The organism is Acinetobacter sp. CY05, from assembly GCF_059515805.1.
Window position 1 is genome coordinate 1 of record NZ_JCAKMW010000010.1, and the last position, 56585, is coordinate 56585.

At 41.3% G+C, this 56585-nt stretch carries 62 protein-coding genes, 1 rRNA gene and 1 pseudogene (1 of these 64 running past the window's edge); 31 read left to right on the top strand and 33 right to left on the bottom strand.

What is annotated here, in order from left to right; translation table 11 throughout:
* Nucleotides 1-44: 44 nt before the first annotated feature.
* From AC5YCD_RS08560 to ftsY, 4 genes are all read right to left on the bottom strand, one after another.
* Nucleotides 45-1581, bottom strand: a 16S ribosomal RNA gene (locus tag AC5YCD_RS08560).
* A gap of 321 nt (nt 1582-1902) precedes the next feature.
* Nucleotides 1903-2493 (bottom strand): DUF2057 family protein, encoded by a 591-nt coding sequence (locus AC5YCD_RS08565; protein WP_496129637.1) that lies wholly within the window; start codon nt 2491-2493, stop codon nt 1903-1905.
* Nucleotides 2494-2590: 97 nt separating this feature from the next.
* A complete protein-coding gene (locus tag AC5YCD_RS08570) occupies nt 2591-3184 on the bottom strand; it encodes a nitroreductase family protein (protein ID WP_496129638.1) in 594 nt (197 codons plus the stop codon).
* Nucleotides 3185-3444: 260 nt separating this feature from the next.
* On the bottom strand, nt 3445-4539 hold the full coding sequence (ftsY, locus tag AC5YCD_RS08575; RefSeq protein WP_496129639.1) for a signal recognition particle-docking protein FtsY: 1095 nt from the start codon (nt 4537-4539) through the stop codon (nt 3445-3447).
* Nucleotides 4540-4733: 194 nt separating this feature from the next.
* Between ftsY and AC5YCD_RS08580 the strand changes: the two genes are divergently transcribed.
* Nucleotides 4734-6053 carry a M16 family metallopeptidase gene (locus tag AC5YCD_RS08580; protein ID WP_496129743.1) on the top strand — a complete coding sequence of 440 codons (1320 nt, stop codon included), beginning with the start codon at nt 4734-4736 and terminating at the stop codon, nt 6051-6053.
* A 1-nt stretch (nt 6054) separates the two neighbouring features.
* A complete protein-coding gene (locus AC5YCD_RS08585; protein WP_496129640.1) occupies nt 6055-7509 on the top strand; it encodes a M16 family metallopeptidase in 1455 nt (484 codons plus the stop codon).
* Here AC5YCD_RS08585 and AC5YCD_RS08590 read toward each other — a convergent pair.
* Nucleotides 7506-7817 (bottom strand): hypothetical protein, encoded by a 312-nt coding sequence (locus AC5YCD_RS08590; RefSeq protein WP_496129641.1) that lies wholly within the window; start codon nt 7815-7817, stop codon nt 7506-7508. The genes AC5YCD_RS08585 and AC5YCD_RS08590 overlap by 4 nt on opposite strands.
* Before the next feature lie 55 nt (nt 7818-7872).
* Nucleotides 7873-8235 carry a hypothetical protein gene (locus tag AC5YCD_RS08595; RefSeq protein WP_496129642.1) on the bottom strand — a complete coding sequence of 121 codons (363 nt, stop codon included), beginning with the start codon at nt 8233-8235 and terminating at the stop codon, nt 7873-7875.
* A 225-nt stretch (nt 8236-8460) separates the two neighbouring features.
* Between AC5YCD_RS08595 and AC5YCD_RS08600 the strand changes: the two genes are divergently transcribed.
* The 3 genes from AC5YCD_RS08600 (at nt 8461) to AC5YCD_RS08610 (ending at nt 9741) form a co-directional block, all read left to right on the top strand.
* The gene (locus AC5YCD_RS08600) at nt 8461-8694 is read left to right on the top strand and encodes a hypothetical protein (protein ID WP_496129643.1); all 234 of its coding nucleotides are present in this window, start codon (nt 8461-8463) and stop codon (nt 8692-8694) included.
* A 142-nt stretch (nt 8695-8836) separates the two neighbouring features.
* Nucleotides 8837-9202 carry a DUF2750 domain-containing protein gene (locus AC5YCD_RS08605; protein ID WP_496129644.1) on the top strand — a complete coding sequence of 122 codons (366 nt, stop codon included), beginning with the start codon at nt 8837-8839 and terminating at the stop codon, nt 9200-9202.
* A 107-nt stretch (nt 9203-9309) separates the two neighbouring features.
* Complete coding sequence (locus AC5YCD_RS08610) at nt 9310-9741, top strand: CBS domain-containing protein (RefSeq protein ID WP_496129645.1); 432 nt, start codon at nt 9310-9312, stop codon at nt 9739-9741.
* A 37-nt stretch (nt 9742-9778) separates the two neighbouring features.
* Here the strand turns inward: AC5YCD_RS08610 and trpB are convergent, their stop codons facing one another.
* The 9 genes from trpB to AC5YCD_RS08655 form a co-directional block, all read right to left on the bottom strand.
* Nucleotides 9779-10984: a tryptophan synthase subunit beta gene (gene trpB, locus AC5YCD_RS08615; RefSeq protein ID WP_496129646.1), complete on the bottom strand. Its 1206-nt coding sequence runs from the start codon at nt 10982-10984 to the stop codon at nt 9779-9781.
* 23 nt (nt 10985-11007) lie between these two features.
* Nucleotides 11008-12195 (bottom strand): vWA domain-containing protein, encoded by a 1188-nt coding sequence (locus tag AC5YCD_RS08620; protein WP_496129647.1) that lies wholly within the window; start codon nt 12193-12195, stop codon nt 11008-11010.
* A gap of 169 nt (nt 12196-12364) precedes the next feature.
* The gene (locus AC5YCD_RS08625; RefSeq protein ID WP_496129648.1) at nt 12365-13216 is read right to left on the bottom strand and encodes an AAA family ATPase; all 852 of its coding nucleotides are present in this window, start codon (nt 13214-13216) and stop codon (nt 12365-12367) included.
* 20 nt (nt 13217-13236) lie between these two features.
* Nucleotides 13237-13605: a hypothetical protein gene (locus AC5YCD_RS08630; RefSeq protein WP_496129649.1), complete on the bottom strand. Its 369-nt coding sequence runs from the start codon at nt 13603-13605 to the stop codon at nt 13237-13239.
* A gap of 21 nt (nt 13606-13626) precedes the next feature.
* Nucleotides 13627-13929, bottom strand: coding sequence for a YcgL domain-containing protein (locus AC5YCD_RS08635; RefSeq protein WP_496129650.1), 303 nt, complete (start codon nt 13927-13929; stop codon nt 13627-13629).
* Nucleotides 13930-14054: 125 nt separating this feature from the next.
* Nucleotides 14055-15185: a ribonuclease D gene (locus AC5YCD_RS08640; protein WP_496129651.1), complete on the bottom strand. Its 1131-nt coding sequence runs from the start codon at nt 15183-15185 to the stop codon at nt 14055-14057.
* Nucleotides 15186-15360: 175 nt separating this feature from the next.
* A complete protein-coding gene (gene recR, locus AC5YCD_RS08645) occupies nt 15361-15957 on the bottom strand; it encodes a recombination mediator RecR (RefSeq protein ID WP_496129652.1) in 597 nt (198 codons plus the stop codon).
* 12 nt (nt 15958-15969) lie between these two features.
* Nucleotides 15970-16299: a YbaB/EbfC family nucleoid-associated protein gene (locus tag AC5YCD_RS08650; protein WP_496129653.1), complete on the bottom strand. Its 330-nt coding sequence runs from the start codon at nt 16297-16299 to the stop codon at nt 15970-15972.
* Between the two features lie 25 nt (nt 16300-16324).
* Complete coding sequence (locus AC5YCD_RS08655) at nt 16325-17512, bottom strand: O-succinylhomoserine sulfhydrylase (protein ID WP_496129654.1); 1188 nt, start codon at nt 17510-17512, stop codon at nt 16325-16327.
* 133 nt (nt 17513-17645) lie between these two features.
* Between AC5YCD_RS08655 and AC5YCD_RS08660 the strand changes: the two genes are divergently transcribed.
* From AC5YCD_RS08660 to AC5YCD_RS08680, 5 genes are all read left to right on the top strand, one after another.
* Nucleotides 17646-18740 (top strand): alpha/beta fold hydrolase, encoded by a 1095-nt coding sequence (locus tag AC5YCD_RS08660; protein ID WP_496129655.1) that lies wholly within the window; start codon nt 17646-17648, stop codon nt 18738-18740.
* A 14-nt stretch (nt 18741-18754) separates the two neighbouring features.
* Complete coding sequence (locus AC5YCD_RS08665; protein ID WP_496129656.1) at nt 18755-19627, top strand: NAD(P)-dependent oxidoreductase; 873 nt, start codon at nt 18755-18757, stop codon at nt 19625-19627.
* A 77-nt stretch (nt 19628-19704) separates the two neighbouring features.
* The gene (locus AC5YCD_RS08670) at nt 19705-19974 is read left to right on the top strand and encodes a YARHG domain-containing protein (RefSeq protein ID WP_496129657.1); all 270 of its coding nucleotides are present in this window, start codon (nt 19705-19707) and stop codon (nt 19972-19974) included.
* 25 nt (nt 19975-19999) lie between these two features.
* Nucleotides 20000-20413 (top strand): HIT family protein, encoded by a 414-nt coding sequence (locus AC5YCD_RS08675; RefSeq protein WP_496129658.1) that lies wholly within the window; start codon nt 20000-20002, stop codon nt 20411-20413.
* Nucleotides 20414-20585: 172 nt separating this feature from the next.
* Nucleotides 20586-21665, top strand: a complete 1080-nt coding sequence (locus AC5YCD_RS08680) for a porin (protein WP_496129659.1) — start codon at nt 20586-20588, stop codon at nt 21663-21665.
* A gap of 60 nt (nt 21666-21725) precedes the next feature.
* Here AC5YCD_RS08680 and AC5YCD_RS08685 read toward each other — a convergent pair whose 3' ends face one another.
* The gene (locus AC5YCD_RS08685; protein WP_496129660.1) at nt 21726-22346 is read right to left on the bottom strand and encodes a YidB family protein; all 621 of its coding nucleotides are present in this window, start codon (nt 22344-22346) and stop codon (nt 21726-21728) included.
* Nucleotides 22347-22436: 90 nt separating this feature from the next.
* A complete protein-coding gene (locus tag AC5YCD_RS08690; RefSeq protein WP_496129661.1) occupies nt 22437-22901 on the bottom strand; it encodes a DUF6231 family protein in 465 nt (154 codons plus the stop codon).
* 35 nt (nt 22902-22936) lie between these two features.
* Between AC5YCD_RS08690 and AC5YCD_RS08695 the strand changes: the two genes are divergently transcribed.
* The gene (locus AC5YCD_RS08695) at nt 22937-23809 is read left to right on the top strand and encodes a DUF2797 domain-containing protein (protein WP_496129662.1); all 873 of its coding nucleotides are present in this window, start codon (nt 22937-22939) and stop codon (nt 23807-23809) included.
* Nucleotides 23810-23843: 34 nt separating this feature from the next.
* On the opposite strand, the gene AC5YCD_RS08700 is transcribed toward AC5YCD_RS08695, so the two are convergent.
* The 3 genes and pseudogenes from AC5YCD_RS08700 to AC5YCD_RS08710 form a co-directional block, all read right to left on the bottom strand.
* On the bottom strand, nt 23844-25709 hold the full coding sequence (locus tag AC5YCD_RS08700; RefSeq protein ID WP_496129663.1) for a SurA N-terminal domain-containing protein: 1866 nt from the start codon (nt 25707-25709) through the stop codon (nt 23844-23846).
* 128 nt (nt 25710-25837) lie between these two features.
* A complete protein-coding gene (locus AC5YCD_RS08705) occupies nt 25838-26110 on the bottom strand; it encodes an HU family DNA-binding protein (protein WP_496129664.1) in 273 nt (90 codons plus the stop codon).
* Between the two features lie 157 nt (nt 26111-26267).
* A pseudogene (locus AC5YCD_RS08710) lies at nt 26268-26645 on the bottom strand (phasin family protein); the annotation flags it as partial.
* A 234-nt stretch (nt 26646-26879) separates the two neighbouring features.
* On the opposite strand from AC5YCD_RS08710, the gene AC5YCD_RS08715 reads away from it, so the two are divergent.
* The 8 genes from AC5YCD_RS08715 to fdx all read left to right on the top strand — a co-directional run bounded on the left by AC5YCD_RS08715 (nt 26880) and on the right by fdx (nt 33044).
* Nucleotides 26880-27530, top strand: coding sequence for a hypothetical protein (locus AC5YCD_RS08715; protein ID WP_496129665.1), 651 nt, complete (start codon nt 26880-26882; stop codon nt 27528-27530).
* Between the two features lie 112 nt (nt 27531-27642).
* Entirely contained in the window at nt 27643-28116 is a 474-nt protein-coding gene (locus AC5YCD_RS08720) for an Rrf2 family transcriptional regulator (protein WP_122901505.1), read from the top strand.
* A 1-nt stretch (nt 28117) separates the two neighbouring features.
* Nucleotides 28118-29335 carry an IscS subfamily cysteine desulfurase gene (locus tag AC5YCD_RS08725; RefSeq protein WP_496129666.1) on the top strand — a complete coding sequence of 406 codons (1218 nt, stop codon included), beginning with the start codon at nt 28118-28120 and terminating at the stop codon, nt 29333-29335.
* A 103-nt stretch (nt 29336-29438) separates the two neighbouring features.
* On the top strand, nt 29439-29828 hold the full coding sequence (gene iscU, locus AC5YCD_RS08730; protein ID WP_496129667.1) for a Fe-S cluster assembly scaffold IscU: 390 nt from the start codon (nt 29439-29441) through the stop codon (nt 29826-29828).
* A gap of 37 nt (nt 29829-29865) precedes the next feature.
* Nucleotides 29866-30186, top strand: coding sequence for an iron-sulfur cluster assembly protein IscA (gene iscA / locus AC5YCD_RS08735; protein ID WP_496129668.1), 321 nt, complete (start codon nt 29866-29868; stop codon nt 30184-30186).
* A gap of 91 nt (nt 30187-30277) precedes the next feature.
* The gene (gene hscB, locus AC5YCD_RS08740; RefSeq protein ID WP_496129669.1) at nt 30278-30793 is read left to right on the top strand and encodes a Fe-S protein assembly co-chaperone HscB; all 516 of its coding nucleotides are present in this window, start codon (nt 30278-30280) and stop codon (nt 30791-30793) included.
* 36 nt (nt 30794-30829) lie between these two features.
* A complete protein-coding gene (hscA, locus tag AC5YCD_RS08745) occupies nt 30830-32689 on the top strand; it encodes a Fe-S protein assembly chaperone HscA (protein ID WP_496129670.1) in 1860 nt (619 codons plus the stop codon).
* Between the two features lie 16 nt (nt 32690-32705).
* Nucleotides 32706-33044, top strand: coding sequence for an ISC system 2Fe-2S type ferredoxin (fdx, locus tag AC5YCD_RS08750; RefSeq protein WP_496129671.1), 339 nt, complete (start codon nt 32706-32708; stop codon nt 33042-33044).
* 44 nt (nt 33045-33088) lie between these two features.
* Here the strand turns inward: fdx and AC5YCD_RS08755 are convergent, their stop codons facing one another.
* Complete coding sequence (locus tag AC5YCD_RS08755) at nt 33089-33319, bottom strand: hypothetical protein (protein ID WP_496129672.1); 231 nt, start codon at nt 33317-33319, stop codon at nt 33089-33091.
* 227 nt (nt 33320-33546) lie between these two features.
* Here AC5YCD_RS08755 and AC5YCD_RS08760 point away from each other — a divergent pair, with 227 nt between their 5' ends.
* From AC5YCD_RS08760 to AC5YCD_RS08780, 5 genes are all read left to right on the top strand, one after another.
* Nucleotides 33547-34044, top strand: a complete 498-nt coding sequence (locus tag AC5YCD_RS08760; RefSeq protein WP_496129673.1) for a CinA family protein — start codon at nt 33547-33549, stop codon at nt 34042-34044.
* Nucleotides 34045-34078: 34 nt separating this feature from the next.
* Nucleotides 34079-34687, top strand: a complete 609-nt coding sequence (locus AC5YCD_RS08765) for an aminotransferase (protein WP_496129674.1) — start codon at nt 34079-34081, stop codon at nt 34685-34687.
* 142 nt (nt 34688-34829) lie between these two features.
* Nucleotides 34830-35489: a TetR/AcrR family transcriptional regulator gene (locus AC5YCD_RS08770; RefSeq protein WP_496129675.1), complete on the top strand. Its 660-nt coding sequence runs from the start codon at nt 34830-34832 to the stop codon at nt 35487-35489.
* 115 nt (nt 35490-35604) lie between these two features.
* The gene (gene argF, locus AC5YCD_RS08775; protein WP_496129676.1) at nt 35605-36525 is read left to right on the top strand and encodes an ornithine carbamoyltransferase; all 921 of its coding nucleotides are present in this window, start codon (nt 35605-35607) and stop codon (nt 36523-36525) included.
* A gap of 97 nt (nt 36526-36622) precedes the next feature.
* Complete coding sequence (locus AC5YCD_RS08780; RefSeq protein ID WP_496129677.1) at nt 36623-37090, top strand: hypothetical protein; 468 nt, start codon at nt 36623-36625, stop codon at nt 37088-37090.
* On the opposite strand, the gene AC5YCD_RS08785 is transcribed toward AC5YCD_RS08780, so the two are convergent.
* The 7 genes from AC5YCD_RS08785 to rpiA all read right to left on the bottom strand — a co-directional run bounded on the left by AC5YCD_RS08785 (nt 37087) and on the right by rpiA (nt 43680).
* Complete coding sequence (locus tag AC5YCD_RS08785; RefSeq protein ID WP_496129678.1) at nt 37087-37440, bottom strand: YnfA family protein; 354 nt, start codon at nt 37438-37440, stop codon at nt 37087-37089. The genes AC5YCD_RS08780 and AC5YCD_RS08785 overlap by 4 nt on opposite strands.
* Before the next feature lie 66 nt (nt 37441-37506).
* The gene (gene clpA, locus AC5YCD_RS08790; protein ID WP_496129679.1) at nt 37507-39783 is read right to left on the bottom strand and encodes an ATP-dependent Clp protease ATP-binding subunit ClpA; all 2277 of its coding nucleotides are present in this window, start codon (nt 39781-39783) and stop codon (nt 37507-37509) included.
* 9 nt (nt 39784-39792) lie between these two features.
* Nucleotides 39793-40206 (bottom strand): ATP-dependent Clp protease adapter ClpS, encoded by a 414-nt coding sequence (clpS, locus tag AC5YCD_RS08795; protein WP_496129680.1) that lies wholly within the window; start codon nt 40204-40206, stop codon nt 39793-39795.
* Nucleotides 40207-40223: 17 nt separating this feature from the next.
* Nucleotides 40224-40958, bottom strand: a complete 735-nt coding sequence (locus AC5YCD_RS08800; RefSeq protein WP_496129681.1) for a DUF6776 family protein — start codon at nt 40956-40958, stop codon at nt 40224-40226.
* A gap of 81 nt (nt 40959-41039) precedes the next feature.
* A complete protein-coding gene (argC, locus tag AC5YCD_RS08805) occupies nt 41040-42092 on the bottom strand; it encodes an N-acetyl-gamma-glutamyl-phosphate reductase (protein WP_496129682.1) in 1053 nt (350 codons plus the stop codon).
* Between the two features lie 202 nt (nt 42093-42294).
* Nucleotides 42295-42948 (bottom strand): YgjP family zinc-dependent metalloprotease, encoded by a 654-nt coding sequence (locus AC5YCD_RS08810; RefSeq protein WP_496129683.1) that lies wholly within the window; start codon nt 42946-42948, stop codon nt 42295-42297.
* Between the two features lie 60 nt (nt 42949-43008).
* The gene (gene rpiA / locus AC5YCD_RS08815; RefSeq protein WP_496129684.1) at nt 43009-43680 is read right to left on the bottom strand and encodes a ribose-5-phosphate isomerase RpiA; all 672 of its coding nucleotides are present in this window, start codon (nt 43678-43680) and stop codon (nt 43009-43011) included.
* 107 nt (nt 43681-43787) lie between these two features.
* Here rpiA and ilvA point away from each other — a divergent pair, with 107 nt between their 5' ends.
* On the top strand, nt 43788-45326 hold the full coding sequence (gene ilvA / locus AC5YCD_RS08820) for a threonine ammonia-lyase, biosynthetic (protein ID WP_496129685.1): 1539 nt from the start codon (nt 43788-43790) through the stop codon (nt 45324-45326).
* A gap of 34 nt (nt 45327-45360) precedes the next feature.
* Here the strand turns inward: ilvA and AC5YCD_RS08825 are convergent, their stop codons facing one another.
* Entirely contained in the window at nt 45361-45864 is a 504-nt protein-coding gene (locus AC5YCD_RS08825) for a hypothetical protein (protein WP_496129686.1), read from the bottom strand.
* Nucleotides 45865-45993: 129 nt separating this feature from the next.
* Between AC5YCD_RS08825 and AC5YCD_RS08830 the strand changes: the two genes are divergently transcribed.
* Entirely contained in the window at nt 45994-46653 is a 660-nt protein-coding gene (locus AC5YCD_RS08830; protein WP_496129687.1) for a potassium channel family protein, read from the top strand.
* Entirely contained in the window at nt 46650-47993 is a 1344-nt protein-coding gene (locus AC5YCD_RS08835; RefSeq protein ID WP_496129688.1) for a TrkH family potassium uptake protein, read from the top strand. The genes AC5YCD_RS08830 and AC5YCD_RS08835 overlap by 4 nt, the downstream gene beginning before the upstream one ends.
* 30 nt (nt 47994-48023) lie before the next feature.
* On the opposite strand, the gene AC5YCD_RS08840 is transcribed toward AC5YCD_RS08835, so the two are convergent.
* Together AC5YCD_RS08840 and AC5YCD_RS08845 are read right to left on the bottom strand one after the other, a co-directional pair.
* Entirely contained in the window at nt 48024-49169 is a 1146-nt protein-coding gene (locus tag AC5YCD_RS08840) for a phospholipase A (RefSeq protein ID WP_496129689.1), read from the bottom strand.
* A 20-nt stretch (nt 49170-49189) separates the two neighbouring features.
* Nucleotides 49190-52129, bottom strand: coding sequence for an insulinase family protein (locus AC5YCD_RS08845; protein WP_496129690.1), 2940 nt, complete (start codon nt 52127-52129; stop codon nt 49190-49192).
* A 241-nt stretch (nt 52130-52370) separates the two neighbouring features.
* On the opposite strand from AC5YCD_RS08845, the gene AC5YCD_RS08850 reads away from it, so the two are divergent.
* The 4 genes from AC5YCD_RS08850 to AC5YCD_RS08865 all read left to right on the top strand — a co-directional run bounded on the left by AC5YCD_RS08850 (nt 52371) and on the right by AC5YCD_RS08865 (nt 54714).
* Nucleotides 52371-53375: an adenosine kinase gene (locus AC5YCD_RS08850; RefSeq protein WP_496129691.1), complete on the top strand. Its 1005-nt coding sequence runs from the start codon at nt 52371-52373 to the stop codon at nt 53373-53375.
* Nucleotides 53376-53389: 14 nt separating this feature from the next.
* Nucleotides 53390-53701, top strand: coding sequence for a Rieske (2Fe-2S) protein (locus tag AC5YCD_RS08855; protein ID WP_496129744.1), 312 nt, complete (start codon nt 53390-53392; stop codon nt 53699-53701).
* Between the two features lie 14 nt (nt 53702-53715).
* Complete coding sequence (locus tag AC5YCD_RS08860) at nt 53716-54348, top strand: OB-fold-containig protein (protein WP_496129692.1); 633 nt, start codon at nt 53716-53718, stop codon at nt 54346-54348.
* Nucleotides 54349-54432: 84 nt separating this feature from the next.
* Nucleotides 54433-54714 carry a hypothetical protein gene (locus AC5YCD_RS08865; RefSeq protein ID WP_496129693.1) on the top strand — a complete coding sequence of 94 codons (282 nt, stop codon included), beginning with the start codon at nt 54433-54435 and terminating at the stop codon, nt 54712-54714.
* A 49-nt stretch (nt 54715-54763) separates the two neighbouring features.
* Here the strand turns inward: AC5YCD_RS08865 and aroC are convergent, their stop codons facing one another.
* Nucleotides 54764-55849 carry a chorismate synthase gene (aroC, locus tag AC5YCD_RS08870; RefSeq protein WP_496129694.1) on the bottom strand — a complete coding sequence of 362 codons (1086 nt, stop codon included), beginning with the start codon at nt 55847-55849 and terminating at the stop codon, nt 54764-54766.
* 14 nt (nt 55850-55863) lie between these two features.
* Nucleotides 55864-56585, bottom strand: the 3' portion of a protein-coding gene (gene prmB, locus AC5YCD_RS08875) for a 50S ribosomal protein L3 N(5)-glutamine methyltransferase (protein ID WP_496129695.1). The gene runs 289 nt beyond the window's last position; the window shows 722 of its 1011 coding nt (coding positions 290-1011); the start codon falls outside the window, past its right edge — the gene reads right to left on this strand; it ends in the stop codon at nt 55864-55866.

Here is a 56585-nt window from a genome sequence, read left to right on the forward strand (position 1 = left end):
AAGAACAACTTGTTGTGGATTCTTACCGGTCGCCAATCTTTCGTTAAGGAGGTGATCCAGCCGCAGGTTCCCCTACGGCTACCTTGTTACGACTTCACCCCAGTCATCGGCCACACCGTGGTAAGCGTCCTCCTTACGGTTAGACTACCTACTTCTGGTGCAACAAACTCCCATGGTGTGACGGGCGGTGTGTACAAGGCCCGGGAACGTATTCACCGCGGCATTCTGATCCGCGATTACTAGCGATTCCGACTTCATGGAGTCGAGTTGCAGACTCCAATCCGGACTACGATCGGCTTTTTGAGATTAGCATCCTCTCGCGAGGTAGCAACCCTTTGTACCGACCATTGTAGCACGTGTGTAGCCCTGGTCGTAAGGGCCATGATGACTTGACGTCGTCCCCGCCTTCCTCCAGTTTGTCACTGGCAGTATCCTTAAAGTTCCCACCCGAAGTGCTGGCAAATAAGGAAAAGGGTTGCGCTCGTTGCGGGACTTAACCCAACATCTCACGACACGAGCTGACGACAGCCATGCAGCACCTGTATCAGAGTTCCCGAAGGCACCAATCCATCTCTGGAAAGTTCTCTGTATGTCAAGACCAGGTAAGGTTCTTCGCGTTGCATCGAATTAAACCACATGCTCCACCGCTTGTGCGGGCCCCCGTCAATTCATTTGAGTTTTAGTCTTGCGACCGTACTCCCCAGGCGGTCTACTTATCGCGTTAGCTGCGCCACTAAAGCCTCAAAGGCCCCAACGGCTAGTAGACATCGTTTACGGCATGGACTACCAGGGTATCTAATCCTGTTTGCTCCCCATGCTTTCGTACCTCAGCGTCAGTATTAGGCCAGATGGCTGCCTTCGCCATCGGTATTCCTCCAGATCTCTACGCATTTCACCGCTACACCTGGAATTCTACCATCCTCTCCCATACTCTAGCTTCCCAGTATCGAATGCAATTCCTAAGTTAAGCTCAGGGATTTCACATCCGACTTAAAAAGCCGCCTACGCACGCTTTACGCCCAGTAAATCCGATTAACGCTCGCACCCTCTGTATTACCGCGGCTGCTGGCACAGAGTTAGCCGGTGCTTATTCTGCGAGTAACGTCCACTATCCTAGAGTATTAATCTAAGTAGCCTCCTCCTCGCTTAAAGTGCTTTACAACCAAAAGGCCTTCTTCACACACGCGGCATGGCTGGATCAGGCTTTCGCCCATTGTCCAATATTCCCCACTGCTGCCTCCCGTAGGAGTCTGGGCCGTGTCTCAGTCCCAGTGTGGCGGATCATCCTCTCAGACCCGCTACAGATCGTCGCCTTGGTAGGCCTTTACCCCACCAACTAGCTAATCCGACTTAGGCTCATCCATTAACGCAAGGTCCGAAGATCCCCTGCTTTCCCCCGTAGGGCGTATGCGGTATTAGCAGTCGTTTCCAACTGTTGTCCCCCATTAATGGGCAGATTCCTAAGCATTACTCACCCGTCCGCCGCTGAATCCAGTAGCAAGCTACCTTCATCCGCTCGACTTGCATGTGTTAAGCCTGCCGCCAGCGTTCAATCTGAGCCATGATCAAACTCTTCAGTTTAAAATCAATAGTGCCTATAGGGCACCAATCTTGGCTCATCAATTACTGACAAAAAATTTGCTCAAATAAACTTCGAGAAATTCTTACCAATTATCAATGAAAATATATTCGATTGATCAACCAGTAAAAATCCACACAAGTTGTTCTTCATAATCTCTTAATGATTTTCTTGATTCTTCGTCAGAAGCAAGATCAAAGCAGAAACAATATTATCATTTCGTGTTTAGGCTGACCATTCTATATAAAATATTTTAAATAGCAAGCCCACTTATCAAAAAAATTAAAATAACACTATTAATGGCTAAAAATGACTTTCTAATTTTATTTTGCTTGCTCTGCAATCCAGTTCATAAACTTCTGACGCTCACTTATCGATGCTTGTTGCCATAGTCGGATCAATTGCTGATCAAGAGCATTTATATCTGAATTTTTAACCTGATTTAAAGATTCAGACTGGTTGATTGCAAAAGTATTGCTAACAAAGTTTAAAGATGGCTTTTTCGTGAATTGATCAGCAGCCTTTTGTAAAACTAATTGTTTATTGTCATCATATAATCCTACAACGGGTTGTTGTTTATATTGTTTAGCACTTTCAAAATCCTGAGGTGCATCAATGAGCTTTAAAACATAATTACCATCTTTAAGTTCTGGTGTCACAAAATTGAAGACTTGTGACTTTACAATATCATGTGAGTTGTCCGCATGTTGAAAGAATTCTTGATAGCGTAAGCTTATATCTTGACGACCGCTTGCCAATTGATACTGTTTTTTCTTATTCAATAGACCTTGGTTGAACTCCTGACCATTGACTGCAACTACTTTAATTTCCTCTGGCACAGTAATCGTGACAGCAGCTGAAAGGTAGGTACTACATAGCAAAGCCAAACCGGTCATTAATGTCTTTAATTTCATGATATAAAGCGCCAGAAAAACTAAAGCCTGCATAGTGCAGACTTTAAATGTCAGTTTTATGACAAATTTACTTTAAACAGATTTACATTGAGGCAAATTAATCAAAACGCTTAAAGCGTTGTGTATCTGCTATAAATTCTTTATCAGCTGCTGGTGTTTCAATAGAACCAAATACTAACTGGGCACGTAATTTCCATGTGGTCGGTATAGCAAAGGCATTGGCAACCTGTTGGTCGATAATTGGATTGTAATGTTGTAAAGAGGCGCCAATATTATGTTCTGCTAATGCAGTCCATACGGCAAATTGCGCAATGGCACTTGAATGCTCTGACCAAATTGGGAAATTCTCTGCATACAAAGCAAATTTCTGTTGTAATTCTTCCACTACCTGTTGATCTTCATAAAATAATACTGTGCCAAAGCCTGCGGCAAAAGCTTGGATTTTGGCTTGGGTATTTGGAAATGCCTCTGTAGGTACAATTTGACGCAATGTTTCAAGCACAATATTCCAAAATTTTTGATGAGACTCACCGTATAGCGTGACTACGCGCGAGGTTTGTGAATTAAATGAAGATGGACTTAAACGCACGCTTTCACGAATCAAGGCATCAATTTGGTCGACACTTTGACTCACATGAGTACCAATATGATAAATACTGCGACGTTTTTGCATATGTTGTAAAAATGACATTGTTGTTCTCAGCACAGTTTAAAACAGATCTTTATCCTAAAAGATCCATTTCTCTCTACCTAGAGTTTATTGCGTAACACAACGTTTCAGATTTAGAACATTAAGTGTGAAAACGAGATTTCTGTAAGCGACGTTGCAATTTAAACAAGCTTCAATTGCAAGATGAGTTTTAAATGGTTTCCACTAGGTTGATTTTTAATCGCTACTCTTGAATTAAAAAAGCCCCGCATGGTGCAGAGCTTTTCAATTCAAACCTAATCTTAATTTTTGTCAGTTTCAAATAATGCAGCAACAAATGATTTGGCTGAAAATGGACGTAAATCGTCAATTTTTTCACCCACACCAATGAAACGAATTGGCACATGGGTACGACTAGCAATGTTAAATAACACACCACCTTTTGCAGTTCCGTCTAATTTGGTAATGGTTAAACCTGTCAGACCCACCGCTTCATCAAACATTTCGACTTGGTTAATGGCATTTTGACCAGTACCTGCATCGACCACCAACATAATTTCATGCGGTGCTGTGGCATCAATTTTTTGCATGACACGTTTAACTTTAGTCAATTCTTGCATCAAGTGACCTTTGTTATGCAAACGACCTGCAGTATCAGCAATTAATACATCGACACCCTTAGCGCGTGCACTTTCAAAAGCATCAAAAATCACCGATGCTGAATCAGCACCATGCCCTTGTGCAACCACTTGAATGTTATTACGCTCACCCCAAATTTGTAGCTGCTCAGTGGCTGCCGCACGGAACGTATCCCCTGCTGCTAGCATAACTTTTTTACCTTCACCTTGTAAGCGTTTAGCCAATTTACCAATGGTTGTGGTTTTGCCCACACCATTTACACCCACCACTAAAATCACAAACGGATTTTTGTTGCTATCAATATGCAAAGGCTTAACACGTGGCGCCAATAAGGCCACTAATTCTTCTTGCAACGCTTTGTAAAGTGAATGTGAGTAAATCAAATCACCACGCGCGGTACGCTCAGTTAAATTGGCAATAATGGTTTTTGTTGCCTCTACACCAATATCGGCGACTAACAGTTGTTCTTCGACTTCTTCTAATAATTCATCATCGATCTCTTTACCGCCGATTAAAATATTCACCATACCATCGGCAAGGTTTTTACGGGTTTTGGTTAAACCCTCTTTCATACGGCTAAAGAAACCACCCGATGCTGCAGGTGCTTGTTCTGGAGTCACTTCAGGTGTGGCAACTGCTTGAGCGGGTTGAATGGCCACAATCGGTACATCTACCGCAGGTAAGCTCGGTAGCGTGACATCGTCATCCCCGATATCAGCATCAATCAAAAATTTATTTTGCAGATTTTGCTGTTGCATGCCGAATCCTTAAAAAGCATCGCGTTAAAAAACAAAGAGTCTAACATAGTTTAATTACAGAGAACATTGAGCACATACAACTGCAAACATGACTTGTGTTCAGTTGGCTTTTTTTCAACAATAGCCTAGCAATTTTTATTTAGGTCAACTCCGTGTCCTTTGTCCCATTCTCCTTTGGCACCTTTGTATATGCAATGCTGTGTCTCTATTCAGCAAGTACTCAAGCTGCTCAAGATCATCAAATATTACACACCAAGCTCAGCAATGGCTTAGAAGTGATTATTCAACCTGATCATCGTACCCCTATGGTGATGAGCCAAATTTGGTATAAGGTGGGTAGCAGCGATGAATCAGGCAATACTTTGGGCGTCTCACATGCACTTGAGCATATGATGTTTAAGGGCACCACTAAAGTTCCAAATGACGAATTTACTCGGTTAAGCCGAGTCTATGGCGGTTCAATTAACGCGGCGACTTTTACCAACTATACCAATTATTATCAGCTTTATCCTAAAGCTTATTTTCCCATGGCTTTAGAATTAGAAGCAGATCGTATGCAGAATTTAGTGCTGCGTCAGCAAGATTTCGACACTGAAATTAAAGTGGTCATGGAAGAGCGTCGCCAACGTACAGAAGATAATCCACGTAGTTTGGCTTTTGAACGTTTTAAATGGATTGCTTTGCCGACCAGTCATTATCGTCAGCCGATTATTGGTCACATGAAAACGCTCGAAAATTTAAAGCTACATGACTTAAAGCATTGGTATCAAACTTGGTATACCCCCAATAATGCAATTTTAGTAGTGGTCGGTGATATCGAACCTCAACAGGCCTTACAACAGATTAAAACCTATTTTGGTGCTATTCCTGCTAAAGCTGTACCACAGCGTAATGATGTGCGTGAATTTGATCGATTAGGCTATCGCTATATGCAGATGCAAAGTGATGTGCAAGTTGCAAACTTGTATATGACATGGAATGTAAAATCTTTAAGCACGGCGTCAAATCCACAAGACGCTTATGCTTTATATGTGTTACGCAATATTTTAGACAGCGGTATTTCATCACGTTTACAAAGTCGTTTAGTACGTGAACAAAAAATCTTAACTTCGGTTAGCGTGAGTTACGACTTATATAGCCGTGGTGATAGCTTATTTAGTATCACTGCCCTTCCTGCAACTGGAATCTCATTTGAACAAGCTGAAAACGCCATCCATAAAGAAATTGAGATTTTACAACATGAGCGTGTCAACTCGGCTGAAATGAAGCGCATTAGCCAACGTTTGGCCGCAAATTTAGTTTATAGCCAAGATGATATTACTCAACGTGCCAAAAGTATCGGTAATTTAGCGGTTAATGGTTTAGATTTTCGTTTAAATGAACAACTCCCGCATAAGCTTAAAACCGTTACTGCTGAGGATTTGCAACGTGTTTCTCGTGATTATTTGATTCGAGATAATTTAAGCGTTTTACATTTAGTTTCGAAAAATTTATTAAAAAATAAGGTGTCTTAAGATGAACTGTTTCCAATTATTAGGCACCTTATTTTGCTTAGGCTATTCTTGCATAACCTTGGCTGAGGTTCGTATTTATGAGGATCATGCGATTCGTATAGAGCAATTGCAATCCATTCAAAACCTAACCAGTCTTCAAAATATACGTTTAGTTGAGGATCAACTACCAAAAGTACAGGCTTTAAAGACCCTAATTCCCACATTTTTCGTTGAAAGCCCAAGCCTCGCAATGGTGGATGTACAAATAAACTTTAATGCTGGCAGTGCGCGTGACCATGAAATTATGGCTGGTTTGACTGGACTCGCCCATAGCACGGCGCGACTCATGCACGAAGGTACACCGCAATACAGTGCTGAGCAATTAGCAATAGCCTTTGAGGATCTAGGAGCACAAGTCAGCTTTAGCGTCTCACGCGATGTGTTTACTGTTAAGTTACGTAGCCTCAGTAATCCAGAAACCTTAAATCAGGCGATTGAACTGGTGTTACATGTCATCAATCAAGCCACGTTTGAAAAAGACGGTTTAAGTCGAATGGTAGATAATCATAAGGTTGGTCAAAAGCAGCTACAGGAAAATCCAAGTCGCCTCCTAGGCATCGCGTTTAATCGTGCTCTATATGCTCAGCACCCTTATGCAGAGCCGATTACAGGAACAGTGGGCAGTTTACAAAAAATTAGTCCAACATCTATGCATGCCTTTCGTAACAAGTTCTTAGTGGCCAACAATGCAAATCTTGCGATTACAGGCCAACTAAGCACTCAGCAAGCCACAGCTTTAGCCGATAAAATTGCACGGGCGTTACGGACTGGGCAAAAAGCAGCACCCTTAGCCACTGCCCCTTTGCAATCATCCATTCGCATTCAACATTTACCTTCTTCTTCAACGCAAGCACATGTAATTATGGGACACCTTGCTACGACACGGCATGACCCAGACCGTTTGGCCCTACAGATTGCAAATCGTATGCTAGGCAGTGGCGGGTTTAATTCCATCTTAATGCAAGAACTGCGCGTAAAACGTGGTTATACCTATGGCGCTAGTAGTCAATTTTCGTTTAGTCAAACAACAGGGAGCTTTAGTTTAAGTTATTCAACCCGTGAAGATCAGCTGATGGACAGTATTTTAATTGCATATAAAGTATTGGTTGACTTTGTACGCAAGCCCATTGACCCACAACAACTTGCAGATACCAAAGCAGGTATGTTATTAGCTTTCCCACGCAGCTTGGCCAGTAATGCCGACATCAACAGCCAATTGGCTGCTTTAGGTTTTCATGGTGAATCGAAGGACTATTTACAACACTACCGTCTTGCCTTAGAGAAGATTGACGCCAAACAGGTTCAAGATGCCATACAGCGCTGGATTCATCCCGATCGCTTAACAGTCATGGTTGCCGCACCTAGTTTAGACAAAAAAGCACTGCAACGCGGGTTAGAAGCCAATCTCAAGCCTTAGTCCAGCTGTAGTGCAGGCAATTGATTGGCTTGCCGCTGTTCATCCTGTTGGGCATGCATAATTTTAAGGTATTGCCCATACGAGATGTACTCATAGTCACGTAATACCCTTAAGGCTACAGATTGAGTGTTGGGATATTCTTGTTGGCGCGCTAACTGCTGTAATTGTTGCAGTTGTTGCGCCCCTACAGGATGTTGCAAACTACGATAGGCAATCAGCACAATAGCAAGCACTAAAAACAACACTGCAACATGATAAAATTGTTGCAGTGTAATAGGTAGATGAAATGATTTTGAATACAACGGCATAAATGTCCTCGAATTGCCAAGTAGTGTAAAACGCGGCAATCAGAAGTACAAGCGATTAGCTCACCATATTACGCACCACACCAAAATATAAAATTAAGGCAATAATGGCCAGCACTACAGCGATTGCAAAGACACTCACTCCTCCTTCAGCATCAGCAGGATGCAGCTGGTCTTCATCAGCAATGCGTTCAAGTTCACCATTATAAGTATTATAAAAATCTAAGCGCTGCTCAGGACTCAGCTCACGGGTAAAATCATAGACACGTTTACGCTGGGCTAGGCAAAAATCACCTAAATGAATTTCATGGTGGAAGATCGCCTCTTCCAAATTTAAGCGATGCTGACGAGCTAAAGCAATGATTTGCTCATGGCTAGGTGGCAGATCCATATTAAATCCATCTAAAGTACGAGTGCTCATGCTTTTCTCCTTGTTTTTGTTTATTTATTCATCCATTATATTAATCAATAATAAAAAAGATCATTGTTTAATCATGTAATCTTGAATTATGTGAAAATTACCTCATATAAACATTGACACAAGTAGGTAGTTTGTAATATTAGTTTAATATGTTTAGTTTAAACTAAATTAAAGACTGCCTTAACAGTCTGATAATTTGATCATAATTACAATAAGGAGTTTTCTATGAATCAGCCTATCTCTCAACATGATTTAGAACATGTCTATGCCAATGCGGTCAATACCATTCAATCGCAAATGAATTTCTCTGATGCAGTTAAAGAATTGGAACAAGCAGCACGCGCAGGTCATGGTAAAGCGGCATTATTTTTAGCTGAATTGTATTACCAAGGTTTCCGTGTAGAACGCGACTCTTTAAAAGCACAATATTGGCAAAACATGGCCACCATGCAAGCATGAAAAAACGTCACCTAGGTGGCGTTTTTTTACATCTATTGATTTTATAGACATATTTAATTACGATTTTTCGCAAAGCTTACACTGATCTTTCACATGATCTTTTTACAATAAGCCTATCTCTTTCGTTTAGCTCGATACCTTTATGCACTTACTACAACCTGTGACTCAAGATTTGTTTTTAAAAGTCACCATTTTAAAATCGATGATGTATTGCGGTGTGCTGTGGGGCCTTTATCATCAAGGCTGGGCAATGAGCCAAGATCACGAAGACTTTATTTTTCCATTTTGGTTAAATGCCCAACATGCCGAGCGTTATGCGCAAAAACATTGGCCACAATATAAAGCGCGCAAAATTACCTCAGAAAATTTTAATAGCGCCTTATTGCCGACCCTACAGCGTTTAAATGTACGTCCTACCCTGTATCGTAGTGATCGTCATCGCCTTAAACTGAGTGCTGCGCAAATGCAAAGCTGGTTTTTTCAAGATTTAAGCTTAAAAACGGTGTAAAAATATCACTTAAGCTGTTATATATAAATAAAGACGTTGGATTTTGTGCATGTTTTTGCCCTAACACGTCTTACACTTCACAACAACAATAAGGACCCGAATTTAAGATGACGACAGTTGCTCAAGTACTTGAAAGTAAAGATGATCATGTCTATACCATTGCACCTAACGCCAGCGTACGCAGTGCTATTAAGTTAATGGCAGAAAAGAACATTGGTGCTTTGATCGTGACCGATGAAAATAAGAAAGTGATAGGGATTATTTCAGAGCGCGACTATACCCATAAAGTGGTATTAAAAAATCGTTCATCGCTTACCACCAATGTTGATCAGATTATGACCAGCAATGTTCTTACCGTGACGCTGAACATGAAAGTAGAACAATGCTTACAAATCATGACTGATGGGCATTTACGTCATTTACCTGTGGTCGAAAATGAACAATTATTGGGCATGGTTGCCATTGGCGATTTAGTTAAAGCCGCGATGGAAGATCAACGTGTTTTAATTGAACAGTTGCAGCATTATATTTCAGGTTAAAAAAAGCCGCTCAAATGAGCGGCTTTTTTTAACGCGATTATAAGCCGAGTTTTGCAGCCACATAATCAGCATCTTTATCACCACGACCTGATACCGTGACAACAATTTTAGTCTCTGGACTTAACTTTGGTGCTTCACGCATGGCCCATGCCACGGCGTGGGCACTTTCTAAAGCAGGTACAATTCCTTCTACACGAGATAAAGTCATAAAGGCATCTAAACACTCTTGGTCGGTCGCCGAAGTATACTGCACACGACCTAAATCTTTGAGTAAGCTATGCTGTGGCCCAACGCCTGGATAATCCAAACCCGATGCAATCGAATGCACAGGTAAAGGCTCACCATGTTCATCTTCTAACACATAGCATGCCATTCCATGGATCTGACTAGGTCGACCTAGGGTTAAAGTTGCTGAATGCATCATAGTGTCTAAACCATGACCTGCAGGCTCTACACCCACCAACTTAACCTCAGGATCATTTAAAAATGCACTAAATGAACCTACAGCATTCGATCCACCACCAACACACGCCACGACATAGTCAGGATTAACCCCAAAACGATCTTGGCTTTGAATTTTAATTTCATCTCCAATGATGGCTTGGAAATCACGCACCATTTTAGGAAATGGATGCGGCCCAACTACAGAACCAATCGCATAGATAAAGTTTTTTGGGTCTTTTAAATATTCTTCAAAAGCACTATCTACTGCATCTTTTAAGGTGGCTGTACCGCGGGTTACTGAAATGAGGTGAGCACCTAAAATCTTCATTTTAACGACATTAGGATGTTCTTTTTCAATATCCACCTGCCCCATATGAATTTCACATGGAATCCCGACTAGCGCACAGGCCGTGGCCAAAGCAACGCCGTGTTGACCTGCGCCTGTTTCTGCAATGACTTTGGTTTTACCCATATATTTAGCAAGTAAAGCCTCACCTAAACAATGGTTAATTTTATGCGCACCGGTGTGGTTTAAATCTTCGCGCTTTAAATAGATTTGCGCACCACCAAGCTGTGTAGATAAACGCTTGGCATAAAATAACGGACTAGGACGACCTACATAATGGGCAAATAATTCTTTGAGTTCATGTTGAAAGGCATCACTATGACGGATTTCTTCATAAGCGATATTAATTTCATCCATAGCTGCTTTGAGATCATCTGATATAAATTGACCACCATAGTGACCAAAGAAGCCGTCTTCATCGGGTAAAGCAATGCCGTTGATGTGATGTTGCATAAAAGTTCTCTAAGTAGATTACGCTAGCGAGCTAAGTAACGTGTCATATCTTCAATGCCATTTAAGGTCATTGGATACATATGATCAGCAAAAATGTGTTTGATCAGTCCGATCGTATGGGTGTATTGCCAATATTCCTGTGCCTCAGGGTTGAGCCATGCGGTTTTGTCAAAATGCTGTTGTAAACGCTGTAACCAGACTTGTCCAGCCTCATCGTTCATATATTCTACAGAACCACCAATAGACGTGACCTCATAGGGTGCCATACTGGCATCTCCAACTACAATCACACGGTAGTCCCGTCCATAGGTATTAAATAGGTCGATGGTATTGATTCGGGTTGTAGAACGACGGATATTGTCCTTCCAGACATAATCATATAAACAGTTATGGAAATAAAAATATTCTAAACTCTTAAATTCAGTCTTCGCCGCGCTAAATAATTTTTCACATTGACTAACATGTGCATCCATTGACCCGCCGACATCAAACAGCATTAATACTTTGACCCGATTACGCCGCTCAGGCATCAGCTGTACATCCAACATACCTTGTTTGGCTGTAGCTTGAATAGTGCCATCAATGTCAAGTTCTTCTGCTGCACCTTGGCGAGCAAATTTACGCAAACGACGCAGGGCCATCTGCATTTGGCGACTACCAAGCAATTGATCATCGTCTAGATTACGGTATTGCCGCTTCTCCCACACCTTCACCGCTGAGCGTTTGCGACTTGGGCCACCAATCCGCACCCCCTCAGGATGATCACCATAAGCACCAAAGGGTGATGTCCCCCCTGTACCTATCATTTTATTGCCACCCTGATGTTTTTTATGCTGCTCACGTAAACGCTGTTCCAGCATTTTCATCAACTCCTCTAAAGAGCCAGCTTTTTGTAGTTGCTCACGCTGTTCAGCGGTCAGATTTTTTTCTAATAATTCTAAATCCAGCCAACTTTTAGGGATTTTATGAACTTGCTCGAGCAATTGATCGAGATCAACACTGGCAATGCCTTGAAAATAGTCTTGCATCGCACGGTCAAATTTATCAAAGAAGCGCTCATCTTTGACCATTACAGTACGAGTGAGCTGATAAAATTGTTCTTGATCTGCAAATATTAAACCTGACGCCACGGCGTGATTGATATCAATGAGCTCACGCGTAGAGACAGGAATGCCGTATTTGCGTAAAGTGTAAAACAAGCGCACAAACATAAACCCATCCCATTTAATTAAAACTAAATTTGGGCCACATCCTGATTAGCCCTTTGCTTCATCTTATGACTGCAGCAAGCGATATGCAATATGTTGCAATCTCAGAAGATTTGAACATACTGATAAAATAAAAACCGGATATACCGGCTATTATTTCAAAACATATGGTTTAACGACGTGGCATAAACGCCAAACGTTCAAGCAACTGTACGTCTTGCTCATTTTTCAGCAATGCACCATATAAAGGTGGAATCGCTTTACTTTGATCATGCTTGCTTAACAGATCTGCTGGCATATCATCGGCCATGAGCAGACTTAACCAATCAATGAGTTCAGAAGTAGAAGGCGGTTTTTTTAAGCCTGGCATTTGACGCAGTTTAAAGAATACTTGCAATGCGTCATTCACCAATTGTGCAGAAATTTTGGGGAAATGCACCTCAATGATTTGACGCATGGTCGCTTCATCAGGGAAATCAATATAATGAAAGAAACAACGACGCAAAAAGGCATCTGGCAATTCTTTTTCGTTATTTGAAGTAATAATGACGATTGGACGTTGCTTGGCACAAATGGTTTCACCGGTTTCATACACAAAAAACGACATTTTATCGAGTTCATGTAAAAGGTCATTTGGAAATTCGATGTCAGCTTTATCAATCTCATCAATTAATAATACACAGCGTTCATCACGTTCAAATGCCTGCCACAATTTACCCGGTTTAATATAGTTTTTAATCTCATAAACACGATCATCGCCTAACTGGCTATCACGTAAACGTGACACGGCGTCATATTCATATAAGCCTTGCTGCGCTTTAGTGGTTGATTTAATGTGCCAAGTTAACAATGGCAAACCTAGACTGTGTGCCACTTGTTCTGCCAATAAGGTTTTACCGGTTCCCGGTTCACCTTTAATCAGTAAAGGCTTTTGCAATTGACGTGCCGCTTTAACAGCGAGCTTAAGACTCTCGGTGGCAATATAACTGTCGCTACCATTAAATTGTGTCTGATCCGCGCCCATAGTTCATCCCTGTCTGCTTATTATAATGGAGAATCTTTGTGTTGTTGGGCCTTATTGGCACTATACGTTGACCAACAATAGCCTAAAATCGCACCCACCCCTGTGACCAGCAAAATACTGGCTAAATTAGCCCATACCAAAGGCATATCTTTCGTGAGTACACCAAAGATTAAAGCAAAAATAGCAGGTGCAAGTGCTGCATTGCTGCCTTCTGACACAGTAGGAGTGAGTAAAATGGCAAAACCTAGAATCCAAGTCATGCCACCTAAAAGTTTAGGTAGGCGTTTGGCAATTTCATACCAGCACCATAAGATAATGGCACTTCCGCCTAAATAAACCGTGATCGCAATCAGGTCTTCAGGAATGGCCTCCAAAAATGTCAAATCCATCTCTTCTCTCCTGATTGATGCTTATGCGCCGCGTAAACCTTCTGGTTCCACTGCATTTGGGTTAATTAAACCTTCAGGCGGCATTTGTAAAAAGAAACCTTGCGTTTGAAGTGAGTCCATCACATGCAATACATTGACACGTGCCAATTTGCGTTCTGCGTGTAATTCTAAATCCATAACAAAGCTTGCACGACCAAATGCACCGCGTACTGCTTCAGGTAAGACCAACAGCGGATCAAAGCCTTCAGCTTCATTTTCATTTGGACGAACCACGTATAAATACATTTCGTCTTTTTTGCTCGATTTATAAATAGAACAGTACATATTAGAACTCATAAAACAACTGTGAACAGCATACAATAAAAAAAAGACAGATACCGCAGCTTTTGCTTGATCTGTCTTTTTATAATACTGAAATATTAATGCTTTCAGTCCATAAATGTAAAGTTTTACGCCAAATCACCCGACTGGTAAGCCAGATCTTGGCAAAATGCATCAAGCAATGGCCGGGTAAGAAGCTGATAACGCCAACCCAATAGATATGGGGGCAAACTTGCTTCACTGGATTGAAATAATACATGCTGATGCAGTGCATTCATCCATTTTTTACGCATCAAGACTTCTTTCGGAATACCTGTTTCTGCCACGGCGTTCGCTAAAATCTGCTCAATTTTCTCGCTCAGCTGCTGTGAAGCACGCAGTGGACGCGGTAAACGCTCAGGCCACACATCTGGCTCAGGTAAATCTTTCAATAAGGTCAAAATGGTTTTGCCATATTCACGCACAATATTGGGTCGCACGTCTTTGACAGCGGCCAATAAAAATGGATTACGCGGATTTTTCTCAACCAAATCCATCAAACTAGAATTTTTAAGAATAAAGCTTTTGGGAATATTTAAGGCTTTGGCAAGTTCATCACGCCACATTGCTAAACGCTGCAACTGCATGAGTTGACGGCGAGAATGTCGATAATTACCGACATCCTGATACAGTAAGTCAGGCTGAGTCTGTTGACCAATTTCATAGGTTAAATGACGACAATCTTCTAATACCCACTCCAGCATACCTTTAGCACGTAGCTCAGCCTGAATCTTTTCAGACAATTGCATAATGTACAGCACATCATTGGCAGCATAATTGAGCTGCTCCTGACTTAAAGGACGCGCCAACCAATCCGAACGGGTCTGATCTTTATCAATCTCAATATGAAGTAAATTTTTCAGCGCGTTTTGATAACTCACCTGCAGGCCATAACCTAAAAAAGATAAAGCCACTTGGGTATCAAAGACATTATCGAGATGATTTTGCTGTGCATAATGATAGATCAGATCAATGTCTTCACCACAGGCATGGAAAATATTTTGCTTAGCAGCAAATATTTTCTGCCAAAAGGCGCTTAAATCTAATGTAGTTCCATCGAGTAAATAGACTTGATTGGCAACATTAATTTGAAAAACACCAAGTTTTGGCCATAGGGTGTCCACCTTAATAAATTCGGTATCTAAACCGTAAGTCGAACACTGTCCCATCTGCCCTAAAATTGGCTCCAAGTCTTTTTGCTGTTGAATAAACTGAAACATATCTTAGATTATCATTGGATACCTTTTTAACCCGATTATTTTAGCCTTATCTATATAATTTAGATATAAAAAAATGCTGTAGAGTGTGTTTTATTTCACATTTTATTAAAATTTTCTCGGAGATATACAAAGATAGTTATATTTTTTTTATATAAAAGCAAAAACGCATAAAAAATTATTTCATGCGCATTCGATTATGCACGGCTTGGCTCAAAGTATGACTATCCACGTACTCAAGTTCCCCACCCTGCGGCACACCTTGGGCAATACGTGTCATGGTCAGCGGTAGATGCTTACTGGCTTCTAAAAGGTAGTGTGCGGTAGCTTGTCCTTCCACTGTAGCATTGGTCGCTAAGATCACTTCTTTAATTTCACCTTGGCTCAAGCGCTGCAATAAATAGGGAATCCCGATTTCTTCAGGACCAATGCCATCAAGTGGTGATAAATGTCCACCTAAAACATGGTACTTACCACGAAAACTCCCACTTTGCTCAATCGCCATCACATCCGCGGGTGATTCCACCACACAGAGTACTTCACCATCACGATCATGTGCTGCACAAATATCACAGACATTGTCTTCGGTCAAAGAATGACAAAGACTGCATGCATGCAAACGATTGCCTGCTTCAGTTAAAGCCTGCGCCAGTTGATAGGCACCTTCACGGTTTTTTAACATTAGGTGTAATGCCATGCGCTGGGCCGATTTTGGCCCAACGCTAGGTAGAACACGTAATGCTTGGACCAGTTGATCAAAACGATCACTAAACATTACGTTAATTCCTTAGAACATGCCAGCAAGACCAGGGGGTAAACCCATGCCTTGGTTGGCAGCTTTCATGGTTTCTTCAGAAATGGCTTCCGCTTGACGCGCAGCATCATTCATTGCCGCGGCAATTAAATCTTCAATCATATCGGCATCATCTTGCAATAATTCAGGATCAATTTGGATACGTTTTACCACATGACGGCAAGTCATGGTCACTTTGACTAAACCACCACCTGCTTCGGCATGGACTTCAGTTTGTGCAAGCTGTTCTTTAGCCTTTTTAACATTGGCTTCCATGTCTTTTTGCATGCGCTGTGCTTGCTGCATCAACATATTAATGTTCATAAAAATCTCCGAAAAAACGTAATAATTAGATCAGATCTAATCCGCGAGAAAGATCGCGAATAATATCATTAATATCTTCTAAACCAACAGAAACACGGATCAAACCTTCACGAATACCCGCTGCAGCTTTGGCTTCTGCTGATAATTTGCCATGTGTGGTGGTTGCTGGATGGGTAATGGTTGATTTTGCATCACCCAAGTTACCGGTAATGGAAATAAATTGGGTATTGTCAATGACTTTCCAAGCGCCTTCACGTTCGCCTTTGACTTCAAATGAGACAATACCACCAAAACCTGTTTGTTGTTTAGCTGCTAATTCATGGCCTACATGTGCCGGCAGACCTGCATAGTAGACTTTTTCAACTTTATCATGCGCATCTAAAAATTCTGCTAATTTTTGTGCACTGGCTGAATGTTCACGCATACGTAAACGTAATGTTTCTAAACCTTTTAGGAATACCCATGCATTAAATGGGCTCATAGAAGGACCTGTGGTACGCACATAACCAAACACGTCTTCAAGTAAGGCATGGTTACCCACCACCGCACCACCTAAAGCTCGGCCTTGACCATCTAAGTATTTGGTTGCAGAGTAAACCACTAAATCTGCACCAAATTTCAACGGCTGCTGTAATACCGGCGTACAGAAGCTGTTGTCAATGGCAAGTAAAGCACCATGTGCATGGGCAAGGTCCGCTAAAGCTTGAATATCAGCCACTTCAGCCAGTGGATTAGAAGGTGATTCAACAAATAATAGTTTAGTGGTGGGTTGAATGGCATTTTTCCATGCGTCTAGATCGGTTAAATCTACAAAATCAACACGAACACCAAACTTCGCCACATATTTTTCAAACATTGCTACAGTCGAACCAAACACGGCGCGTGAACAAATCACATGATCGCCTTGTTTTAAATACGACATCGCCACAGCCATAATCGCAGCCATACCTGAACTGGTGGCAACTGCGCGTTCTGCACCTTCTAGAGCGGCAAGACGTTTTTCAAACATTGCCACCGTAGGGTTGGTAAAGCGCGAATAAATGTTACCTGGTTCTTGACCTGAAAATTTGGCCGCAGCTTCTGCAGCATTGGCATACACAAAAGATGAAGTTAGGAAAATTGGCTCGCCGTGTTCACCCTCAAAGCTACGTGTATGACCGGTACGTAGTGCCAAAGTATCTAATTGGTATTCAAGATCGTCGTATTGACTCATTATATTTTCAGTCTATGACTGCCTGTGTGAAGAATTGCCAACATTTTGAGCGCCTAATATCTTCTCGGTCAAGGTAAAATATACAATGATCGTTTAGACTTCGTCCAAATCTACTGCTAAAGATGTGCTATTTATGAGAAAATTAGGGAAAATCAACCTGAAAAATCAAACAGATAAATTGAAAAATCTATCCACACGGGTGTTTCGCAGTACCTCGCTTGTGGTCTCGCAAAGCACGCCCTATCAGGTGATTTTTGAATACGAACACGCCAAAGTACGTCACTATCCTGCGGTAGAACGTAAATTTTTAGAACCTTTGGTGTTTATTCCACCGCTTGCAGTCACTGTTTCCATTTACGACCTATACCCTTATCGCTCTTTAGTGAATTATTTCCAACAGCAAGGCTTTGAAGTGTATTTGCTCGATTGGGGACGTCTTAATTATAGCCATCATCAGCTCAATTTTATGAGCTTTTTAGACAACACCATTCCAGAGTGCTTAAGCCATATTCGTGAACATGCCAACAGTGCAGAGTTATCTTTACATGGTTGGAGTATGGGCGGCTTATTTGCCACACTCTACACGGCGCATAGCCACTCCAAACAGATTAAAAACTTAATTACCCTAGGTGCGCCGATTGATACCTTTCTAACCGGCTGGCATGGTCAACTGCTTAAACACACTCAAAAAGTGTTGCACCGCTATCCACGCGTGGCAGAGGCCCTATACCAAGGCAAACTCCCTAAGAAAATGATTCAAACACCCGGAAAACTCAATGCTTTGGTATTTAAACTACTTGACCCTAAAGGCTGGCTGAATGGTCATAAACGCTTTTTGCAAAATTTAGATGACCCACAAATTGTGCAAGAACATGCCACCATGGGCGCTTATTTAAATGACATGATTGATTACCCTGGTGGAATTAACCAAGATATGATGCTCAATATTTGGCTGCAAAACCCACTCAAAAACGGTCATATTCACTTAAACAATAAACTTATCGATTTAAAAAATATTCACTGCAATCTCTTGGTGGGCGCGGGTTTGCGCGATCAATTGGTCTCCGCCAAAGCGGTTGCGCCTTTATGCGAATTGACAAGCAGCACAGATGTCACGTTTACTCTCATTCCGGGTGGACATATGGGTATTATGTCTAACCAAAATACAGCCAAGGAATTTTGGCCACAGATGGCGGCTTGGCTGACACAACGTTCGACACAGATCTAAAAAAGGGTATTCGCATGATTCAATCCGTTGCATTCATTGGTTTAGGGGCAATGGGCTACCGTATGGCAGCACACTTAGTCAAAAAATTTGATCAGGTGTGGGTGTGGAACCGTAACTTTTCCAAAGCCGAACAACATGCGGCTGAATATGGCTCACAGGCGGTTGAATTAAGCCAAGCTGTACAAGCCGATGTAATTTTTTCATGCCTCCCGACCAGTCAAGATGTGATACACCTGCTAGATAGCGTGAGCTTAAGGTCAGGTTCAATTTGGGTGGACTGTACCAGTGGAGTACCTGACAGCGCGCGCCTGTTGCACCAACGTTTAAAAGCCCAAGGCATCGGTTTTTTAGATGCCCCTGTATCTGGTCAAACTATTGGTGCTGAGAAAGGCACACTAACCGTGATGATTGGCGGTGATAGACAAGACTTTGAGCGGGCCCTACCTGCGATTGAATGTTTTGGTGAACTGATTCAACATGTGGGTGAGTCAGGCGCGGGATTTGCAGTCAAAGCCGTAAACAACATGCTGATGGCCGTAAACCTATGTGCTGCTTTAGAAGGTTTTAGTACCTTAAAAGCGCATGGGGTAGACCTAAACGGCGCTTTAGCTTGTATTAACGCTTCAAGTGGTAAAAGTGGTGTTACCGAAAGTGTACTACCGCAACGGGTGCTTAATCGCGAATTTCCACTCACATTTGCTCTCCCTTTGTTGGCAAAAGACACAGGCATTGCCTTAGACTTAGTGCGTCAGGCTCAGCTTTCAGCGCCCATCACTGCCCAAACACAAAGTCTCGTTCAAGCAGCGAGTAATCAAACCAACAGTTCAAGTGACTTTTCCACTCTGGCTCACCTGTATGAAACTTGGAATAAAATTACAATCGAGTAAGCTTTAGTCATTGTGTTTTAAAGCCAGTGCCCCAATATTAGAGTTATACATCATTTAATTCATGAAGGAATATCAACATGATGAAATTCACCATTGCAGCGATCGCAAGTTTTATGACTCTGTTGGCTGCAACGCATGCCAATGCGAATGAGCAACAATGCCAAAAGCTGCAAGATGATCATGATGTGATTTATGCTTCTAAAGGGTTTTGCTTTAAGGACCCTGCCAAACAAGCACGCTTTGATGGTAAAAACTGTAATTTAAATAAAGAGCCGAAGTTCTCAGAAAAAGAGCAACAACGTCTTGACCAAATTAAGCAAAAACAGAAAGAATTGAACTGTAAATAATTACAGCAATCTTTAAGGAACAATCATGGCTTACGATGATCAAAATATTTTTGCCCGCATTTTACGTGGTGAATTACCTGCAATTAAAGTCTATGAAGATGATCAAGTCTTGGCATTTATGGATATTATGCCCCAAGCAGAAGGTCATACTTTGGTAATTCCAAAGTGCCCTGCTGTCACCTTATTAGACTTAGATCCTGAAGTTGCAGCCTATACCATTCAAATCGTGCAAAAAGTTGCCAAAGCCATCGAAAAAGCCTTAGATGCCAAAGGTATAGTGTTAATGCAACTCTCTGGTGCTTCTGCTGGTCAAACTGTGCCCCATGTGCATTTCCACCTCATTCCAAGTTCAATTCATGAGTTGGGTAAACATGGCGCTGTTATGGGTGATCAAGTTCAAATTCAGGCTTTAGCTGACAAAATTAAAGCAGCACTTTAACTGTAAATAAAAAATGGAGCGTGTCCGCTCCATTTTTTTTGTGCCTATTTTTGTGAATCGTCATCAAATTGCAATCATTTGTTCATCGAATTGTCTTATTTTTTGACAATACTGAGCCCCAATAAAGCGCAGTAAATATTCCTTACTGCTCAGTTCTTTACTGGAGCAAACAATGAACAAAACACTTTGTGCACTGGCAATTGGGGCAACACTTTTTACACCAGCCTTAGCAATGGCAGCTGATATTAAAATTTATGGTCGTGCACACGTTTCTTTAGATTATCTTGACGATGGTAAAGACTATAACGAAGTAGGCTTATCTTCAAATTCATCACGTTTAGGTTTTAAAGTTGAACACAAAGTCAATGAAGATTTAAGTGCCTTTGCTCAGATCGAACAACAAATTAACTTTGCCAGTGGTTCAGAAGACTCTAAAGATTCTGTTGATTTCTCAACACGTGATACCTTTGTTGGCTTAAAAGGTAATTTTGGTCAAGTTAAAGTCGGTCGTTTTGACTCACCATTTAAAGCAGCGCGTAATCCTGTCAACTATTTTGGTGACCAAGTCGGTGATTTACGTAACGTTACCCGTGCTTATAATCACCGTTTTGATGAGCGTAATCCAAACACGATTGAATACCAATCACCAAAATTTGCGGGTGGTTTTACTGCCAAAGCTGCATTGTCTTTACATAATGGCACCATGATTGCTGATGAGACAATCGAAGATAATAACGAAAAATCCAAAGCCTATGACTTAGGCTTAAACTATAAAGCTGAAAAATTTGATTTTGCTGCAGCCTATGAGCATTATGAAGAAGATGTCAGCCAAGGTGAGCGTGATGGTGTACGACTTGCAGCAAGTTATAAACTTACACCAACTTTAAATGTTGGCGGTTTATACCAATTTACTACTCATGACAATGATGTGGGTGTCAATGCTGATGCACATGTATTAGGGGTCGCTGCAGATTATAAATTTGCACCAAAAACTTCATTACGTGGTCAAGTGTTCCACCGTGAAGTGGATAGCGATGATAGCAACTCAACCCTACTTGCTTTAGGTCTAGAACATCGCTTTGACAGCCAGTTACGTATGTATGGCAACGTTGCTGCAGTTATGAACGATGACAACGCTAACTTAACGCCGTGGTCTCAAGCACGTAGTAACAAACCAAGTAAAGATCAAGGTGTGAATGCTGCAGGCGAAACAGCATTAGGTTTATCGGTCGGTATGCGTTACGACTTCTAAGCCTTTAGTCCACTTTATATTAAAAAGACCAGATCATGATCTGGTCTTTTTTATTGCCTGTTAACGTTTTAAGAAACCAGATACCAAGTTAAGCACTTGCTGAATATCATCATTGGCTTCTTGTTTACTGGTCTGCTCACCTTGTGGTGTAAGCGAATCAATAATCTCTGGTAAGACTTGAGAAATTGCCCCATACACATCTTGTTTATCGGTATGTACTTGTTGAGCCACTTGTTCAACGTCTTGGTCATCAAATAGGTTTTGTACCGCCTGTTGATTCACGCTAGCATTGGCACCTTCTCCTGTAGAGACCCAATCGTCGACTTGTGAGGTTAAGCCTTGGCCGCGTAATTTATCCAGAGCACCTTGTAAACCACCTTGTTTTTGAATCCAAGCCAATACCAGAGGTAATACCGCAATTAATAAGGTTTTACCGCCACCAGAAAAGCCAGCATTACTGCGCGGCTGCACTTGGGGTTGCTGTTGCCCACCTAATTGACCGAGCACACTGCCTAAAATACCACCCAAGCCACCTTGTGATTTATTTTGAGTTTGTTGGCCACCGAGCTGACCTAAGACACTGCCTAAAATACCCCCCAAACCGTTTTGTTGGTTGTGTTGCTGATTGCCACCTAAAGCTTGTTTTGCCAGAATCTCGACGATATTACTTAAATTTGTCATATGAATTGCCTAGTTATTGTTAAATTCCTCTCTTTCAGCATACGTATTTTGTTGGTTTTTTCCTTGGGTGCTTTGTTAAAATTTGCAAGCTTACCAACGAAATTTATCCCAATTTTCAGGATTAGCCCAAAATTTAGAGTTAAACCAATCAGGTACATGCTTATAAGTTAAAATATTAAACTGCCATAAAGCAAAATCATGTATATGGGTGGTTTTATCTATGAGCTGGGTAAAACCTAAAGCACGTAATGATTTTTCTTGACTTAAAGCGCTGACCAACACAATACGTTTAGCCATTAAGTCACGCAGTTTGACTAACAATTGTGCTTGTTGCTGTTCGTTGAGTAACTGCATCTCAGGGCTATTTAAAATTACCAATGCCACGTCATAACGTTTTTGAAAAGGCAGATTTAAAAATTCGGATACGTTAAAATATTGCCAATCAAGTTTAGGGGCAATTTGGCTTAAGTCCTGCCCTAAACATAAGGCTGTGGTAATCGGCTGCTCCTTGGATAAATCGTCTAACATTAACGTGATGACACTGTCCTCAGCCATGCGCACATCCTCTTTTTCATTCAGTGAGTATTTATATGGAATATCAAGGCATTTGCCATAAAATGCATGCCGGTCTTCAAGACACTAGTGTAACTGATCAACAAACACACAAGGCAAATGTTGAATATAAATTTATTCTAAATCGCACACAAATTGATCTACCATTTGTATTAGGCCAAGAGCTAGAGCTCGAGTGGAGTGGTCATATTTACTGTGTATCTTGTGGTAGCAAAACACCTAAGTCTTATTCGCAAGGGCATTGCTTTAAATGTTTTAAAACCAAAGCCTCATGCGATATGTGCATTATGAAGCCTGAAACATGTCACTATCATCTAGGTACTTGCCGTGAGGAACAATTTGCGCAAGAGGTTTGTTTCCAGCCACATATTGTGTATTTAGCCAATTCAAGTGCACTGAAAGTGGGTATCACCCGCTTGGGACAAATGCCAACACGTTGGCTCGATCAAGGTGCCACGCAAGCACTGCCAATTATGCAAGTCGGTTCACGTCGTTTATCCGGTCAGTTAGAAGTGATGTTTGCCGCTGAAGTCGCTGATAAAACAGATTGGCGTAAATTGCTAAAAGGTGAGGCACCGAAGCTTGATCTGATTGAGGTTCGTGATCAACTTTTGGATGATTTTGCTCCTCAAATTGAACTGATTCGTGATGAATTTAGTATGAGCCTCGATTTTAACGAAGGTGTTGAAATTTTAGAACAAGAACGCCCGCGTGAGTTTGTTTATCCTGTGACTGCTTATCCTGAAAAAATTAAGTCACATAACTTAGACAAGACCCCAAAGATTCGTGGCAAGCTTCAGGGCATCAAAGGCCAATATTTAATTTTAGATAATGGCGTAATTAATATTCGTAAATATACGGGTTACGAAATTACCATTCGTAGCGAATAAAAAAAACCAGCCCGTCGGCTGGTTTTTTTTATTGTTATTTAATTTTTGCTTTAGATTTAAGATAACGGGTGTAGTCATCTAACTCTTGTTCAGCACGCAATTTTTGATACAAACTCGTAAGCTCTTGCACCGCTTCTGGCGCTAAAGCTTCTGCACTTTTTTGTACCTTAGATACACCCACCACAATTAACTCATTAGGTAAGGTCGCAGTGGTCACTGACCAATGACCATCTTTGGGTGGCAACACACTAAATGCCGCACGTTCTACATCACGTTTTAACAGACCTTGCGAACGCGCAAAGGTGCCTGCATCTACAAAATTGATTTGCTGTTTAGCAAGAACCTGTGCCGCTGGCTGAGTTTTAAATTCATTGAGTGCAGCTTGAATTTTTGCAGTTGCGGCAGCTGCTGCTTTTTTCTCAAGCAAAGTAGCTTTAACTCGTGGTTTAGCTTCAGTCAAGCTTTGTACGCCTGCCGCGTGGTAATTACGTACCTTAACCCAAGCCACATCGCCATTCGCTAGCTGAATGCTACTTGAGGCATTACGATCACCATTTTGTACATCCGTGTTAAATAATTTACCTTTAACACTCGGATCACTGAGTACTGGATGTTGGGTACTTAAAGTCATGCCATTTAAGCTTTGTATTTGTGTACCTTTGACTTCTTGCGACACGACATCTAAAGCATCACTACTAATCACTAATTCATTCAAGGCATTAACACGATCAGAAAAGGCATTGGCCACTTTAGATTTTAAAATTTCTGCTTCTAAACGTGGCTTTTCCTGCGCCAAACTTGGCACATTGACTGCTGCAGCTTGGGCCTGAATAACATGGAAACCGTATTGAGTTTTGACCACATCGACTTGACCTGCTTTGGCTGCGGCAACGGCTTGATCAAAGTCATCACCAAATACGCCTTTGGCATAACCTTCAATCACGCCTCCCTTGCTTTTAGAGTCTGGATCTTCTGAATATTTTTGTGCAGTTGCTGCAAAGCTTGCACCTTTGCTAATTTCAGCTTGTGCTGCTGTCGCGCGTTGTTTCGCTTCAGCTTCAGAACGCCCCTCCAAAGTCACTAAAATATGCTTTACTTGCGGTGCGGCACTTGCTTGCTGGGAAGCTACAAATTTATCGTAAGCCGCTTGTAGTTCATCTGGTGTTACAGTAGCCGCTGTGGTATTGACACTACTCTGTGGTAACACAATATAGTCAACATCTACACTTGCCACCTGCTTAAAACTATTTTTATGCTGATTATAGTAGTCTGTAATCTCTTGATTGGAAACTTGAATAGCTTTTTTATAATCATCAAGCTTAATACTCGCTAGATGCAAGGTACGCTGTTCAGTTTGTAAATTCACAATTTGTTGAATATCAGTTTTACTCACCAAAGCATGCTCTAGAAACGAATTGCTTAGCATCTTTAAAGCATGATCTTGACGTAAGTTAGCAATTAAACTTTGGCTGGTCATACCCACAGAACGTAAGTAATTGGCGTATAGAGTTTCAGAAAATTGGCCATTTTCTTGGAAGCTTGGTTGTTGCGCAATCATTTGTTCAATTTGTGCATCACTTAAAGAAATACCAAGCTTTTGCGCTTGTTGCAGCAATAAAGTACGTGCCACTAAGCTATCTAAGGCTTTATTTTCAATAAAACTCTGATTAAGTAAAGTTTCATCACCGTTTACATAAGATAGATATTGTTCTTTAAACGATTTAGTGAGTGCTTCTAATTCTTTTTTAGAAATTTCATCGCCATTCACCAGTTGTGCTGTGTCTTCAGATTTACCACCGCTAAAATATCCTTCAATACCTACAAGCGCTAAAGGGGTTAAAAACAACACCAGCAAGACTTTACCTAGCCAACCCTTAATAACTTTACGAAAAGCTTCCATAAGTATTCCAATATTTTATTTGCGGGGAATTTTAACCGAAAACCCCTACTGAATGAATCATCACACGGCACAAAAACCGTGATTTCATAAAAAAACGCGCCTGAGCGCGTCTTTTGCAAGAAAAGAGCTTACGCGATTGCGTCCTTTAAGCCTTTACCCGCTTTAAAACCAGGAACTTTGCTTGCTTTAATTTCTAAAGTTTCGCCAGTTTGTGGGTTACGACCTGTACGCGCAGCACGTTCTTTTACCGCAAAAGTACCAAAACCTACTAAAGTTACTGTATCGCCTGCTTTTAGTGCATTTGTAATTGACGCAATTGTTGCATCCAATGCTTTACCTGCATCAGTTTTAGACAGTCCACCATTCTCTGCAATTGCATCGATTAATTCTGATTTATTCATGAAAATTACGTCCTCTTAATCTCTTTATTCAAGATCTAAACTATAACTAAAAACCTGTATAACGCCTTTATAGCAATGCTTTAGTGCAAAACGCAATACTATCTTGCTGCTTTTATTAAAAATAATAAAAATAATAAAAATGCTTTGCGACTAAAGCTTAAGCTTTATTTTGTAATTGCTGCTTGAGTTGTTGGTTTTCTTGTGACAAAGCATCGACTTTATCATGCAACTGTAAAATGAGTTGCTCTAGGTGCTGAATATCTTTATGCGTTGCTAAGCCTACTTTATTGAGTGATTGTTGCACACGCTGATCCCAACCTTTATCAAGTCGCTCAGGTTCATTTGCTGATTTTTCATTATGTTTTAATTTATTCGTTGAAGTTTTTTGCCCTTCATGCGTCTTCGATTCAAGTTCTTCCCCCATCTTGACTAAGTTTTCAAATAACTTCGAACCCTCTTCTTCTGCACGTGAAAATGCACCTAAACCCGCCAACCAAATTTGTTGGGTATATTTACGAAAATCCAGCATATTTTTACGAGGATTAAGTGCTTGATACGGCTTTTCTGATAGTTTATCTTTGCTTAGGCTATTTTGTGTATTTTTATCTTGATGTTGTGTTGGCATACGTTGCCTCCTTGCGGGTTTTGTGTACAGTTTTGACATCAAAAAGTGGATTTATCTTATAATAACAAAGCTAACACTTGAACGTTTTGCAAAACTGTTCTACAAAGCTGTGGCGAATTTCGATTTATTGGGCAAGGATGGTTTATGAGTCAAAGTAATAGTAACAAGAAGCAACAAGCACCCTTGGTATTGGATATGAGCATGGTCGCGCTTGAAACTTTATTTACTTTTGTATTACAGCATGATCGTGTCATTGCCCATCAAGCACAAAAATTTGTCCAACAAAACGTTCGTCTTAAAATCAATAGTTATGTGCCATATTTTGATTTTTATGTTGAATTTAATCAACATGGCATTTTATTTGATACCCAAGCACCAAACCAACCCGTGGATTTAGATATCCGCACTACCCTCATGGATTTGGTCAAAATCTTTGTGATGGGCAATAAACGTAGTATTCGTGCTATGCGTATTGAAGGTGATGTGACTTTAAAAGATGAATTTCGCGATTTAGCTTTAATGTTTAGTTTGCCTAAAGTACTTTGTGATTGGAAACAGTGGTTAAATGAGCCTTTAGAAAGCGGTGATGTACTGTCTTCCAAACATCGTATTAACCCGTTACTTGAAAAAATTGATCAACAACGCGCTAAAATTAACGCTTTGCAAGTTGAAGTTAAACAATATAAAAATCGAGTTCGTCATTTGCAGCACAAGCAAAAACGCTTAAATTTTATATTTTCAAGCCTTATACTGCTTTTAATTGTAATATTGCTGTATACTATATTCTTCGCATAAAGCGTTCATTTTCTACAAAATTACAAGCTATTTCTGCCCAATAAAAAAACTTGACTATTTTAGTCAGGATTCTTAAAATTACCCTATCTAGTCTTAACATGTGTATCGAATCATGCGCTTAACAACTCGCGGTCGCTACGCAGTGACTGCACTCCTTGACTTAGCTTTGCAGCCAACTGAACAAACGATCACGCTTGCTGAAATTGCAGCACGCCAAACGATTTCTGTTGCTTATTTAGAGCAGTTATTTGCGAAGCTCAAGCGTCACGGCCTAGTGTCTAGTGTGCGAGGTGCCAATGGTGGTTACCATTTAGCGCGCAGTGCAGATGATATTACCGTGTTAGAAATCATTGAGGCTGTAAATGAAACCGTGGATGCCACACGCTGTGACCATAAAGGCAACTGCCAAAATGGTGCAATGTGTTTAACTCACGATTTATGGCAGGAACTCTCCCATCACATCGCCGATTATCTTGCAAAAATCTCACTTGCTGACTTAATTGCCCGTGACAACGTACAAACCGTTGCCATTCGCCAAAATTCAGCATCTTTTGATTCAGCCCTTTTATCGGTTACAGGTATTTGACATGAAACGTCCGATTTATCTTGATTACGCAGCAACAACTCCTGTCGACCCTCAAGTTGCAGAACGCATGGTAGAGTGCCTTACGTTTGAAGGTACTTTTGGTAATGCCGCATCTCGCTCACATGCTTATGGCTGGCAAGCAGAAGAAAAAGTAGAATATGCACGTGAACAAGTTGCGAATTTAGTTAAAGCAGATCCACGTGAGATTGTTTGGACTTCTGGTGCAACAGAATCAGATAACTTAGCGCTGAAAGGCGTAGCACAATTCTATGCCTCTAAAGGTAAGCACATTATTACCTCTAAAATTGAACATAAAGCAATTTTAGATACGTGTCGCGAACTTGAATCTGAAGGTTTTGAGATTACTTATATTGAGCCACAACCGCAAACAGGTTTAATTACACCTGAAATGGTTGAAGCTGCGATTCGTCCAGATACCATTTTAGTATCGCTGATGATGGTGAATAACGAAATCGGTACCATTACCGACGTTGCTGCCATTGGTGAAATTACACGTGCTAAGAAAATTTTCTTCCACGTCGATGCTGCACAAGCTGCTGGTAAAGTTGAAATCGACCTTTCTACCATGAAAATCGATTTAATGAGCTTCTCTGCACATAAAATCTATGGTCCTAAAGGTATTGGTGCTTTATTCGTACGTCGTAGCCCACGTGTACGTCTAAAAGGTCAAATGCACGGTGGTGGTCATGAACGCGGTATGCGCTCTGGTACACTCGCAACTCATCAAATTGTGGGTATGGGTGAAGCATTTGAACTTGCAGGTAGAAACCTAGCTGCAGAGCAAGCACGCATTCGTGTATTACGTGACAAATTGTGGAACGGTTTACAAGGTTTAGAACAAGTGTTCTTAAACGGTCACCCAACATATAACGTGGCGAACTACTTAAACGTAAGTTTCAACTTTGTTGAAGGTGAATCATTGATGATGGCGTTAAAAGACGCTGCTGTTTCATCTGGTTCTGCATGTACATCAGCAACACTTGAGCCATCGTATGTATTACGTGCGCTTGGTCTATCTGATGAACTCGCACACAGCTCTATCCGTTTCAGCTTTGGTAAATACACCACTGAAGAAGATATTGATCATGTGTTAAGTATCACCCAAGCTGCTGTTGAGAAGTTACGTGAACTTTCTCCGCTTTGGGATATGTATAAAGAAGGTATTGACCTCTCTAAAGTTGAGTGGACTGAGCACTAATTATACTTTGAGATTGTAGCTTTACTAGTGCAATCTCATTGACTTTAATGTTTTAACCCTCATATTAAATATTAACGCTGACCCCGAGGTTTGGAGAAGCAACATGGCTTATAGCGAAAAAGTGATCGATCATTACGAAAACCCTCGTAATGTTGGTGTATTAGACAAAAATGCTGAAAACGTAGGTACAGGTATGGTGGGTGCACCTGCATGTGGCGACGTGATGCGTTTACAAATCCAAGTCAATGACGAAGGCGTGATTGAAGAAGCACGTTTTAAAACTTACGGTTGTGGTTCTGCAATCGCATCAAGTTCATTGGTAACTGAATGGTTAAAAGGTAAAACTTTAGATCAAGCTCAAGCAATCAAGAATATTGATATTGCTAACGAACTTGCCCTACCTCCAGTAAAAGTACACTGCTCTGTACTTGCTGAAGATGCAATTAAAGCAGCCGTAGAAGATTACCGCAGCAAACGCACTGACAAAGCTTAATTGTTCTGAGTTTTAGATTGAATTTAACGGAGTTTTCATGATCAATTTAACTGAAAGTGCTGCAGCTCATATCAGCAATTACCTAAAAAATCGAGGTAAGGGTGAAGGCATTCGCGTTGGTGTGAAAACTTCAGGCTGTTCAGGCTTAGCCTACGTGCTTGAGTTTGTAGACGAAGTCGATACACACGATCAAATGTTTGAACAATTTGGTGTAAAAGTGTTCGTTGACCCTAAAAGCCTAGTTTATCTTGAAGGTATGCAGATGGACTATGTTAAAGATGGGCTTAACGAAGGCTTCGAATTTAATAATCCAAACAAAAAAGGCGAATGTGGCTGCGGCGAATCTTTTACCGTTTAAGCCTCCACATGTGTCTTGTTTTGCATTAAAACAGTGTCATTTACACTGTTTTAATTGCATTTAACCTCAGTAAAATTAGCCGGAATCTCCCATGAATCATTTTGAGTTGTTCAACCTTCCTGTAGCACTCGATATTGATTTAGCCACTTTAAAAGCCGAATTTTTAAAGTTGCAGCAACAATATCATCCTGATAAAGCCAGCGACAAAGATCAAGCCTTGATCAAATCAAGCGAGATTAATCAGGCCTATAAAGTGTTATCTCAGGTGGATAGCCGCGCGGGATATTTATTAGGCTTAAAGAAACAAGATTATCATCTCGATCAATCGATTAGTGATTTTGAATTTTTACAAGATGCACTCGAAATTCGTGAACAGCTTGATGATGCACGTGCTAGTGAAGAATTACAGTCATTAAAAGTTGAAGTGCAACAGTGGATTGATGGTTTAGTCCGTGAATTTAAAATTGATTATGAGGATGAAGATTGGGGTGAAGCGCGCGATACAGTGCGTAAGCTGCGTTTCTTTGTCAAAGTCATGGCGGATATTGAAAAAGCCGAAGATCGCATCCTAGATGATGAAGACTTTGATTTAGATGATGATTTTTAATTGATATATTTATTTTTAGTTCAAAGGATGTAACGCATGGCGCTCTTGCAAATTGCAGAACCTGGTCAATCAAGTGCACCGCATGAACACCGTATTGCGATTGGCATCGATTTAGGCACTACTCACTCACTCGTGGCAACTGTACTTTCAGGTCAGGCCAAAGTATTGCATGATCAACAAGGTCGAGTTTTACTCCCTTCGATTGCACACTACAATGAACAAAGTGCGCTTTATGGTGATGAAGCCAAAGCTTTTATAACCACAGATCCCAAAAATACGATTGTTTCAGTCAAACGTTTTATGGGACGTTCAAAAGCGGATATTAAATTCCAGCACCCCTATGAATTGATGGGTGAAGACCATCAGATGCCTGCTTTTGTAACAGCGCAAGGGCCTAAAACACCGGTTGAGATTTCAGCTGAAATTTTAAATCAGCTGAAATTGCGTGCTGAAGAGAGCTTAAAAAATCCAATTAATGGTGCGGTGATTACCGTACCTGCTTATTTTGATGAAGCACAGCGTCAAGCGACACGTGATGCAGCGGAACTTGCCGGCTTAAACGTATTACGTTTACTGAACGAACCGACTGCTGCTGCGGTAGCCTATGGTCTAGATCAAGATGCGAACTTAGCCACTGACCGTAACTACGTGATTTACGATTTAGGCGGCGGTACATTTGACGTTTCTATCTTACGTTTCTCTCAAGGCGTATTTGAAGTCTTAGCAACAGGTGGTCATACCGCATTAGGTGGCGATGACCTCGATCGCTTAATCGTGAAATGGGCAAAAAAGCAACTCAGTATTGAAAGCCTAGATGATCATCAATACGCGCAAGTTTTAGTAGCTGCTCGTCAAGCCAAAGAAGCACTTACCAATAAAGACAGTGTTAGTCTTCAGGTTTTAGATCAAGTTTTAACTTTAGATCGCCAAACTTTTGAAGCCATTATTAAAGTGGCTTTAGATAAGACCATTAGCGTATGTAAGCGTGTATTGCGTGATGCTAAACTTGAACTTAGTGATATTCAAAATGTGGTTTTGGTGGGTGGTTCAACACGTTCATATGCAGTGCAAAAAGCCGTCCGTGAAGTTTTTGATCAAGAGCCGCTTTGCACCATTAACCCAGATGAAGTGGTGGCAATTGGTGCATCTATTACAGCAAATCAACTGATTGGCAACAGTACCGATGGTTCATTATTGCTGGATGTTACCCCACTGTCTTTAGGTTTAGAGACCATGGGCGGTTTGGTTGAACGTCTAATTTCACGTAACACTGCAATTCCGGTAGCACGCCGTCAAGAATTTACCACCTATCAAGATGGTCAAACAGCGATGCTGATTCATGTGGTACAAGGCGAACGTGATTTAGTAGAGCATTGTCGTAGCTTAGGTCGCTTTGTATTGCGTGGTATCCCGCCGATGACAGCCGGTCAAGCACGTATTGAAGTCACCTTCCAAGTTGATGCAGATGGTTTACTCAGTGTTTCAGCCAAAGAAACCACTTCTGGCGTCAACGCACATATTGACATCAAACCATCTTATGGTTTATCTGATCAAGATATGGAACGTTTACTGCTGGATGGCTTTAAATTCGCTGAAGTCGATAAAGCATTACGTCATTTAAATGAAACCAAAGTTGAAGCAAAACGTGAGCTTGAAGCTTTAGCACCTGCTCTACAAGCAGATGCACATTTACTTGATCACACACAGCAGAACGCACTTGAAGCCGCAAAAGCACAGCTCGAAGCGACCCTAAATGGCACTGATATTGATGCCATTGAAAAAGCTGTGGCCGCTCTAAAAGTCCATACTGATGCTTTTGCTGCATTACGAATGAACCAACATATTGATGCTGCTTTAAAAGGCACCAAATTAGATGACTGGTCTAACTCAAATTAATTTATAGGTAACGACTATGCCACGTATTAAAGTATTGCCACATGCAACCATTTGCCCAGAAGGCAAAGAATTTGATGTTGAGACCAATGCCAATTTGTGCGAAAGCCTGTTGGAAAATGGTGTCAAAATTGAACATGCATGTGACATGTCATGTGCTTGTACCACCTGTCACGTTGTGGTACGTAAAGGTTTTGACAGCCTAGAAGACATGGACGATGTTGAAGCAGATTTGCTTGATCGTGCCTGGGGCTTAGAACCTGACTCGCGTTTATGCTGTCAGGTGCGTGTTGTGGATCAAGATCTAGAAGTCGAAATTCCAAAATACACCATCAATCATGCTTCTGAAAATCACTAAGCTGCTTGAATAAAAAACCACGCTTAATGCGTGGTTTTTTTTATTTAAATTGCAATGACTTTGACTAAAATATTTTGCGTTACCTCGAGTTCTTCAGCAGTTTGCTTGCGGTTTAGCTCTTTACTTTTCACTTTAAATTGTAAATTTTGATAGCTAATCGTCTCTGGAATTTGATCAAAATATAAAGCATCAGCCTCGAGTTCTTGTTGAAAGAGCGGCGTTCCTAATTGATAGTCACTACTTTTTAATACCACATATTTTACAATCGTTTTCATGTTATAAACCTACTTTCACTAAGCACTTTATTTTTATTTTTAACAGCTTTTTAAGCTAGATGATACTTATTTTTTTGTAGTTTGTCGTTTTTATACCCAACCAAGCTGCAGCTGTATTTGTCTTAGGCAATTTATGATTTTTTAATATTTTTAATTCCTTAAATGACTTATTTAAGACGTATTTTTGTTTTATGCTGATGCCTACTCATACTATTTATTAAAATAAAATGCTAAAAATTTGTTGTGATGATTTAGAACGATACGGCCTAAAAATTGCTTTTATTGAAAGTGCCAGTGCTGGCTATTTAGCAAGTCAATTTGCCTTATATAAGAATACCGGCACCAATATCTTGTTAGGTGGTCTGGTATGTTATGATCCATGGGTCAAAGAAGAAATCTTAAATATTCCTAAAGCCTTCATACAACGTTATAGCGCTGAATCTTTACAGGTCACTGAGGCGATGGCAGCAGCTGGACAACGCTTGTTCCCTTGTGCTGATATTGTAGTTGCCTGCACCGGTCTTTTAAAACCGGGTGGCTCTGCAACTCTGGATAAGCCTGAAGGTACCTTTTTTATTAGCTTAGCCTATCAAGGCGATATGATTAGTCAGCGCTATTATTTTAAACATGCGCCTAGCTTACGTTTAAACGCCTTAATTTCAGCAGTATGTCAACTTTTAATCAACACATTACAACAACATAATCTTGCTACGCCTTCTTCTTAAAATACTCAATTCACAATAACAGAGGATGTTAAAGATGAACATTAGGATTTTATTATTGAGCTTATCGGCTCTGCCGAGTGTAACTTTCGCTACAGTAGGTGGACCACAAACCATTGAGGTACTAGGCTATGATGCAGCAGATCAAAAGGTCTATATTTTACGACATTTTCATGATGGACGCGGACGCCTGCCGCAACTCTCTTATTATCTTCTCGCCAGTCCACAAGCACAGCAACGCATTGACGTTACTTCACTGTATATCCATCCTCAGACCCAAAAAATCGATGTCGACCAAGAGCCAACCCGCTTCAATCAGGCTTTAGCCCAAATTCAAAAACGCTTACAACCTTTACCAAAGATTCCAACCCGCTCATTACAACTCAATGTTATACAACGCCTACAACGCAGTGTTGCGTCCCCTATGGACCCCTCTAGCAATCTCAGGCAGTATCAATATTGTTACCAACTACAAACCGCTACATTGCGTAGCGCTATAGACTACGCCATCAGTTACCAGCCTGATCTTGCCATTAGTCAGAGTTATAAGATTCCTCAACATAATAAAGTGTTGGCTGTAGTCAAGTATCAAGGTATTGCCATTGAAGGCGGCTATAGTGTAGAAGATGCCCTTATTTTAAAATAAATCACATCTCTAGCGCATTGATTTGGACTTTTATTTTAAGCCAATACGGCTAAATCATGGCTTTTGCAGTAATTGATAGATTTTTTTGTTATGATCACTCCTATGCCTTTATCCATGATTTATTTTGGTGTTTTCTACCTCTATGCCTGATTTTGAGCACATTGAACCGTTACGCGACATGCCCCAAACGAAACGTGGGCATGAGCGTTGTCTTGCCCTGTTACTCAGCGCCAATCGTCTATTTTTAGAAAAAGGCTATGATGCAGTGTCTTTAGACGATATTGTCACTCATGCAGGGGGTTCAAAAGCTTCTATTTATAAGTATTTTGGCAATAAAGAAGGCTTGTTTACAGCAATTTGTGATTACCGCTGTGAACAATTTTTTAAAGATATTTGTTTACCCTTTATTCAAGCCGATCAAGATTTAAGAACCTATTTAATTGACACATTGGTTCGTTTTTATTTACACATTATCCAGCCAGAGAATGCCGCCTTTTTACGTTTAATTTTGGAACAAAGTCAACGTAATACTGAACTTGCAATTTATATTCATGAACAAGGCCCAAAGGAACTGCAGCAAAGTTTGGCACATGCTTTACAAGTCGCTCATGATAAGCAGTATATTGTCTGTAAAAACCCGATTTACTCAGCCCAAATGTACTTTGGTATTTTGCGTAATTTGGAATGGCGCGTGCTTTTAGGTCTACCCCTACCCCAGCCTTGCGAAAAAATTGATCAAGAAACACTCGAATACATTCATTATTGTGTTGATATGTTCCTAGACGGTCATCAAAAGGTCTAGTTTTTTTGCAATTTCACCTGCATATAGTATATTAATCGATTCCCTATTTTTGTTTAACCAACCAACAACTAATTGTTGTTTCCTTTGAAACTTAGCAATTATTGTGGAGTAACGAATGGCTCTACGTCACTTTTTAACCCTACGCGACTTATCGACTTTAGAACTGAACCAAATTGTGCAACGCGGTATTGAACTTAAGCGTATGCAACATAATAACCAAGTGTTCCAACCATTTACTGGCAAAGTCATGGGCATGATTTTTGAAAAATCGAGCACACGTACTCGCGTTTCGTTTGAAGCAGGCATGAGTCAATTTGGTGGTAGCGCGATTTTCTTATCTTCACGCGATACGCAATTGGGCCGCGGTGAACCGATTGAAGATTCTGCCCGCGTGATTTCAAGCATGCTGGATATTGTCATGATCCGCACCTTTGGTCATGACATTGTTGAACGCTTTGCCTCGTATTCTAAAGTACCGGTGATTAATGCCTTAACCGATGATCATCACCCATGCCAATTGTTGGCAGACATGCAAACCTTTGTTGAACACCGCGGTTCAATTCAAGGCAAAACAGTGGCTTGGATTGGTGATGGCAATAATATGTGTAACTCATATATTGAAGCTGCACATATGTGGGGCTTTAAACTAAAAATCGCTGCGCCTAAGGGCTATGAACCGCAAGAAAAATTCCTAAGTGAATTTGCGCACTGTGTAGAATTAGTTGATTCAGCTGAAGATGCCGCTGTCAACGCTGATCTGATTGTGACCGACGTTTGGGCGAGCATGGGTCAAGAAGAAGAGCAAAAAATCCGTGAAAAAGCCTTTGCTGATTATCAAGTCAATGAACGCCTTATGGATTTAGCCCATCCTGATTGCTTATTCATGCATTGCTTACCTGCACATCGCGGTGAAGAAATTTCTGAAAATATGCTTGATCACAAAAATGCGGTGGTATGGGATGAAGCAGAGAACCGCTTACATGCACAAAAAGCCTTGGTTGAATTTTTAATTAATGAGAACTTAAAAAAAGATTAATTTTTCTTTAATTAAGTTCACAAAAAGAAGCATCCCTTAGGGGTGCTTTTTTTTATTTTTGCGGCATAATGAAATCAGCCCCATGCTAGGTGATGTTATGCAATTATTAAAAAAAACAGTGCTGTTGAGTTTAAGTCTTGTGCTGTCGGCACCTGTACTTGCAACCGAATTTGATCAATATTTACAACAACAGAAAATCATTGATCACAAGTTTAAAATTAAAAATTCAAAGCAACTTAATGATTTATTAACTGTACTCAGTGCCGAGGACTCTCGCACCCTGCCCTTACAAATTGATCAAAATACTGTAATTGAAAAGCTGCAATTATCCAGCAGTAAAACACAATTGACAGGTTTAATTGTGACACCCGATTTTGAGCAATTTGAGCGTGATTTAGGACGCGCTGAAGTACAGAATTTAATTAAAAAGAATTTAAGTCAAAATTGCGAAATTTTCTTTGAGCATGAGTATCAACGTGCCAATCCTTATCGTGTGGTGTTAAATTTAAGCTCTGCTCAACATCAATATACGGTGGAATTAAAACAAAAAGACTGTGCGTTTTAACGAAGCAAGCCTTGGGGTTGTAAAATAATCACCAAGGCACCGCCTATTACAATCAAGCCACCCAGCACATCCCAACGACTCAGAGCCATACCGTCCACATACTTTAACCACAGCAAAGCCGTAGCAATATAGATACCGCCATAAGCGGCATAGATGCGCCCAGAGGCTGCAGGATGTAAAGTTAATAACCAAACAAAGGCCATTAAAGCCAAAGCTGTTGGCAACCATAACCAGTGGGACTTTTGCTGATTTAAGATTAAATAAGGGAAATAACATCCCAAGATTTCCATCACTGCGGTGATAAAAAACAAGCCCAAAGTACTTAACAGTTTAGTCAGCTGAATGTCCATAAATGCTCAAATATAATGTTCATAAAAAAACCCATGCGTACATGGGTCTTGTATAGGGCCTAGCAATTAAGCAGGTTCAGCTGTTTGGTCTTCAAACACTTCGAGTTTGAGTCCTACTGCTTTGCCATTTTCTTTTTTCACAGACACGGCAACATTCCCACCATGGTCCGCCAGTTCACCAAATAGAATCATTTCAGCCAGTGGCTTTTTCAGATGCTCTTGAATCAGACGCTGCATTGGACGTGCACCCATGAGACGGTCGTAACCATGCTCCACCATCCACTCACGCGCATCTTGATCAACTTCAAGAACTACACGTTTCTCATCTAGCTGAGCTTGCAGTTCAGTTAAGAACTTATCTACCACACTTTCAATCACAGAGGTTGGTAAGGCTTGGAATTGAATTACGCTATCTAAACGGTTACGGAATTCAGGTGAGAATGCCTTTTTCATGGCATCAGTATTGTCTTTGCTATTGTCTTGCTCCACAAAACCAATGCTGGTACGAGAAATACTTTCTGCACCTACGTTGGTGGTCAGTACTAATACCACATTACGGAAATCAGATTTACGACCATTATTGTCGGTTAATGCACCATGATCCATAATTTGTAGCAATAGATTAAAGACATCTGGATGGGCTTTTTCAATTTCATCGAGTAATAACACACAATGCGGATTTTTATGAATCGCATCGGTCAATAAACCACCTTGATCAAAACCTACATAACCTGGAGGTGCACCAATTAAGCGTGATACTGCATGGCGCTCCATATATTCAGACATGTCAAAACGTACTAATTCCACGCCTAACAATTTGGCCAGCTGTTTGGTGACTTCAGTTTTACCCACCCCAGTTGGCCCAGCAAATACAAAACTACCGACAGGTTTATCAGGTGATTTTAGCCCGGCACGCGACAGTTTAATCGCTGAAGCTAAAGCCTCAATCGCTTCATCTTGACCAAACACCACTCGTTTTAAATCGCGCTCTAAATGACCCAAAACGGTTTTATCATCTTTAGACACAGTTTTTGGTGGAATACGTGCAATTTTTGATACGATGTCTTCGATATTTTCCACTGTGATTAAGGTATCGTCTTGTTCTGCTTTTAAGCGACGCTGCGCGCCTGCTTCATCAATAACATCAATGGCTTTATCAGGCAAGAAACGATCATTAATAAATTTAGCCGATAATTCAACCGCAGCAATTAAGGCGCTGTCATCGTATTCGACATTATGGAAATCTTCGAATTTAACTTTTAAGCCACGTAAAATATCGATGGTTTCATTAATCGAAGGTTCATTGACATCGATTTTTTGGAAACGGCGTGATAAAGCATGGTCTTTTTCAAACACTTGGCGGTATTCTTGGAAGGTAGTCGAACCAATGCAACGTAAAGTGCCATTAGAGAGTGCTGGCTTAATTAAATTCGAGGCATCCATGGTACTGCCCATACTTGAGCCTGCACCAATAATCATGTGAATTTCATCAATGAATAATACTGCATCAGGTTTTTTCTTTAACGCATTCAGCAATTGCTTCAAACGCTTTTCAAAGTCACCGCGGTACTTAGTGCCTGCCACCAAAGCGCCAATATCAAGACTGTAAATTTCAGCATTTTCTAGAGGCTTTGGTGCTTTACCATTGACAATAAGCCATGCCAAACCTTCAGCAATTGAGGTTTTACCCACCCCAGGATCACCCACCAACAGCGGGTTATTTTTACGACGACGACATAGGATTTGTGCCGCACGTTCGATTTCTTTTTCACGACCAATTAAAGGATCTGTTTTGCCTTTTTGTGCTTCAAGATTTAGATTTGTGGTATAGAGCTCAAGCGGACCCGAATTGGTAGAACTGCTCGTTTCACCATCTAACTCTTCGGTTTCTTCTTCAGGCTGGGCATCTTCCTTACGCGCTCCATGCGATAAGTACTGGGTGAGCGTTAAGCGATTAATCTGATGACGTTTGAGTAAATAGACCGCAAATGAGTCACGCTCTGAATACATGGCCACCAAAATATCTGCACCTTCTACCGTACGATCACCGCCGCTCGATTGCACATGAAAAATGGCTCGCTGCAAAATACGATCAAAACTTTCGGTTGGATGTGGTGCTTGCTCAGCTTGTTCACCCAATTTAGGGGTGTGCTGTTCAATATATTCTTCTAATTCTTTTCTTAAGACGATAATATCCGCACCACAGGCTTTTAAAGCGGTGACCGCAGAATCATTGTCCAATAAGGCCAATAGCAAATGTTCAACTGTTAGAAACTCGTGGCGCTTTTGTCGAGCCATGCTAACAGCCAAACGTAGCGATACTTCTAATTGACGACTGAGCATGCAACCCCCTTAACTTTTCGGCTCAATTTGACACAATAAAGGATGTCCTTGAGCTCTAGCATAATTATTGACTTGGTTGGCTTTGGTTTCTGCAATGTCTCGCGGATAGACCCCAGCTACACCTTTTCCTTCATAATGTACTGTTAACATTACTTGAGTTGCTTGGTCAAGATTCATTGCAAAGTATTGTTGTAAAATTTCGATTACAAAGTCCATTGGCGTGTAATCATCGTTCATTAACAAGACCATATATAACGGTGGACGCTTCAGTTCAGGTGGTGCAGGTTTAACCGCAACATCGCCCTGTTCATCGTGGTGTGGGACTTCACCTAAACGCGGCTCTAGATGCCAATCAACAAAACCTGATTGTTGAAAAGTACTTTTGATTTGATTTAAACATATAGAACGCTGAGAACTTGGCATATGACTCTGATTCACCATTATTGGGCATTAGCTTCGACTTGTGGGATCTCTGCGACAAAGGCAGAGGCTGATTCAATCGCTTGACCACGCGACCAACTAAAACGCTTAGTTACCGGGGTCGCCCCTGTCAAACGAACTTCAATAAATTGTGGCGTAAATCCTTTGGGCATGGTCCAACGACCCGTTAGACGCTCATAATTTTCAAAACCAAATTGATTATCTTCAAGCGGAACGGTCAGCACTTCTGTACCACGAATTAAACGCAGCTCTACACTGCCAGTTGCACGGCGGTTATTGGGACTCACTTGCACCAAATCAATTTGGTATTCATAAGCATTGTCAGGCAAAGATTTAATGCCTAGATTTTGAATGGTGAGGCTTAGACCACCGCGTTGTTTTAATACCTCGCGATAAATGGCACTCATGCCTTCAGCCTGTTGTTGATTGGCTTTGGCTTGATTGACTGCTGCATACAGGTCATTGGAATTGGTCACAGCCACATCACGCTCTTGAATTGCTGCATTTAAGCTTTTATTGAGTGATTCAAGGCTGGCTTTTTGTTTTTGAACTACGTCTACCAGTTGTTCTGCATCCGCATCAAAACCAGTGACCGTTAAGCCCTGACGATGCCCGATTGAATACGCCAAAAAACCACTACTCAGCATCAAAATGGCTGCACCAATTGCGAGTGGTAAATTACCTTGTAACATCGGTTTTTTTTGTGTTGTTGTATTTGAATCGGTGTCTTGCATTGTCATCTCTTACGTCAATTTAAAGCCAAGCACACACATTTAACGGCAAATTTAAATGTGTGTGAAGTGCTAAAGCGTTTCTTATGGTAATAAGCCAATGCCTTCAAGACCAGCATTTTCGCTAAAACCAAACATTAAGTTCATGTTTTGTACAGCCTGACCTGCTGCACCTTTGACTAAATTATCTTGTGCTACCAAAATAATCAGCTTTTGTGGTTGTGGGCGATAGAGTGCAATACGTAATTGATTCGCACCACGTACTGAACGTGTCTCTGGCGAGCTGCCTGCTGGCATGACATCTACAAACTGCTCATTGGCATAGAATGCTTCATATAAGCTTTGTAAATCAGCCTCTTGGCCTTGTTCTGTCAAATCCACATAAATGGTACTTAGCATACCGCGAATCATCGGGACTAAGTGTGGCACAAACACAATGTGATCAAACACACCCTGTTGACCAGAAATATTTTCTAAGGCTTCAACAATTTCAGGATGATGACGATGACCTGCTACGCCATAGGCTTTAAAGTTATCGGCATTTTCTGAATAAATCATGCCCAGACTGGCTTTACGCCCTGCCCCTGAAACACCCGATTTAGCATCAATAATAATACTTTCTGGTTTTACTAAACCTTGCGCTTTTAATACCGGTGCTAAACCTAGCTGTACTGTGGTCGGGTAGCAACCCGGATTGCCAATCACACTCGCCTTTTTAATTTGGTCACGGTTCAGTTCAGATAAACCATAGACAGAGTCTTTTAAAATGTCTGGACAAGCATGTTCTAAGCCATACCATTTTTCAAATTGTTGTAAGTTTTGTAAACGAAAATCTGCTGCTAAGTCAATCACTTTAGTATTGGCTGCAACTAAGGCCTCAGCATGCTGCATAGCCACACCATGCGGGGTCGCAAAAAATACCACATCACATTGCTTTAATTGTTCTAGATTTAAGTCCGAATAGCATAGATCAGTGTGTCCGCGTAGGCTTGGAAACATATCATCTACACGGCGACCCGCTTCCGTACGTGAGGTAAGAAGTGTTACTTGTACATCCGGATGACGTAACAAAAGACGTAACAATTCAACGCCTGTATACCCTGTACCACCTACAATTCCGACAGTAATCACGTGCACAACCTCAATTTATCTCGTTGGTTTTCATCAAGACTTAGTATGACAGGAAGTTGACACAGACAAAACTATTTCCATGCGCTTTGTTGCTATTTAAAGCAACAGATCAACTGAATAATCAAATCAAATGAATAGGTTTTGTTTTTTTGATGAGGTATAAAGTCTACTTAGGCTAAATATAGCTGATATTTTAACGCGCTAAAATTCAATATAAAACATGAATTTGCTGCTGTTTTAAGCATTGACGATGCTGTAAATGATGGGGATCAAACTGTGCCACTAATTGCCAAAAGTCGCGGCTATGGTTCATATGCACAGTATGGGCTAATTCATGAATACAGACATAACGCACGAGTTGTTGTTCACATAATACCAAAGCACTATTGAGCATAATGTTTTTTGTTGATGAACAACTGCCCCAACGGGTCTTGGCCTGACGAATACTACAGCGTTGATAAGGCAAATGAATTTCTGTACTGATGTGCTGCAAAAATAAAGGCAAATGCTGTTTGGCATAGCTAAAAATAAAAGCTTTTAACGCGACTTGTGGCTGTGCTGCATCTAAAAATAGCTGCGGATGATCAAAAATAAAAGCCTGCTTTTGGCTTTGATAGATAATTTGTATCGGCTGTTCTAAATTAAAAAGTTGTAGTTGCTGAAGAGCAATAAAGGGGCTGACGTGTTGTTTCTGCCATGCTTCAATTAACCATGCTTGCGACTGTGCAAGAAAAGCTTGAATATGTTGCTTACGCGCCAAAATAGGTACGGTTAAGCAAATTTTATCAGGATATACCTTTAGTCTAAAACGCTTGGCGCTCAGCTTAGGTTGAATTTGAATGTCAGGTAGAGCGTTATTCATGACTTCGAATCAGGTTTTCCCAAGCCTACACGTAGACTGCTAGACTTGGGAAATTAGCCATTAACGTGCTGTACGTTCTTCAATACCGTTGTCAGTTGCAACAACCGCAATATCGGCTTTATTAATTGCGAAAATACCGTTACATACCACGCCTGGGATGTCATTGATGGTTTTTTCAAGCTCTAATGCATTTAAGATATTTAAGTTATGTATGTCTAAAATCACGTTACCGTTGTCGGTAACCACGCCTTCACGGTATACAGGGTCACCGCCTAAGCTCACGATTTTACGTGCTACAGCTGAACGTGCCATTGGAATGACTTCAACAGGAAGCGCAAAACCTACACCCAATTGATTGACCCATTTTGAATCATCGACAATACATACAAATTTTTTGGCAATCGATGCCACGATTTTTTCACGTGTTAAGGCAGCACCACCACCTTTAATCATATGTAAGTTCGCGTCAATTTCATCTGCACCATCTATATAGGCATCTAAGCTTGCAACCGAGTTCATGTCGACAACTTCAATACCAAGTTTACGTAGACGTTCTGCAGTTGCTTCTGAGCTTGAAACTGCCGCTTCAAGTTGTAATTCAGGCAACATTTCGATTAAAAAATTGACCGTACTGCCGGTACCTACGCCTAAAATACCGCCTTTTGGTAAATGCTTTAACGCAGCTTGGGCAGCTGCTTTTTTCTTTTCATCTTGGGTAGTATATAGGCTCATCGCTTTACTCGACTAAAATTTGACCTTTGTTGCTGATTTTTCAGCCCAAAAAGACAGGGGTTTGTTACAATAAGCCCCTATTTTAAACTGTTAGATGGAAGATTAACATGCTGTCTCGTTTGGTTCGACAAATTTTACAGGCAACGGTGTATGACGTTGCAATCGAAACCCCACTCGAAGCAGCGCCTCGAATTAGTGAGAAGCTTAATAATAATATTCGCTTTAAACGGGAAGATTTACAGCCGGTATTTTCATTTAAGCTGCGTGGTGCCTATAACCGTATTAGTCAATTAAGCAAAGAGCAGCTCGAGCGTGGTGTGATTACTGCCTCTGCCGGCAACCATGCCCAAGGGGTCGCGTTATCGGGTAAAAAGCTGGGTATTCGCGCCATCATCGTGATGCCAAAAACCACACCGGATATTAAAGTCCAAGCGGTAAAACGTCTAGGCGGTGAAGTGGTCTTACATGGCGACTCGTTTGATGTGGCCAATAAATATGCCATTGCCCGTGCAGCTGAAGAAGGCATGACTTTTATTCCACCCTATGACGATGAGTTGGTCATGGCTGGTCAAGGCACCATTGCCAACGAGATTTTACGTCAATGGCGTGATGTCGAATATGTTTTTGTTGCCGTTGGCGGCGGCGGTTTAATCGCAGGCGTTGCAGCCTATTTAGGCGATGTTGCGCCACACGTAAAAGTCATTCCTGTTGAATATGATGAGTCAGCTTGTTTAAAAGCAGCCCTAGAAGCGGGTGAGCGTGTCATTCTTCCATCTGTAGGTTTATTTGCCGATGGTACTGCTGTTGCACAAATTGGTGAAAAACCGTTTGAAGTGATTCGTCTACAAAAATCAGACAACTCAGGTCCAATCGTGGAGCCTGAAGTGGTCTTGGTCAATACCGATGAAATCTGTGCTGCAGTCAAAGATACCTTTGATGAATGTCGTAGTATTGTTGAACCCTCTGGTGCTATGGCATTGGCGGGTATTAAGAAGTATGTTGAAAAACATAACTTACACGGTAAAAATATGGTGTCGATTGTCTGCGGTGCCAATATGAACTTTGACCGCTTACGTTATATTGCTGAACGTACTGAGCTCGGTGAGCGCCGTGAAGCAATTTTTGCCGTGACCATTCCAGAAGAAAAGGGCTCGTTTTTAACATTCTGCCGTGCCTTACAAGGGCGTAATATTACTGAGTTTAACTACCGTGCCAGTGGTGCCACAGCCGCGCAAGTCTTTGTTGGGATTAGTCTTAAAGGCGGCGAGAAAGAGCGTCAAGACATCTATACGGCGCTAAAGACACAATATGACGTAGATGACTTATCTGATGACGAAATTGCTAAACTGCATATTCGTTATTTAATTGGCGGTCATGCTGATCTTGCCAATGAACGTTTATTCCGTGTGGAATTCCCTGAGCGCCCAGGTGCATTACTGATGTTCCTAGAACGCCTTGGTCCAACACATAACATTACCCTATTCCACTACCGTAACCACGGCGCTGCAGAAGGTCGTGTCTTGGTGGGTCTAGAAGCGACCGACGCACAGCAAAATCCAGATGGTCTCATCGAAACTTTAGAGAGCATCACCTACCCATATGACGAAGTAACCAATAACCTAGGTTATCAGCGCTTCTTAAAATAATGCCTCAAAAAACCGCCTGCATGCAGACGGTTTTTTACTCTAACACCAACAACTCTTTGTCTTCACCAAAGGTCTGGGCATAATTTTTTGTTAAGGCATCAAGCAATTCGGGTTGATGCGGCACAATCATCCAATACGGCTCTGTGTACTCTAGCACCACCACCGCCAAATCATAAGGTTCAATAAACACCTTTAAGGTATTTAAAATGACGTTATCGCCAATTTCGCTATCATAAAGCGCCGCCATAGGTGCTGTTTCTTCTTCTCGATCATCATCGTCATACAATTGATAAACACTTTGTAATTCCTCACGAATCTCGTTCTTAAGCTCGTCTAAATCTAAATTGAGTTGTTGTAAACGATAACATTGATCAAGCTGCCTTAAACTTAAATCATTACCATCAAGTGGTTGTAGATGGATGTGATAACTGTTGAGCCAACTCATAAAATGTTCAAAACGATCTAGTTCTTCAGGTAAAGGTACTTTCTTTAATTCTGGAAAGACCAACTGTAGATTTTCATATAAATTCCGAGCCACGCTACACTCCTTGTCTCGCGATAGATCAAAATTAATTATAAAATGCGTCTCCGATGATTTTTCACTGTGATTGTGTTGTTTGTATGCACTTTAGTGGTAATCACTTAACAAAAGATAAGGAACATTGACATGGCCCAATTTGCAGTCATTGGTTTAGGTGGTTTTGGGGCTGCTGTCGCCGAACAATTGATGCAACTCAATCATGATGTGATTGGCATCGATAATGAAAAAAAGTTAGTGGACAATCTTGCCGAAACGATTACCCATGCGGTGATTGCCGATGCTACAGATGAACATGTCTTGGCCGAGCTGAATATCCAAAATTGCGACGCAGCGGTTGTCGCCATTGGTGAAGATATTGAAGCGAGTATTTTATGTGTCCTACATTTAAAAAATTTAGGTCTAAAAAAGATTTGGGTCAAAGCCAACTCGAAAGCACACCATATGATTCTGACCCATTTGGGCGTAGATAAAATCATTCATCCTGAAGAAGATATGGGAATTCGTGTGGCACAATCCTTAAGCTATCCCATGGTCAGCCGTTATATGGCCTTAGATGATGATCAATACTTAGTCCGGATTGAAATTAAAGCCAATATGAATGGGATACGCTTTTACGAATTGATGCGTCATGCCACCGATATTCGCACGATTTTACATAAACGTAGGGCTAGCATTCAGTACAGCATTGACCCACAGCTGATCTTGCAACAAGGTGATATGTTGGTGATTGCCGGCGAATTGCACAATTTACGTCGCCTCTCGCAACGCTTTGTTGATGAGCTATGAAATATTTACAGTATAACTCGCACCATCAAACCATTAACTTAAGTCCGCCAAGTTTGTTGGCGCTGGGTTTTTGTATGTTTATTGCGCTGGGAACTTTATTACTTAAAGCACCCATCTCTCATCACGGTGATATTTCATGGCTAGATGCCCTCTTCACCGCCACGTCTGCGGTGACAATCACAGGATTGTCCGTGGTCAATATTGGTGACAGCTATACCACATTTGGGCAAAGCATCATTATGCTGTTGCTGCAGCTAGGTGGTTTAGGCTTTATGACCTTTGCGATTTTAGCGGCCTTGAGTCTTGCGCCTAAATTAGGACTAAAGCAACAGATGATGGCGCAAGAAAGTATAGGGTATACCAGTTTAGCCAAAGTGGTGCTGACCATTAAAGCGGTGTTTTTTTATTCCTTATTTTTTGAGTTGGTCGGTACGTGTGTATTAACTGTAGCGTGGATGCAAAACTATGACTTTGCTGAGGCGCTGTTTTATGCTGCGTTTTATAGTGTCTCCGCCTTTAATAATGGTGGCTTTGCCTTATTCCCGGGTGGTCTATTAGGTTTTGATGGACAATATATCATTACGCTCACCATTAGTTTTTTATATATTATTGGCGGCATTGGCTTTTTGGTATTACTTGATATTCAGCAGAAAAAACGCTGGAAGAAACTCTCGCCCAATAGCAAATTGGTGCTACTGACCATTTTGGCCTTAAACCTATTTGGCTTTGTTGTGATTTGGGCTTTAGAGGCACAAAATCCCTATACCATTGCGCACTTAAGCCTAGGTGAACAAGCACTACATGCGTGGTTCCATGCTACAGTGCCGCGTTCATCAGGTTTTAATAGCCTCGATATGGCAGAAATTAATGACACCACTGCCCTGATTACCATGTTACTGATGTTTATTGGTGGCGGCTCTTTAAGTACCGCAGGTGGCATTAAGGTGGGTACCTTTATTATTGTGGTATTAAGTGTGCTTAACTTCTTACGTCGCAGTGATGAGTTACGTGTTTTCAACTATGCCATTTCTGAAAAAGTCATTTTTAAGGCCATGGCCGTGGTATCAATTACTTGCATGCTGATTTTTATGGGTGTACTAGGGTTAATGATTTTTGAACCCAAGCAAAGCTTTTTAAATTTATTGTTTGAAGCCGTTTCAGCGGCTTGCACTGTAGGTTTATCACGCGGAATTACGGGTGAACTGAGCCCTATTAGCTTGGTTATTTTAATGTTGTTGATGTTTGCAGGGCGTTTAGGTCCTTTAACCTTAGCTTATTTAATTGCAACACCCAAGAAAACCCGCGTCAAACATGCCCATACCGATATTCAAATTGGTTAAAAAAAGCCGCGTATTCGCGGCTTTTTTCATCTAGAACCAATTTAGCAACGAAACACCAATACCGGCATAGGTTGCACGATGATTGTAATCAATTAAGCTTTCACCATAGCCATCAAACAATTGGAAATGACCGCGCAGTTTACCGCTAATTGGGAAGGCCCAATCAAATTGCATTGCACCGTGAGAATCTTCGCCACCTTGTAAGCTATGACGCAGCATTAAAGAAAAGTCATGCTCGTTCCAACGGTAAAAAGCCGTTAAATCACCACGACCTACATAATCATCCATATCGGCATTATTATCATCTGAGCTGTCTTCACTAATGCGATACCACGGACGTAGCATTAAAGCAAAGTTATCACGCTCAAAGCCCACATTCAGCATAATGCGGTTCCAACTACGCGATAAAGGATCTGAACGTCCATTAGACTGATGATTAAAGGTTAAACCCAATAAACGTCCACTTAAACCAAAAATCTCGTAATTGGTACGGAAGATTAAACTGGCCTCTGGTTCGTAATTGGTCTCACGAAACGGACGTGATTCATCTTCGTTATAGACTTGCCAACGTGATGATTGAGTGTAGCCTAACCAAAGATCACCGTTATCGCCAATTAAGTTTTCCATGGCCTTGGTTTTAAAGGACAATTGAAACTTCGCCTCGGTGGATTTAAGATTCTGCTCATCACCCACCTTGACTGTGTTGTCTGGATTAGGACTGGTTGGACGCTCATTCTTGTCTGTCGTCGTAAATACAGGCAATAAATACACCGGTTGGTATTCACGCAAGTTCCATGTACCGAGTTTACTATTAGGCGACAGCTCCCAGCGTTGGTCCAGTAAAGATGTGGCTGGGTTAATGTCTGCTGCTTTAACCGGCACCACTTCTTCAGCTTTATTGCGGACCTTTTCTGTTAAGCTAACAGGTGCTGCAGCGAGTGCTTTAGCCGCCTCACGCTCTGACACTAAACTTTCAGTGGGTGTAGCAGGCTTAAATAACTGATCATAACAGCTTAAGCGTTCTGAATTCGAGCTCAGTGCCGCACATGCGTGCGCACTGGCGGGTTGTAGAGTCGCTACATTGGGTTCAGCAGCATATATATGTGTCGCAGTCCCTAGGCTTAGCATTGAAATGCCAAGCCAAATTGGGCTGCGCTCAACAACCTTGAGCGCCATAGGCTTCCCCTTTTATTGTTTTAATTGACTTGATAAATCTTAAAACCAAGTGCCGTCAGTGTTTCACGTTTGGCTACAGGTGCGACCACAGCACGACTCGGTGTTTGCGCTTGTAAATACTGCTTGGCAACGCGTTGTAAGTCATCGAGCTTCACCTGAATTAAACGTTCACGTAACGTTTGACGGAATGATGGATACCGGCCATGTAACAAGGCATAACATGCAGTAATTGCTTCACCTGCTGGTGAACCTGGTTTATCCATACTGGCAATTAAACCTAAAATCGCTTCTTCTAACTGATGTGGTTGTTGCTCAGCAGTTAAGATCCACTCAATTGAGGCATTAAAGTCGGCAAAAGTTTCTGCTAAACGTGGGTCACGGTAGCTATAGAAACGGAATGAGCAGGCATTACCATCGTAGCTCGCGCCGCCGCCATAAGCACCACCTTTTTCACGAATCGCGCTATGTAAGAAGCCATTACGTAAATACGCCGCCAATACCATCAGCGGTGCAGCATCTGGATGTGATACTGGTACCGCAGGGTAAGCTGCAGCACAGAATTGCACATTAGCTTGAATCAGCCAAGCTTGATCCGCGCCGTCATCTGCTGTGGTTTTGAGTTGCTGTAGCGTAATTGGGCTGCGGTCAATGGCCACTTTATCCCAAACATTTTGTACTTCTTCCACCAAACGTTCAGACTGCTGTTCTTCACACACCAGTAAAAACTGTTTAGGCGCTTGTAATAATGTACGATGAATGACTTGTAATTCAGCAATTAAAGCATTGTAGCTATCTTCATCATTTAAGCTAGCCACCAATTGATTTAACCAGTTTAATGCACCTAAACCTGTGTTTTGATAATCACGGTTGGCTAAAGCACTATGCTGACGCGAGGCAATTTGCATCGCATAACTATGTCCAGCATCCGATACACGAGCTTGCCAACGAGTTTTACGTTGTTGTAATAGTTCAACAATACGGTCTTTTTCATCAAAACGTAGTTGCTCGAAGGCCATTTTCAACAGATTGATGGCACTTAAGTTATTCACTAAAGACTTGGTGGTTAAGGTTAACCATGCACTGATTTTACCCGCATCATCAACTTTAGAGCGTAATGAAGCCCCCATACCCAAGCCACCACTGACCGCAGTTTGCAACTGTTGCAGCTCAAGATAATCATATTCACCTGCGCCCACTTCACCCATTAAAATTGAGAGCAAGTTAAAGTACGGTGATTGCACTACAGCCTCAGGAATCTGTACCAACACTTGTTGGTAGTAAATGCCGTTGGTGCCAGCATGATAGAGATTAAGCGGCGTATCTAGACCATTGCTAATAATTTCGCGTAATTGACCTTGGACAATATGTAAATCTGCAGGAATGTCTTCTAAACCTACTTTAGGCAACAGGTTTAAATCATCTGGGGTATCTTGACGGACTTTTAAAGCTTCAGTTTGGGCAATAATTTCGGCTTTTTGCGCTTCAGTTAAGCTTGTACCAAGGGCAGCGAGACGTGCCTTTTCTGCCTCATTTTCTGCTGCGGATTTATTAGCATCTGGCACCAATGTCATTTGTACACGGTGTGGGTTATCAATCAGATGGGTTTGAATTAAGTGAGATAACCACATTGGGTCTTTCAGCTCTTCTTTCACCGCTTTAATTGCACTGTCCACATCCCAAACATCTACAGGATCGGTGTGATGAATGGCACTGCTTAAACCATTTAAAATTAAGCTTAAACCGTATGGCATACCATCGCCATTGATTTCACGTTGGTGCAGTTCAATTTGATGCAAAATCGCATTCACTAGATCTTGATTCACAGGCTGTGCAGCAACTTCGTTTAATACCTTAAACACGCCCTCTTTAAATGCTTGAGCGTGTTCAGGGTTAGAACCTTGAATACCACAATAGAAGGTCATTTCAAAGTTAGAATCATCCACACCCATCAATGGACCTGTGGATTGTGCATAACCACAGGTTTCCAAATAATGACGTAGAGGGGAAGCAGAATCTTCGAGTAAAATACCTTCAACTAAACGCATACCCAAGCGTAATTTAATGTTGCTGGCTTGTGGCAATAACCATGACATCACATGATAGGTTTTATCGCTTAGATCATCTGCATCTAGTGCATAGGTTTCTGTGACTTGAATCGGTGCGGCTAGGCGTGTTTCAGGCGTTGAATGTAGCGTTTGGCCTTTGCCAAATTTGGCTAAAGCCAGAGTTTCAAATTGCTCTTGTAAATCATAAGCCGATTGATTACCAAAGGTCATAAACACCGCATTACTTGGATGGTAATGCGATTTATAAAATTCAAGCAATTCATCATAGCTTAAATCAGGAATGTCTTTAGGATCACCACCTGAGTTGTAATGGTAGGTAGTATGCGGGAATAGATGCTGGGCCAATTGGTGGTAAAGCTGATCGGTTGGCGAACTCATCGCACCTTTCATCTCATTAAATACCACGCCTTTATACACCGGCTCGCCATTTTCGAGCTCAATACGAATGCCTTCTTGGGCAAAATCCAGCGGATTTAAATTGGCTGCAAAAGCGGCATCTAAGTAGACTTCAAGTAAATTTTGGAAATCTTTTTTGTTTTGCGTTGCAAATGGGTACGCGGTCCAGTCTGCAGCGGTAAAAGCGTTCATAAAAGTATTGAGTGAACGACGAATCATTAAAAAGAATGGGTCGCGTACAGGGAATTTTTCTGAACCACACAGCGCCGTGTGTTCTAAAATATGCGCCTCGCCTTTTGAATCCATCGGTTGAGTACGAAAAGCCACCAAAAATACATTTTCATCGTGGTCAGTTGCCAAATGATAATGTACCGCGCCTGTGACGATATGTTGGTATTCAGAGACAAAAATATCTAAGGCTTCGACATGGTGTTGACGTACCAACTGAAACGCAGGATGTACGGTGATGGTTTGAGTTTCAGTGACATCTACAGTCATGTGATCTCCAAATAAAAATTAAAAAAACTGTTCTCATTATAACGACAGTTTTGCTAAAAATTCATGCCAATCCAAAAAGCTGAGTTATTCACTCAAGATTCCGCTCAATTTGCACAAATTTCACTCACTTGCTGTCATTTGAGCCTATTATATTTTAGCCTGAATTTTATTCAGCAAACTGTATCCAAGTTGAACAATCATGTAAAATCTGATTTTTCTTATTGAATGTGAATGAAAAGACATGGCAACTGTTGATCTTTTTGCAATTGGTAATGCGTTAATTGACCAAGAATTTAAAGTTTCTGATGCATTTTTACTTGAACAAAACTTGCAAAAAGGCACCATGCAACTCACCGATGGCGCAACCCAAGCGGCTTTATATGCCAATTTACAAGCCAGCCAAGTCTATAAAGGCCAAGCCTCGGGCGGTTCTGCCGCCAACACTACAGTGGCTTTTGCAGCCCTTGGTGGTTCAGCCTTTTATGCGTGTCGTGTCGGGAATGATGATTTAGGCGCAACTTACTTACAAGGTTTAAGCGATGCGGGGATTCAAACCACCCCTCGCTCTGTCAGCCAAGGGGTCACGGGGACATGTATGGTATTGGTCAGCCCTGACTCTGAACGTACCATGCATACTTGTTTGGGCATTACCGCAGAATTAACCAGCGAGCAAATTGATTTCAGTCCGCTTGAAACTGCCAAATGGTTATATATCGAAGGCTATTTATCCACCAGCGACAGTGCACGTTTAGCGGTTAAACAAGCACGTCAAATTGCCAAAGCCAATGATGTTAAAATTGCTTTAACCTTATCTGACCCTGCCATGGTGCAATATGCACGTCAAGGTTTAGATGAGTTAATCGATGATGGCGTTGATCTTTTATTCTGTAATGAACAAGAAGCTTTAATGTACAGCAACACTGATACTCTAGATGCTGCGCTTGCTGTATTGCGTCAAAAAAGTCAGTACGTTGTCATTACATTAAGCGAAAAAGGCGCTTTAATTGCCACGCAAGACACGCAATTTAAAGTTGCAGGTCGCAAAGTGACTGCCGTAGATGCCAACGGAGCCGGTGATGCTTTTGCGGGTGCATTTCTTTATGCGCTCAATGCAGATTTAGGTTTACAAAGCGCGGCTGAATTGGCTATTTTAATTTCAAGTCAAGTGGTGTCACAATTTGGCCCACGTTTAGACTTAAATGACTATGCAACACTGCTGAATACATTGCAAAAGGACCCTGCATAATGCAAAAAATTTGCATGACCGAAGACGTACCAGAACGTGAAGCGCGCAGCTTTGATTTAGACAATGGGGATAAAATTTTTATTACCCAACGCGACGGCTGTTTCTTCGCTTACCAAAACTTATGTCCACATTTACAAGTGGAACTTGAGTTTTTAGAAAATCAATTTTTAGACCGTGAGCAAGAATATATTGAATGTTCAACCCACGGCGCACTATTTTTAGTCGAAAGTGGTGAATGTGTCTCTGGCCCTTGCCAAGGTCAAGCCTTAGAGAAAGTCGCTATTAGCGTACATTCTGACGGCGGCATTTATATCGCCCAAGATTAATAGGACCTGCCAGCATGCTTGAGCTGTTACAACATTGGCATCTAATGCCCTTTCATTTTAGTGTGTTGTTATTACTAGGCTTAAGCATGGTAGAAACGGTGGGCTTTTATTTAAAAGCCCCACCGAGTCTGTGGTTGAAACGCTGTATTCCTACTAAATTACGCCATGCCGATTTACTCAACGTTAAGTTTTCAAAATTACTGATTGTGGTTTTTTTACTGATGAACTTTAGTTGTGTCGGTTATGTCTTGCAATTTAGTATTTATGCCCAGCAAAATGCCTTTGCTCCTTTTTATTATGTCTTTTTCCCCGCGCTGATTTTAGCCATCTTTTTTACCGCCTTTATGATTCATTGTCTGGATCAAGTCTTACCCCCCAAACATCAACATGTTGAACCTGATTTATTGGGACGACTGGCCACCTTAGTTGCTAAAGCCCGCCCAAGTTTCCCTGCCGAAGCACGGATTCGCGATGAATTTGGTCGCCTACACATTGTTGATGTAGAACCTGAATTTGGCGAATTAGAAGCCAACAGCCAAGTCATTTTAATTCGTATGAAACGTGGGCACTATGTGGCTAAAAAAATCGCCCAATCCCAACCGTTAGTAAATCCCAGTCAACAGATAAAAAAAAATCAAGATATTTGATGTTTTTTTAGACACTTATATCAAGCTGTTACTCTTGTACGCTTTAATTTGATTAGACTGCTGGTTTTTCACAAGGACAATACAATGTTAGGTCAACTCTTAAAAAGCGTAACAGAAGTGGGCGTTAATGAACTTTGGAAACAACATGGTCAGCAAGTACAAGGCTTGGTGGTACAACAGCTATTAAATGTGGCAGAAGATAAAATTTCACAGGACGAAGAGCTGACCAAAACAGTCAAGCAAATTTACCAATTATTACCTGCCAACATCACCGCGCTATTACCTGCCGATTTAATTGTCAACAAAGTCATTGAAAACAAAGCGCTGATTTTAAGCCAAGTGCAACAGCTGCGCAGCAAAGCGTAAACCATAAAAAAATCCAGATACAAAATCTGGATTTTTTTATTTTTAGCGATTAGATCGGTTCAAATGGTTGTACCACATCAGCATTTTGTGCACGGTGACGCAGAAAATGATCCATTAACACAATCGCAAGCATCGCTTCAGCAATCGGTGTCGCACGCACACCTACACATGGATCATGACGACCTTTAGTTAAAACATCAGTATCTTCACGATCAAGGGTAATGGTTTTACCCGGTGTGGTGATTGAAGCAGTTGGTTTTAAAGCAATCGCGACACGAATGTCTTGACCACTTGAAATTCCACCCAAAATACCGCCGGCATGATTAGCTAAGAAACCATCTGTTGTGAGTTCATCACGGGTCTCATGACCAAATTGCTCGGCTACAGCAAAGCCATCGCCAATTTCAACGCCTTTAACCGCGTTAATTGACATCATGGCATGTGCAATATCAGCATCTAAACGATCAAAGACTGGCTCACCCCAACCGACAGGTACATTTTCTGCAATGATTTCGAGTTTTGCGCCACAGCTGGTGCCTTGTTCACGTAAAGATGTCACTAAGGCTTCAAAACGCGGCACTGCATTCACATCACCACAGAAAAATGGGTTATTCGGTACTTCGTTCCAATCGAGTTGCGTGGTTTTTTCAGTGCCAATTTGCGTGACATGACCACGAATTAAGATCCCAAATTTCTCGCTTAAATATTTTTTGGCAATTGCACCAGCTGCCACACGCATCGCTGTTTCGCGCGCGCTTGAGCGACCACCACCACGGTAATCACGGAAACCATACTTATGGGTATAGGTATAATCTGCATGATTTGGACGGAAGGTTTGTGCAATATTGCCATAGTCTTTGGATTTTTGATCGGTGTTACGGATCAATAAACCAATCGACGTCCCTGTGGTTTTACCCTCAAAAACCCCAGAGATAATTTCTACTTGGTCAGGCTCTTTACGCTGAGTGGCAAATTTTGATGTACCCGGCTTACGACGGTCTAAATCATATTGCAAATCAGCTGCTGACAATTCAATCCCCGGTGGCACGCCATCGACAATGGCCATCAGACCAACGCCATGAGATTCACCGCAAGTCGTTACACGGAACAGTTGCCCTATACTATTACCTGCCATGTTCAACGACTCCTTTATGCTTGAACAGATTGAATAAATAAATCACGGAATTGACGGCATTGAGCTGCTGTGAGTGCAAAAATACCTGTGCCGCCTTTTTGGAATTGTAACCAATAGAAATCAACTGTATTGAAGTTTTGACGCATGGCCCATTCAGAGTTGCCCACTTCAATCACAATTAGACCATCTTCAGTTAAATAATCTGCTGCTTGTGCCAGCATTTTACGCACTAAATCTAAACCGTCTTGACCTGCTGCAAGGGCAAGTTCTGGCTCATGATGGAATTCATCTGGTAAATCAGCCATATCTTCTGCATCCACGTATGGCGGATTAGATACGATTAAATCATATTGATTTTCGGCAGGAATTTTGGCAAATAAATCAGATTCAAGTAATGCCACTTGATACTGTTTGTTATGATGTTCTGCATTAATTGATGCTACTTCTAAAGCTTCTTTAGAAATATCAGTGGCATCAACATCAGCATCAGGGAAGGCATAAGCCAAAGCGATGGCAATACAACCTGAACCTGTACACATATCTAAAATACGCTGCGGCGTTTTTGGATTTGGGTTTTCAGGTAAGTTGTTTACCGCTTGACCCATTTGACCATTTTCGCCTAAGCAATATGGTGCAAAACGGTTTTCGATCAATTCTGCAATCGGTGAACGTGGAATCAGTACACGCTCATCAACATAAAATGGCTTACCAAAGAAGTAAGACAAGTTAAGTAGGT

What these genes read in the sequence shown, in the direction of transcription:
- fdx (WP_496129671.1), top strand. Translation starts at nt 32,706, where the DNA reads ATGCCACGTATTAAAGTATTGCCACATGCAACCATTTGCCCAGAAGGC.
- AC5YCD_RS08685 (WP_496129660.1), bottom strand. Translation starts at nt 22,346, where the DNA reads ATGACAAATTTAAGTAATATCGTCGAGATTCTGGCAAAACAAGCTTTA.
- clpS (WP_496129680.1), bottom strand. Translation starts at nt 40,206, where the DNA reads ATGCCAAGTTCTCAGCGTTCTATATGTTTAAATCAAATCAAAAGTACT.
- AC5YCD_RS08720 (WP_122901505.1), top strand. Translation starts at nt 27,643, where the DNA reads ATGCGCTTAACAACTCGCGGTCGCTACGCAGTGACTGCACTCCTTGAC.
- AC5YCD_RS08595 (WP_496129642.1), bottom strand. Translation starts at nt 8,235, where the DNA reads ATGAGCACTCGTACTTTAGATGGATTTAATATGGATCTGCCACCTAGC.
- AC5YCD_RS08625 (WP_496129648.1), bottom strand. Translation starts at nt 13,216, where the DNA reads ATGGGCGCGGATCAGACACAATTTAATGGTAGCGACAGTTATATTGCC.
- AC5YCD_RS08610 (WP_496129645.1), top strand. Translation starts at nt 9,310, where the DNA reads ATGACGACAGTTGCTCAAGTACTTGAAAGTAAAGATGATCATGTCTAT.
- AC5YCD_RS08570 (WP_496129638.1), bottom strand. Translation starts at nt 3,184, where the DNA reads ATGTCATTTTTACAACATATGCAAAAACGTCGCAGTATTTATCATATT.
- AC5YCD_RS08855 (WP_496129744.1), top strand. Translation starts at nt 53,390, where the DNA reads ATGACCGAAGACGTACCAGAACGTGAAGCGCGCAGCTTTGATTTAGAC.
- AC5YCD_RS08605 (WP_496129644.1), top strand. Translation starts at nt 8,837, where the DNA reads ATGCACTTACTACAACCTGTGACTCAAGATTTGTTTTTAAAAGTCACC.
- AC5YCD_RS08845 (WP_496129690.1), bottom strand. Translation starts at nt 52,129, where the DNA reads ATGACTGTAGATGTCACTGAAACTCAAACCATCACCGTACATCCTGCG.
- AC5YCD_RS08760 (WP_496129673.1), top strand. Translation starts at nt 33,547, where the DNA reads ATGCTAAAAATTTGTTGTGATGATTTAGAACGATACGGCCTAAAAATT.
- AC5YCD_RS08680 (WP_496129659.1), top strand. Translation starts at nt 20,586, where the DNA reads ATGAACAAAACACTTTGTGCACTGGCAATTGGGGCAACACTTTTTACA.
- AC5YCD_RS08810 (WP_496129683.1), bottom strand. Translation starts at nt 42,948, where the DNA reads ATGAATAACGCTCTACCTGACATTCAAATTCAACCTAAGCTGAGCGCC.
- AC5YCD_RS08690 (WP_496129661.1), bottom strand. Translation starts at nt 22,901, where the DNA reads ATGGCTGAGGACAGTGTCATCACGTTAATGTTAGACGATTTATCCAAG.
- AC5YCD_RS08785 (WP_496129678.1), bottom strand. Translation starts at nt 37,440, where the DNA reads ATGGACATTCAGCTGACTAAACTGTTAAGTACTTTGGGCTTGTTTTTT.
- ilvA (WP_496129685.1), top strand. Translation starts at nt 43,788, where the DNA reads ATGCTGTCTCGTTTGGTTCGACAAATTTTACAGGCAACGGTGTATGAC.
- AC5YCD_RS08565 (WP_496129637.1), bottom strand. Translation starts at nt 2,493, where the DNA reads ATGAAATTAAAGACATTAATGACCGGTTTGGCTTTGCTATGTAGTACC.
- AC5YCD_RS08800 (WP_496129681.1), bottom strand. Translation starts at nt 40,958, where the DNA reads ATGCAAGACACCGATTCAAATACAACAACACAAAAAAAACCGATGTTA.
- AC5YCD_RS08585 (WP_496129640.1), top strand. Translation starts at nt 6,055, where the DNA reads ATGAACTGTTTCCAATTATTAGGCACCTTATTTTGCTTAGGCTATTCT.
- AC5YCD_RS08670 (WP_496129657.1), top strand. Translation starts at nt 19,705, where the DNA reads ATGATGAAATTCACCATTGCAGCGATCGCAAGTTTTATGACTCTGTTG.
- AC5YCD_RS08860 (WP_496129692.1), top strand. Translation starts at nt 53,716, where the DNA reads ATGCTTGAGCTGTTACAACATTGGCATCTAATGCCCTTTCATTTTAGT.
- AC5YCD_RS08660 (WP_496129655.1), top strand. Translation starts at nt 17,646, where the DNA reads ATGAGAAAATTAGGGAAAATCAACCTGAAAAATCAAACAGATAAATTG.
- hscB (WP_496129669.1), top strand. Translation starts at nt 30,278, where the DNA reads ATGAATCATTTTGAGTTGTTCAACCTTCCTGTAGCACTCGATATTGAT.
- rpiA (WP_496129684.1), bottom strand. Translation starts at nt 43,680, where the DNA reads ATGAGCCTATATACTACCCAAGATGAAAAGAAAAAAGCAGCTGCCCAA.
- aroC (WP_496129694.1), bottom strand. Translation starts at nt 55,849, where the DNA reads ATGGCAGGTAATAGTATAGGGCAACTGTTCCGTGTAACGACTTGCGGT.
- AC5YCD_RS08590 (WP_496129641.1), bottom strand. Translation starts at nt 7,817, where the DNA reads ATGCCGTTGTATTCAAAATCATTTCATCTACCTATTACACTGCAACAA.
- AC5YCD_RS08620 (WP_496129647.1), bottom strand. Translation starts at nt 12,195, where the DNA reads ATGTTTGTGCGCTTGTTTTACACTTTACGCAAATACGGCATTCCTGTC.
- AC5YCD_RS08755 (WP_496129672.1), bottom strand. Translation starts at nt 33,319, where the DNA reads ATGAAAACGATTGTAAAATATGTGGTATTAAAAAGTAGTGACTATCAA.
- AC5YCD_RS08725 (WP_496129666.1), top strand. Translation starts at nt 28,118, where the DNA reads ATGAAACGTCCGATTTATCTTGATTACGCAGCAACAACTCCTGTCGAC.
- iscA (WP_496129668.1), top strand. Translation starts at nt 29,866, where the DNA reads ATGATCAATTTAACTGAAAGTGCTGCAGCTCATATCAGCAATTACCTA.
- AC5YCD_RS08780 (WP_496129677.1), top strand. Translation starts at nt 36,623, where the DNA reads ATGCAATTATTAAAAAAAACAGTGCTGTTGAGTTTAAGTCTTGTGCTG.
- AC5YCD_RS08700 (WP_496129663.1), bottom strand. Translation starts at nt 25,709, where the DNA reads ATGGAAGCTTTTCGTAAAGTTATTAAGGGTTGGCTAGGTAAAGTCTTG.
- ftsY (WP_496129639.1), bottom strand. Translation starts at nt 4,539, where the DNA reads ATGCAACAGCAAAATCTGCAAAATAAATTTTTGATTGATGCTGATATC.
- AC5YCD_RS08580 (WP_496129743.1), top strand. Translation starts at nt 4,734, where the DNA reads ATGCTGTGTCTCTATTCAGCAAGTACTCAAGCTGCTCAAGATCATCAA.
- AC5YCD_RS08770 (WP_496129675.1), top strand. Translation starts at nt 34,830, where the DNA reads ATGCCTGATTTTGAGCACATTGAACCGTTACGCGACATGCCCCAAACG.
- AC5YCD_RS08830 (WP_496129687.1), top strand. Translation starts at nt 45,994, where the DNA reads ATGGCCCAATTTGCAGTCATTGGTTTAGGTGGTTTTGGGGCTGCTGTC.
- AC5YCD_RS08635 (WP_496129650.1), bottom strand. Translation starts at nt 13,929, where the DNA reads ATGTACTGTTCTATTTATAAATCGAGCAAAAAAGACGAAATGTATTTA.
- iscU (WP_496129667.1), top strand. Translation starts at nt 29,439, where the DNA reads ATGGCTTATAGCGAAAAAGTGATCGATCATTACGAAAACCCTCGTAAT.
- AC5YCD_RS08835 (WP_496129688.1), top strand. Translation starts at nt 46,650, where the DNA reads ATGAAATATTTACAGTATAACTCGCACCATCAAACCATTAACTTAAGT.
- hscA (WP_496129670.1), top strand. Translation starts at nt 30,830, where the DNA reads ATGGCGCTCTTGCAAATTGCAGAACCTGGTCAATCAAGTGCACCGCAT.
- AC5YCD_RS08655 (WP_496129654.1), bottom strand. Translation starts at nt 17,512, where the DNA reads ATGAGTCAATACGACGATCTTGAATACCAATTAGATACTTTGGCACTA.
- argF (WP_496129676.1), top strand. Translation starts at nt 35,605, where the DNA reads ATGGCTCTACGTCACTTTTTAACCCTACGCGACTTATCGACTTTAGAA.
- recR (WP_496129652.1), bottom strand. Translation starts at nt 15,957, where the DNA reads ATGTTTAGTGATCGTTTTGATCAACTGGTCCAAGCATTACGTGTTCTA.
- AC5YCD_RS08650 (WP_496129653.1), bottom strand. Translation starts at nt 16,299, where the DNA reads ATGAACATTAATATGTTGATGCAGCAAGCACAGCGCATGCAAAAAGAC.
- AC5YCD_RS08765 (WP_496129674.1), top strand. Translation starts at nt 34,079, where the DNA reads ATGAACATTAGGATTTTATTATTGAGCTTATCGGCTCTGCCGAGTGTA.
- AC5YCD_RS08840 (WP_496129689.1), bottom strand. Translation starts at nt 49,169, where the DNA reads ATGGCGCTCAAGGTTGTTGAGCGCAGCCCAATTTGGCTTGGCATTTCA.
- clpA (WP_496129679.1), bottom strand. Translation starts at nt 39,783, where the DNA reads ATGCTCAGTCGTCAATTAGAAGTATCGCTACGTTTGGCTGTTAGCATG.
- AC5YCD_RS08865 (WP_496129693.1), top strand. Translation starts at nt 54,433, where the DNA reads ATGTTAGGTCAACTCTTAAAAAGCGTAACAGAAGTGGGCGTTAATGAA.
- trpB (WP_496129646.1), bottom strand. Translation starts at nt 10,984, where the DNA reads ATGCAACATCACATCAACGGCATTGCTTTACCCGATGAAGACGGCTTC.
- AC5YCD_RS08715 (WP_496129665.1), top strand. Translation starts at nt 26,880, where the DNA reads ATGAGTCAAAGTAATAGTAACAAGAAGCAACAAGCACCCTTGGTATTG.
- AC5YCD_RS08630 (WP_496129649.1), bottom strand. Translation starts at nt 13,605, where the DNA reads ATGGATTTGACATTTTTGGAGGCCATTCCTGAAGACCTGATTGCGATC.
- AC5YCD_RS08640 (WP_496129651.1), bottom strand. Translation starts at nt 15,185, where the DNA reads ATGTTTCAGTTTATTCAACAGCAAAAAGACTTGGAGCCAATTTTAGGG.
- AC5YCD_RS08850 (WP_496129691.1), top strand. Translation starts at nt 52,371, where the DNA reads ATGGCAACTGTTGATCTTTTTGCAATTGGTAATGCGTTAATTGACCAA.
- AC5YCD_RS08665 (WP_496129656.1), top strand. Translation starts at nt 18,755, where the DNA reads ATGATTCAATCCGTTGCATTCATTGGTTTAGGGGCAATGGGCTACCGT.
- AC5YCD_RS08675 (WP_496129658.1), top strand. Translation starts at nt 20,000, where the DNA reads ATGGCTTACGATGATCAAAATATTTTTGCCCGCATTTTACGTGGTGAA.
- AC5YCD_RS08705 (WP_496129664.1), bottom strand. Translation starts at nt 26,110, where the DNA reads ATGAATAAATCAGAATTAATCGATGCAATTGCAGAGAATGGTGGACTG.
- AC5YCD_RS08600 (WP_496129643.1), top strand. Translation starts at nt 8,461, where the DNA reads ATGAATCAGCCTATCTCTCAACATGATTTAGAACATGTCTATGCCAAT.
- AC5YCD_RS08695 (WP_496129662.1), top strand. Translation starts at nt 22,937, where the DNA reads ATGGAATATCAAGGCATTTGCCATAAAATGCATGCCGGTCTTCAAGAC.